We start from the raw sequence: 57671 nt of genomic DNA, 5'->3' as shown, positions 1-57671 counted from the left end.
CGGTGGCTGGTGCTGGCCGGCGCCTGCGTCGGCTTCGCCTTTCTGACCAAGACCCTGCAGGCGTTCCTGATCCTCCCGGCGCTCGGCAGCACCTACCTGGCGTTCGCGCCGACCGGGATGTGGCGCAGGATCAGGCAGGTGCTGCTCGCCCTGGTGGTGCTGGTGATCAGCGGCGGCTGGTGGGTGGCGATCGTCCAGCTGACCCCGGCCGCCTACCGGCCGTACATCGGCGGCAGCCAGCACAACAGCTTCCTCGAACTGACCTTCGGCTACAACGGGTTCGGCCGACTGGACGGCTCCGAGACCGGCAGCGTGGGCGGGGGCGGCGGTGGCGCCGGCGGTGCGACCGGGATGTGGGGCAGCACCGGGCTGACCCGGCTGTTCAGCGACGACATGGGCGGCCAGATCGCCTGGCTGCTCCCGGCGGCGCTGCTGCTGCTCGCCGCCGGACTGTGGCTGACCCGGCGGCTGCCCCGGGTGGACCCCCGTCGCGCGGCGTTCGTGCTGTGGGGACTCGCCCTGGTCACCACGTTCCTGACGTTCAGTCTGATGAAGGGCATCTTCCACCCCTACTACAACGTCGCCCTGGCCCCGTACATCGCGATCCTGGTCGGCATGGGCTCCGCGCTGCTCTGGGAGCAGCGGCGCACATGGTTCGCCTCGGTGGCGCTGGCGGTGGTGACCGGGGTGACGGCCGTGTGGTCGTACACCCTGCTGGAGCGCAGCTCGGACTGGTACCCGTGGCTGCGGTACGCGGTGCTGATCGGGGGGATGCTCGCCGCGCTGGGCCTGGTCGTCGCGGGCCGGCTGCCGAACGGCTTCGCCCGCCCGCTTGCGGCGCTGGGCCTGGCCGCGGCGCTGGCCGGACCGGGGGCGTACACCCTGCAGACGGTGGGCACCGCGCACACCGGCTCGCTGCCGAGCGCGGGGCCGACGGTGTCGGGCGGCGGGTTCGGCGGAGGCGGCGGTGGCGGGTTCGGCGGCGGTGGCGGAGGCGGCGTCGCGCTGGCGGCGGGTTCGGCGGCGGCGGGTTCGGCGGCGGGACCGGCGGCCAGGGCGCACCGCAGGCCGGTGGCGGCACGGGCGGCCCCGGCAACTTCCCCGGCCCCGGCAACTTCCCCGGCGGCGGCACCGCGCCCGGCGGGAGCACGACCGGCGGCGGAAACACCGGCGGCGGTGCGCGTGGCGGCTTCGGCGGCGGCGTGGGTGGCGGCGGTGTCGGCACGCTGCTCAACGGCTCCGACCCCGGCACGGCCATCACCGCACTGCTGAAGGCCGACTCCGGCAAGTACACCTGGGTCGCCGCAGCCATCGGCTCCCAGAACGCGGCCGGCTACCAGCTCGCCACGGGAGACCCGGTGATGGCCCTCGGCGGCTTCAACGGCACCGACGCCGCCCCGAGCCTCAGCCAGTTCGAGCAGTACGTCCGCTCCGGCCGGATCCACTACTTCATCGGCGGCGGCACCGGCGCGAACGGTGGCAGCAGCGGCAGCTCGGACTCCTCCCAGATCTCCACCTGGGTCGCCGCGCACTACTCGTCCACGACGGTGGACGGGGTGACGGTCTACGACCTGACCAAGGCGAAAGCCACGAGTACGAGCTGATGGCGCGGGCGCGGGGGGCTTGTCGCGCAGTTCCCCGCGCCCCTGTCTAGGTGCAACTGAACCACTGCGGGCAAGGTGCACCTGCGGTGGCAGCCCGGGCCCAGCGGGAGGCGGCCCCTCGGCCTGGCCGGAGTGCAGCGCCAGGTCGACGCCGATCTCCGCCGCTCCGGCCGCCGGGCACGGCCGTGAAGGTCCTCGGCACCGGTCGCCGGCCCGCGGGCACCCGCTGCCGGCCCCCGGTACCACGTTGACGAACCCCAGCAGGTCCGCGCCGCCGAAGGCGACCCGGATCATGCCGCCGTCAGGACTGCTCGGACCGGAGCAGCAGGCTCAGCCGGGGCTCCACCAGCGCCCGGAACACCCGCCGCACCGGCGTGGTGCAGAGCAGCAGTGCCAGCGCCACCGCACCCGCCGTCAGCAGCAGCCAGCCGGCCGGGTGGCGCAGCGACGACCAGTGGTACCAGCCCCCCAAAAGCAGGGCCCGCTGCACGAACGCATGCAGCAGGAACGCGTACATGGTCCCGGCGCCGAGGACCGTGAACCAGGTCCTGCGACGCGGCACCAGCGCCAGGAAGGCCGCGGTGAGCAGCAGCCCGAGCAGGAACAGCACCGAGGACTCGGTCAGCCAGCGGGCATAGGAGACGTGCAGTGAGCCGCTGGAGCCGCTGCGGTAGAGCCAGTTCACGTCGGTGCCCGGGGCCACCGCCCAGGCGAGGGCGGCCACGGCGGCGAAGGCGGCCAGCGCGTACAGCCGGACGTGCCGCACCGCGAGCATCCGGTCCAGGTGCTCACGGCGCAGGCACAGGCCGATCACGAAGTACGGCAGGAACTCCAGTGTCCTGGCCAGCGAAAGCAGCGGACCGAAGGTGAAGGCGCCGCTGAGCAGGAACACCGCGATCGCCGACGGCACCGGCCAGCGGACCAGCCGCCACAGCGGGGCAGTGATCCGCCACAGGAACAGCGACATCAGGAACCACAGCACCCAGGTGGGAGTGAGCGGCGCCAGCGCGAGGCGCGTTCCGCCGAGCCACTGCACCCACAGCGTCAGCAGCGTGTTCCACAGCAGGAACGGCGCGAGGACGCCGGTGAGCAGCCGCCGGAGCTGGCGCGGCTCACCCCGGAAGCTCTGCGAGAACCAGCCGGACACCAGCACGAACACCGGCATGTGGAACACATAGAGCAGCAGGTACGCCGCCCGCAGGGGCCGTTCCCCCGGAAGCCCGACCAGCGGCTCCCAGGAGTGCCCCAGCACGACCAGGACGATCACCAGCAGCTTGGCATTGTCGAAGAACGGGTCCCTCGCGGTACGCGGGGGCGATTCAACGGCGACGGCAGGACGGGTGAGCAGCACCCATGGATCGTAACTTGACTGCAGGATCTGCCTGGCTGGCCGGGGGCTGCAACTGAACCACCGTGGGAAGTTGCAGCACCCCAGGGGCGCGGGGAACTGCGCGACCAGCCGACTACGGTCCGCACTCGAACACAGACCGGACCCCTACCCCGCGATCCCCACCGCCGTCCCCGACACCCGCACCCTGCGGTCACCGTCCCTCAGCTCCACCCGGAGCACCCCAGGGCGCCCCAGATCCTCCCCCTGATGCAGCGTCAGCGTCCCGCCTCCCCCGCCCACCAACCCCAGCTCCCGCGCGTAGGCCCCGAACGCGGCGGCCGCCGCCCCCGTCGCCGGGTCCTCCACCACCCCGCCGACCGGGAACGGGTCACGCACATGGAACGTGGTCGCGTCCTCCCGCCACACCAACTGCAGCGTGGTCAGCTCGCGGGCCTCCATGTAGTGCGCCAGCCCCTCGAAGTCGTAGTCCAGCTCCGCCAGCCGCTCGCGGCTGCCGGCCGCCAGGACCAGGTGTCGGGCGCCCGCGTAGGCGATCCGGGGCGGCATGGCCGGGTCGAGCTCGTCCGCGCGCCAGCGGAGCAGCCGCAGCGCCTCGGCGACGTCCGCCTCCGGGACGGTGTCGACGCGGGGGTCGACGCTGGTCAGCGTCGCCCGCAGGACGCCGTCCGACTCGGTCTCGACGTCGACCGGGACCTCCCCGGCCCGGGTGCGGAACAGCAGCGGTCCGGGTCCGATCCGCTCGGCCAGGGCGACCGCGGTGGCGATGGTGGCATGCCCGCAGAACGGCACCTCCGCCTTGGGGCTGAAGTAGCGGACGTCGTAGTCGCGTTCCCCGCTCCCGGTCAGGAAGGCCGTCTCCGAGTACCCCAGCTCGGCCGCCACTGCGAGCATCCGCGCGTCGTCCAGCCCGGACGCGTCGAGGACGACGCCGGCCGGATTCCCGCCGCGGGGATCAGTGGTGAACGCCGCATAGCGAAGGATGTTGTCCCTGTTGTCCATGCCCGGTCGAACTCGCACCGCGGTCCGATGGTTCCGATGCCGGTCACCGCAAAGTCCACTCCAATTTTTCGCAAGGACAGGAAAGAACTTTCCTCCGAAGCCTTGACGCACCCCGCCCCCGCGAGCATGGTCATGACGACGACCCCGACCCCCACCCCACCGGAGTCACCATGCGCCCGCGCCCCCGCCTTCGCGCCATGCTCGCATCAGGAGCCCTGCTCACCGCGGGTATCGTCCCGCTCACCCTCGCCGCCACCGCCGGGACCGCGCACGCGGCCATGAACAGCGGCGACGTCATCGCCAACCTCTTCATGTGGAACTGGACCTCGGTCGCCGACGAGTGCACCACGGTGCTCGGCCCCGCCGGGTACGGCGGCGTCCAGGTCGCCCCGCCGGAGGACTCCACCACCGCCTCGGGGCACCCCTGGTGGGAGGTCTACCAGCCGGTGGACTACAACCTCACCAGCCGGATGGGCAACGAGGCGCAGTTCAAAGCCATGGTCTCCACCTGCCGCGCCGCCGGGGTGAAGGTCTATGTCGACGCCGTCATCAACCACATGACCGGCCAGGGCAGCTCCTCCTACGGAGGGGTCACCGGCTACACCAAGTACGACTACCCCGGGCTCTACTCCAGTGCCGACTTCCACAACTACCCGGCGGACTGCGCCGAGTCCGACGACCAGATCCACAACTGGGACGACTACAACGAGGTCACCCACTGCGAACTGTCGGACCTCTCCGACCTCAGGACGGAGTCGGACTACGTCCGCACCGAGATCGCCGGGTACCTCAACAAGCTGATCGGATACGGCGTCTCCGGCTTCCGGGTGGACGCGGCCAAGCACATCGGCGAGACCGACCTCGCCGCCATCGAGGGCAAGCTGGACACCACCGCCGACGGCACCGCCCCCTACGTCGCCCAGGAGGTCATCCCCGGCGGCACCGGCCAGCTCGCGCCGGCCTCCTTCGAGGTCACCGGCAGCCTGCTCGGCTTCGACTACGCCGACGACCTCACCCAGCAGTTCAACGGCAGCATCGCCAACCTGAAGACCTTCGGCTCCAGTTGGGGCCTGCTGCCGAGCAGCGACGAGCTGGTGTTCGTGGAGAACCACGACACCGAGCGCAACGGCTCCACCCTCAGCTACAAGTCCGGGGCGGTGAACAACCTCGCCACCGAGTTCGAACTCGCCTGGGGCTACGGCACCCCCGAGGTCTACGCAGGCTTCGACTTCACCAACTCCGACGACTCGCCCCCGGCCACCAGCAGCGGCATGGTCACCGACACCACCTGCGGCAGCGGCTGGGAGTGCACCGACCGGGTCACCGGGGTGAACCACATGGTGGCCTGGCACAACCACACCGCCGGGCAGTCGGTCGCGAACTGGTACGACGACGGCTCCGACCTGATCGCCTTCAGCCGCGGCAGCGCGGGCTGGATCGCGGTCAACAACGAGAGCTCCGCCCAGACCAGGACCTTCGCCACGGGAATGGCCGCGGGCATCTACTGCGACACCATCCACGGCGCGGTCAGCGGCGGCGCCTGCACCGGCACCACGGTCACCGTGGACGGCAGCGGCAACGCCAGTGTGACCGTCCCGGCCAAGGACTCGGTGGCCTTCGACAGCACCGACCGGGTGTCGGCCGCCACCACCGTCAGCGAGACCTTCAGCGAGAACGCCACCACCGTCTTCGGCCAGAACGTCTACGTGGTCGGCTCCATCCCGGTGCTCGGCGACTGGGACACCGGCAGCGCCGTACTGCTCTCGTCCGCGACCTACCCGGTCTGGACCGGAACGCTGAACCTCCCCGCCGGCACCGCCTTCCAGTACAAGTACATCAAGAAGGACGGCAGCGGGAACGTCACCTGGGAGAGCGGCGACAACCGCAGCACCACCACCCCCGCCTCGGGCAGCGCCACCCTGAACGACACTTGGAAGTAGGCCCCCGGACGGGGTGCGGTCCTGTCCGAACGGGGGGAGCGGAACGGGTGGCCGGGGAAGCGGCCGAGGCCTAATCCCTGCTTCCGCCGCCGAGCAGCAGCTTCCACGGGGCGAGCGCGGACTCGATCTGGACGCCCAGGCTCATCTTGGAGGCGCCCTTGACCCGCTCCTCGAACCTGATCGGGACCTCGCGGATCGTCAGGCCGCGCCTGACGGTGCGATAGTTCATCTCCACCTGGAACGAGTAGCCGTTGCTGTTGACGCTCGGCAGGTCGATGGCCCGGAGGGTCTCCGCCTTCCAGGCCTTGAACCCGGCGGTGGCGTCCTTGACATGCAGCCGCAGCAGGGTGTTGACGTAGAGGTTGGCCCAGGCGGAGAGGGCCTTGCGGTGCCAGGGCCACTCCGCCGCGGTCGAGCCGCCGGGGACATAGCGGGAGCCCAGCACCACGGCGGCGTCCGTGCCGGTGAGGGTCTCGATCATGACCGGCAGCACCGACGCGGGGTGGGACAGGTCGGCGTCCATCTGGACCACGATGTCCGCGCCCTCGTCCAGCGCCCGGGTCATCCCGGCGATGTAGGCGCGGCCGAGTCCGTCCTTCACGGTGCGGTGCAGCACGCCGATCCGGTCCGGGGCGTCGGCGGCGAGCTTGTCCGCCACCTCGCCGGTGCCGTCGGGCGAATTGTCGTCGACGACCAGGACGTGCAGGTTCGCCAACCCCAACTCATCGAGCAGTCCGACCAGGACGGGCAGGTTCTCTCGCTCGTTGTACGTGGGTACGACGACAACGGCCTTGGGAGAAGCCTCTACCATGTTCATTCCCCTGTAGGGTCCTCGGCTGCTGCACGAGGCCCACGATTGTGCGGTACTGGATAACTCTCAGTTCGGGCTCCGCGAGTGTAGCGGCGGCAGGTATGGACGCACTGTGACACTCCGGCGCTCCCCGTGACCGTCACAAAACAGTCCCCGGCAGTTCGTCGGCAACTCCTCGGAGGTTCGCCGGCGCGGCTGAACCGCCGAAGGCGTTGGCGCTGTCCCGGCGGTCGCGTCCCAGTAGCCGGGCCGCGGTGTAGACGAGCGCGGCGAAGGCGGCGTCGGAGAGCAGCATCAGGCCGATCGCATAGGAGCCGGTGCTGCCGTAGACCGAGCCCATGACCAGCGGCGGGAAGTACCCGCCGAGCCCGCCGGCCGCGCCGACCAGACCGGTCACGGTGCCGACCTTCTCCTTCGGGGTGACGATGGCGACCAGCGCGAACACCGCGCCGCAGGCCAGTCCGACGCTGGCGGCCATGATCAGGAAGGCGATGGTGGACCAGGGGTTCAGCCCGGGATGGAACGCCTGCCACACGGCCATCACCCCCAGCGTCGCGAACGAGGCCACCAGCACCTTGGCCGGGCCGATCCGGTCGGAGAGGGTGCCGCCCAGCGGCCGGAACAGCACGGCGACCAGGGTGAAGCCCGCCGCCCGGCTGGAGGCACCGTCCTGGGTGAGGTGGTAGGCCTCCTTCAGATAGGTGGGCAGGTAGACGCCCATGGCCACGAAGGCGCCGAAAGCGACCGCGTACAGCAGCGACATCGGCAGCGTCGCCGGGTGCCGGAACGCGTCGTGGAACCGCTTGCCGAAGAGGTGCTCGGGGATGGTCCGGCCCGGGGCGTCCCTGGCCACCAGCACCGCGACCAGCCCGTAGGCCGCCAATACCACAGCGACCAGGTAGAACATGGTGTTGCTGTTGTCGTACCAGCGCAGGAAGCGGGCGGTGAAGAAGGCGGCGATGGCGGTGCCGCCGGTGCCGATGCCGAAGACGCCGATCGCCATGCCCCGGCGCTCGGGCGGGAACCAGGCGTTGACATAGGGCACGCCCGCGGCGAAGAAGCTGCCGCCGATGCCGAGGAACAGGCCGACGACTACCAGCAGCCAGTAGCTGTGCACCACGCTCAGCGCCAGTACCGGCAGGATGGTGGCGAAGCTGAGCAGCGGGACCATCAGCCGCGCGCCGTACTTGTCGGTCAGCGCGCCGACCGGGATCCGGCCCAGCGAGCCCACCAGCACCGGGACGGCCACCAGGAAGGACTGCTGGAAGGAGCTGAGGCCGAGGTGCTGCTTGTAGGTGGGTCCCAGCGGGCTGATCAGGCCCCAGGCCCAGAAGTTGACGGCGATACCCACGGTGGCCAGGGCCAGGTTGGTCCAGGCGGCAGCGGGTACCGCGGGCTTGGTGTCCGTCATGGTTGCGTTCGTTCCATTCCTCGTCGTACGTGGACTGGCCTGGCCGTCCTCGGAAGGGCTGAGGTGTACCTGGAATGCCTGAGTCGTCCTCGGAATGGCCGAGGTGATGGAGTCAGCGGTCGCGCGGCCCCAGCCACCAGGCGCCGAGGGCGATCAGGAAGGACAGCCCCTCGAAGCCGGTGCACCACCAGGCCGTCCCGGTGCGCCCCTGCATCCAGGCGTCGACGCCGACGTTCAGCGCCCACAGCTGTCCGGCGACCACGCACAGCACGACCACCAGCCGGGCGCTGAGCACCGCCGAGCGCTCCGGCTCCTGCTCGGCGCCCGCGCCGGGGCCGGGGCCGCTGTGCACCACCCGCGGGTCGGCATAGCCGCTGGTGGAACGGATCTGCGGATAGCGCTCGGGCACCGGCCGGTTCAGCCGGGGCTCGTCGCTGCCGGGGCGGTAGTCCGGTGGATAGGTCATGGCCGGTCACTTCCCTCCGCTGTGCGGGCAGCTCGGCACGGTGGTACCGGGACGGATGGCGCCGAGCTGGCGGCAGGCCGCATGGCGCGCGGTCTCGTCCGAGTAGGCCGTGCCGACGGCCCAGACGCTGCCGTCGGCGCGTTCCGCCATCAGCACCTTGGGCAGTCCGCGCGGCGGCGGCCCGCCGGTCACCGCGCCGGTGCGGATGTCGAAGGAGCCCTCGTGGCAGGGGCAGTACAGCTCGCCCTCCTCGCCGCGGTGCTCCTTCCAGAGCACCCCGCAGGCGAGGTGGGTGCAGACGGTGGAGTAGCCGACCACGCTGTCGTCCGCGAGCTTCACCGCCATCGCCCGGTCGTGTTCACCGGGGTAGTTGAAGAGCACGGCCTCGCCCCGGGCCAGCCGGTCGGCGACCCTGAGCTCAGGCACCTCCGCCGCCTCGGCGTCGCCGTGCCGGTGCAGCACTCCGGCCGAGACCGCGATGCTGCCGACCAGCAGTCCGCCGGAGACGGTGGTCATCACCCGCAGGTAGTCGCGGCGCGAGGTGAGCGAGTCGGCGCTGAGCCGGTCCCGCAGCGCCGCGTCCCGCTCGGCGGCCCGGGCCGCGGCGGCCGGGTCGGTTCCGTCCGGGTCGGTCGTGTCGTTCGGTCCGGTCACAGCTGTCCTCCGGCGTCGCTGACGACCCGTCCGCCGGTGTCGCGTCCGTTGACCTGCACCAGCGGGAGCGTCGGCAGGCCGCCGGGCACCGGGTCCCTGGTCCGGTCCGCCGGGACGACCATGGCCACTCCGGTGGTGATCTGCACGTCCCCGAACTCGAACCAGTTGGAGACGTCCACGCCCGGCCGCTCGGCCTGCAGCTCCTCCAGGGTTCCGTAGAACAGGGCGCCGGTCGGGCAGACCGTCGCGCACATCGGGGCCAGTCCGAGCGAGGTCCGGTCGTAGCAGAGGTTGCACTTCAGCTGCAGCTTCGCCGCGAGGTCGATCTTGGGGACGCCGAACGGGCAGGCGTTGACGCAGTTGCTGCAGCCGATGCAGCGGGTCGGGTCGGCCTCGTGGACCACCCCGTCCGGGCTGATCAGGATCGCCTCGGCCGGGCAGACCTCGGCGCAGGGCGCGACCGGGTCCTCGCAGTGCATGCAGACCGTGGGGAGCGAGGCGACCGAGCTGCCCTCGTCCGGGTAGTCCAGGTGGATCATGGACTTGCCCCGGTGCGAGTCGCACTCGCGGCAGCCGGACACGCAGGCCTGGCAGCCGATGCAGCGTCCGGGGTCGATGAAGAGCGTGCGGCCCATCATGGTGTTGCGCTCACCTCACTTCGCCGGTGCCGCGCCCCTGCGGGGAGCTGGGCGGCAGCGGGTCGTCGCGCGAGGCCTGGGCCTCCGGATAGGCCGAACGGCCCGGCGGCATCGGCGGGGCCGGCACCGGGTCCACGGCGGGGGCCGAATCGATCCGGCAGGCGCAGACCTTGTACTCCGGGATCTTGGAGCGCGGGTCCAGCGCGTCGATGGTCAGCGCGTTGGCGGAGGTCGGGAACGGCCAGTGGTACGGGATGAAGACGTGGTCCGGCCGGATCGCCTCGGTGACCAGCGCGGGCAGCACCTCGCTGCCGCGCCGGGTGGTGACCCGGACCGGGTCGCCGTTGCGGTAGCCGTGACTGGGGTGCAGCTCCACCCAGGGGCGCGGGGTCTGCTCCACCAGGGCGCCCAGCCGCCGGGTCTGATTGCCCGACAGGAAGTGCGCCACGGTCCGTCCGGTGGTCAGCCGCATCGGGTACTGCTCGTCGAAGCGGTCGGCCGGCGGGTGCCACTCCACCGTCTGCAGATGGACCTTCTGGTCGGGGTGGTACGTCAGCCCGCCCTCGAACAGCCGGGGCGTGCCCGGGTGGTCCAGGTCGGGGCAGGGCCAGGCGATGCCGCCGGTCTGCTCCAGCCGCTCGTAGGTGATCCCGTAGTAGTCGTTGACCGACCCGGCCGAGGCGGCGCGCAGCTCGTCGAAGACCTCGCGGGAGCCGGCGAAGTCGAACTTGTCCGCCGCCCCGAGCCGCCGGGCCAGCTCGCACATCACCCAGGTGTCGGTGCGAACCCCGGGCGGCGGCTCCTGGGCCTTGTTGTGCTTGACCACCCTGGCCTCGGCGTTGGCCATCACCCCCTCGTCCTCGGCCCAGGTGGTGACCGGGAAGACCACATGGGCGTTGGCCGCGGTCTCGGAGAGGAAGAAGTCGAACTGGGCGTGGAAGTCCAGGGTGTCGTAGCCGTCCTTGACCACGGCGTAGTTGGGCAGCGAGACGAAGGGGTTGTTGCAGATCCCGATCAGGCCGCGGATCTCCTGCCGCTGCATCTGCCAGACCATCTCCATCATCGACGTCCCGGCCTGCGGCAGCTCGGCCTCGTCGATGCCCCAGAACTCGCTGATCCAGCGGCGGTGCTCGGGGTTGGCGATGGACCGTCCGCCCGGCAGCAGGTCGGACTTCTGGCCGTGCTCGCGGCCGCCCTGGCCGTTGCCCTGGCCGGTGATGGTGCCGTAGCCGGCCCCCGGCCTGCCGAGGTTGCCGGTGGCGGTGCAGAGGTTGATGACGGTCAGGCAGTTCTCCACGCCCTGGGTGTGGTGCTCGATGCCTCGGGCGTGCCAGGCCATGGCCTTCTTGGCGGTCCCGAACATCCGGGCGACCTGCTCGATCTGCACGTCGGGGATGCCGCAGATCTCCGCGGCGAGCTTCGGCGGGTACTCGGCGACGGTGGCCCTGAGCTCGTCCCAGCCGGTGGTGTGCTCGGCCAGGAAGGCGTCGTCGGTCAGTCCTTCACGGATGACCACGTGCAGCACCGAGTTGAAGAAGGCGGCGTCGGTGCCGGAGCGCAGCGCCACATGGATGTCGGCGGTGCGGGCCACGGCGGTCTCCCGGGGGTCCACCACGATGAGCTTGGCGCCCCGGTCCCTGGCTCCCCACAGGTACTGGGTCATCACCGGGAAGCACTCGCCGACGTTGGAGCCCGCGATCAGCAGGCAGTCGGTCTGCAGGATGTCGGCGAACGGATTGGCGGCCCGGTCGATGCCGAAGGCCAGCTTGTTCGCCCCGGCGGCGCTGACCATGCAGAGCCGTCCGTTGTAGTCCACATGACGGGTCTTCAGCGCGACCCGAGCGAACTTGCCGACCAGGTAGGTCTTCTCGGAGAACAGGCTGGCCCCGCCGAGCAGCCCGAAGGCGTCCCTGCCGTACGCGGTCTGGATCCGGCGGACCTCGGCGGCGGTGAAGTCCAGCGCCTCCTCCCAGGAGGCCTCCCGGAACGGCTCGTCCCGGCTGCGGCGCAGCAGCGGTGCGGTGAGCCGGTCGGGGTGGTTGACCTGCTGGTAGGCGTTGAGGCCCTTGGGGCAGAGCCGGCTGCGGTTGATGTCGTGGTTGCGCGGCTCGACGCCGAAGACCTTGCCGCGCTCGTCCACCCGCAGGTACATCCCGCACTGCACGCCGCAGAAGCAGCAGTGGGTGGGCACCAGGGTCTGCTTGACCTGGTTGGCGTGCCACTGGTCGGCCGGGATGCCGCCGGCGTCGCGGAAGTTGCGGGTGCCCGGCGGGGCGACCGAGGGGTCCAGGCTGACCGGGACCGGCCCGACGGCGCGGCTCATCGGAAGCATCCCGTCTGACACGCCATCCGACACACCATCTGACACCCCATCATCTGAATCCCCGCTTCACATGCTGCAGGTAGGCGCTGCCGCGCAGGACGCGCTTGCAGCGCGGGCAGTACTCGGCCCACTCGTCGAAGCCGAGGTCGAGATCGCGCATGGTGCCGCGCAGGTTCTCCAGGTACGGGACGGTGTCGATCGGGGTGCCGCAGCGGCGGCAGGCGAACAGCTCCTCGCCCCGGGAGCGGGACTGGAACTTGAACAGCGCCATCCCCACCGCGGCGGGCCGCTGGACGATGTGGAAGAACTTGCCGAAGGGCAGGTAGACCAGGGTGAACACGACCGAGACCATGTGGGTCACGGCCAGGAACTCATAGCCGCCGCCGTGCAGGCAGATCTCGGAGAAGGTGAGCAGCAGCCCGGTGACCGAGATGGTGAGCAGCGCCAGCAGCGGCAGGAAGTCGTAGCCGAAGCGCTGCCCGGTGGTCGCGGCCCGGTCCCTGGTGCGCCGCCACAGGAAGTAGCCGACACCGCCGATGACCAGCACCGCGGCCAGGTCGAGACCGTGGTACATGGCCCAGCCGAAGAAGCTGCTGGAGGAGAAGCCCAGCACCTTGAAGCCCCAGACCCGCATCTCGTAGCCGGGACCGTCCGCGCTGGACGCGGTGAAGGTGAACCAGCCCCAGGTGAGCGGGAAGGTGATGGCCACCGCCAGCAGGCAGCCCCAGAACATCGCCTGGTGGGCGATCCAACGGGCGTGCGAGCGGGCGCCCAGGAAGCGCTGGAAGCCGAGGTAGGTGGCGGCCATCCGGGGCAGCGAGGTGGGCGCGCGGCGGAAGTTCTCCCGGGAGAAGGCGGTCCGCAGCCCCTGCCGGAACAGCCGCCAGGCGGCCGGCGCCGAGATCCACATCAGGTAGCGGTAGGTCACGCCGAAGGCCAGGAAGATCGTGGCCACGGTGTAGGGGATCAGTGCCGAGTCGAAGTCCCGCAGCCCCCGGCTGCCCAGCACGATCGCCAGCACCAGCAGCAGCGACACGGCGGCGGCGACCAGCACGGCCCGCGAGCGCACCCGGCGCCCCACCGCGTCGGCGTCCGCGCCGGGCTGCCGGTGCGCGCCGGGGAGTTCCGTATCGACTTCAACTGTCACATATCGACACTAATCCCCTGTCAGGAACATATCCCTGCACGCCACTTCGCATTGCGCCGGATGGGCGCAGAGGCGCAGGGACACAGGGGCGCAGGGACACAGGGGCGCCCCGCGGCGTCAGAGCCGGACCGGGCCCGGCGTGCGGGACGTCCGGGTTGCCGCGGGCAGGGCGGCGGCCCGCGCGCCGAGGCCGATGGTGCGGGTCAGCAGCATGGCCACGGCCATGAAGATCAGTCCGTCGGTGATGGCCGCGGCGGTGACCTGGTGGGCGATGCACCAGCTGGTCAGCTGGGCGGAGAACCAGTGCGAGGACCCCCAGGAGAAGGCCGCGCGGGCGCCGATGACGACGATCCACAGCATCGCGTAGGGCGTCCCGGCCCGGCTGACCGGCCGGCCCGTCTCCGGGCTGCGGTGGACGCCCATCAGCGCGATGGCGGCCAGGCCGGCGAGCAGCCCCGCGGCGACCCCGGCCAGCTCCAGGGCCAGGCCGGTGCCCCGGGTCACCGGCCGGTCGATGAACAGCGGGATCACGGCGGCCGAGATGAGCAGCGGACGCAGGATCCGGAAGGTGCCGATCTTGCGCTCGGCGCCCAGATCGGAGTGGAGCACGGCCACCAGGACGGCGGCGTTGATGATCATCGCCTGGGTGAGTTCGGACATGACGACGGACTCCTCTGAGAGGTCTGCGGGAGGTCTGCGGGAGATCCGCAGGAGGCCTGCGGGGTGATGTGCCCACTCTCTTCGCCGGTGCCCCGCACCGGATCGGACCCCGGGTTGAGCCGCGGGACGAGCTTGCCGCCGCCCCGGTACCAACCCGCGGACGGGGATCTCCACCCGCCGATCAACCCCTGCGGTGACGCGGTGGTACCAGCGGGCCGCCTAGCCTCGGGGACGTCGACAGCCGCACGGACCCACCGCACGGACCCAGCAGCGGCACAGCCCCAGGAGTGACGACCGTGACTGCTTCGCCGAGGTTCCTGGCACGGCGCGGCGAGGCCGCGAGCGTGCTGCGGTGGGCCAGCAGCCTGATCCGGGTCGTCGGTCTGCTCCTGGTGGGCCTGCTGCTGCTCACCGGCCACCGGTCGGTCAGCCCGGGCACGTGGGTGGTGCAGCTCTCCGTCTACGCCCTGCTCTGCCTGGGGACCGCGGCCTGGTGCCTGCTCGACCTGCACCCGGCCCTGAGGCCCCGCCGTCCACGGCTGCACACGCCGGTGCTGGCCGTGGTCGTCGTCGCCGGAGGACTGGGCTGCGCGCTTCCCGACGGCGACAGCCTGCTGTCCTTCGCGATGATCGGAACGATGATCGCGGCGACCGAGGCCGCGCTGCTCCCCGCCTGCGCCGTGGCCGTCGGCGGGATCCTGGCCGCCTCGATCGGCGCGGTCGCCTACGGCGACAACCTGGGCACCCTGCTGGGCTACCCGCTGCTGGTGGTGGTCGGACTGCTGGTGGGGCGCAACCGGCGCGGCTACCAGGTCCAGGCCGAGCAGTCGGCCGCACTGCTGGCCCAGTTCGAACAGTTGCAGGAGCAGCAGCGGCGCACCGAGGTACTGGACGAACGGGCCCGGATCGCCCGCGAGATCCATGACGTCCTGGCCCACTCGCTGGGCGCGCTGGGCATCCAGATCCAGGTCGCCAGAGCCGTACTGACGGACAGTCGGGACGTCGACAAGGCCCTGGAGACGCTGGCCGCCGCACAGCGGATGGCCTCCGAGGGACTGGTCGAGACCCGTCGGGCGGTCCACGCCATGCGCACCGACCAGCTCCCGCTCGACCAGGAGATCACCCGCGCGGCCGACACCCACACCCGCCGGCACGGCGCCGCCGTCGCCGTCTCGCTCGACCTGGACGGACCGCTCCGGCCACTGCCGCCCGACGCCACCCTGGCGCTCCTGCGCATCGTGCAGGAAGCCCTGGTCAACGCCGCAAAGCACGCCCCCGGGGCGCCGGTCGAACTGCACCTGCGGAGCACCGGGGCCCTCACCGCGGTGACCGTCACCAACCCGATCACCGACCCGGCCGCACTCCCGGTCACCGGCCCGACCCGCACCCCCGCCGGTACCGCTGCCGACCATGGCACCACCGGCGTCGGCGGCAGCGTCGGCGGCGGCTACGGCCTGATCGGGATGCGGGAACGGCTGCGCCTGCTCAACGGCACGCTCACGGCGGGCCCGCAGGGCGACATCTGGACCGTCACCGCCCGACTCCCGCACCCGGCCGTCCCGCACCCGGCCGGTGCGCCGACGGCCGGACCGGGGAGACTGAACCCATGACCGGCGCCACCACCCCCCTCCGCGTGATCGTCGCCGACGATCAGGCCAGCGTCCGCGAGGGCCTGGTGCTGCTCCTCGGCGCCCTGCCCGACATCGACGTCGTCGGCGCCGCCGCCGACGGGGCCCAGGCCCTGGATCTGGTTGCCGAGCACCGGCCCGACGCCATCCTGCTGGACCTGCGGATGCCGGTCCTGGACGGCATCGGGGCCACCCGGCGGCTGACCGCCGAACACCCCTCCGTCGCCGTGGTCGTGCTCACCACCTACGCCGACGACAGCTCGGTCCTGGACGCTCTGCGGGCCGGTGCGCGCAGCTACCTCACCAAGGACGCGGACCGCACCGACATCGCCCGCGCCCTGCACGCCGCGGCCGGCGGCCTCGCGGTGCTGGACCCGCGGGTGCAGGCCACCCTGCTGGCCGCCGCCTCCGCTCCGGCCGCCCCCGGTCCGTCCGTCCCGCCCCCCGCGGCCGCGCGGCCGGGCGCCGTCCCGCTGCCGGACGGGCTGACCCAGCGCGAGGCGGAGATCCTGGCCCTGATCGCCAGGGGCCTGAACAACCCCGAGATCGCGGCCGCGCTCGTGCTCAGCGGACACACCGTCAAGACGCACATCAACCGGATCTTCGCCAAGACCGGCTCGCGCGACCGCACCGCCGCCGTCGCCTACGCCCAGCGCCACCACCTGGGCTGACGGCCCCTCGGCTCGACCGGTCGCTCCGCGCGGTCACTCCCCCGTGGTCCCGTCCACCGCCTCGCGCAGCAGGTCCGCATGGCCGTTGTGGCGCGCGTACTCCTCGACCATGTGCAGCAGGATCCAGCGCAGGCTCGGCGCCCGGCCGTCGGCCCAGACCCGCCGGGCCGGCTGGTCCAGGCCGCCCTGGGCCAGCGCCTGCGCGAGCAGGGAACGCGACCGCGCCACCTCGTCCTGCCAGAGCGCGAGCAACTGCTCCGGGGTGTCCTCGGCGGCCGAGTGCCAGTCCCAGTCCGGGTCGGCCTTCCAGTCCACCGCGTCCCACGGCGGGGTCTGCTCGGCGCCGTGCAGCTGCCGGGAGAACCAGTGGTTCTCGACCAGGGCGAGATGCTTGACCATTCCGCCCAGGGTCATCGTCGAGGCCGCGATCGAGGTGCCCAGCCCGGCCGAGTCCAGCCCGGCGAACTTCCAGGCGAAGGTGGCCCGCTGGTACTCCAGGAACCCCACCAGCGTCGCGCCCTCGTCGGCCGCCAACGGGGGCTCCGGCCGTCCCTGCTCGTCGATCAGCATGTCGGTCATGGGCGCCGACCCTACCGTCCGAGCGCTGTGTAGAGTCCCGAACATGAACGCACCCGTCATCCTCCGTGACCTCTTCCACGCCCTGCAGCAGGAACTGGGAGAGGAGGACAACGGCATCGCGTTCGACAACGGCCCCGGCCCGCTCGCCCGCATCGACATCCTGGTCCACCGCACCACCGACCCCTCGGCCGCCACCGTCTTCACCACGGTCGGCATGTCCGTCGAGCCGATGCCGTCGGCCGAGGGACGCGCCGTCGGCGACCGCGCGGAGCTCCGACTGCGGCGACGCGGCCCGGTCAGCGCCGAGGACGAAGGACGCATCGCGATCCACCTGGCGAACCTGGCCGCCCACCCCTGGACCTTCGGCCGCCCGCTCGGCTGGGGCGAGATCGTCACCTTCGGCTCCGACCTTCCCACCTTCCCGGCCCACCACCACGCCTTCCTGGCCGGCCCCTGGACCATGGACCAGCCGGGCTTCCTGGAGACCACCACCGCCGCGGTCCGCGTCATCAACGTCGTCCCGATCACCGAACCCGAACGCGCCCAGGCCCTCACCACCGCCCCGGAAGCCTTCGTCAGCGACCTCCTGGACGCCAGGGACGTCCTCGCCCCGGCGACCCCGGACGGCACCGCCGCACCGAAGTAGCCGCCCCACGCCCGCAACGGCAGCACCCCTGCCGCGACGCGCTCCACCGTCTCCCGGAGCGCTCTCCGGGACTCCTCAGGACTACTCCGCCTCGTCCCCGTCCGGCGGTACCGGAAGCCGGACCACGACCTTGCCGCCGTCCAGGTCTATCGGCCCTCGGTAGGGGTCGCCCTCCCCCTCGTCGTCGCGGGTCCACTCAAGCCGGTTCCGCTCTTCCTCGCGGTAGCGGCTGCTCGGCATGAACACTTCGCTGATGATCCCGAATCCGCCCACCCCGAAAGAACGCCCCGCCCCCGCACAGACGTTCCCCGGCAGGTCAGGCGTCGAGGTGGCGCAGAACTGCGAGTACGCGGCGGTTGTCGCCCTCCGAGGGCGGCAGGTCGAGCTTGGTGAAGATGCTGGCGATGTGCTTCTCGACCGTTCCGAGGGTGAGCACGAGGGCTGCGGCGATGCCGGTGTTGGAGCGGCCCTCGGCCATCAGGGCGAGCACCTCGCGTTCCCGAGGGGTCAGCGGGTCGAGCCCGCCGGTGCGGTGGCTGGCGGCGAGCAGTTGGCTGACGACCTCGCGGTCCAGCGCCGTCCCGCCGGCGGCCACGCGGGTGACGGCGTCGGTGAACTCCGCGACGTCGGCCACGCGCTCCTTGAGCAGGTAGCCCACGCCCGCGGGACTGCCGTGCAGCAGGCTGGCCGCGTACCGGGTCTCGATGTACTGGGACAGGACGAGGACGGATGTGTCCGGGTGGGTGCGTCGCAGTTCGAGGGCGGCGCGCAGGCCCTCGTCGGTGAAGGTGGGCGGCATCCGGATGTCCGCGATCACGACGTCGGGCCGGTGCTCGACCGCCGCGGAGAGCATCGCGCCGCCGTCGGCCACCGCGGCGCACACGGTATGGCCGTCGTCCTCCAGCAGCCGCACCAGCCCGGCCCGGAACAGGGCCGCGTCCTCGGCGATCACGATGCGCATCAGCGGACTCCTAGGCGCGAAGGGGGAGTACCACGGTGGCCCGGGTCGGACCGCCGGGCGGGCTGGTGATGTCCAGTCTGCCGTCCACCACCGCGACCCGGTCCTTCAGCCCGGACAGGCCGCTGCCGCGGGCCGGGTCCGCCCCGCCGCGCCCGTCGTCCGCGATCCGCAGCACCAGGACCTCCGCCCGTTGGGTCACCTCGATCGCGATCAGCCCGGCCCCACTGTGCTTGGTGGCGTTGGCCAGCAGTTCCGCGGTGCAGAAGTAGGCGATCGTCTCGATCGCCGGAGTCGGCCTGACCGTGATGTCCGCGGTCAACTCGGTGGGGACCGCGTTGCCCGCGACGAGTGTGGCGAGCGCGTCGGCGAGGCCGGTGTCGAGCACCGCCGGATGGATGCCGCGGGCCAGTTCCCGCAGCTCGCTCAGCGCGTCCTTGGCGCCCTGGAGTGCGGCGTCCACCAGCTCCCTGGCCTCGTCCGGGTGCGGGACCGCGCCGCTCTCGCCGAGCTTCCGCTTGGCCATGCCGAGGTTCAGCGCCAGGGTGGCCAGCCGGATCTGGGCGCCGTCGTGCAGGTCGCGCTCCAGGCGGCGGAGCCGTGCGGCGGCGTCGTCGACCGCCAGGGCGCGGGTGTGTTCGAGGTCGGTCAGCCGCTGGGCGAGCGGCCGCGGACCGAGCAGGTTGCGGATGAGCCACCGGTCGCCGGCCACCACGGCCCTGGTCACCCACGGGGCGGCGAGCAGCATGCCCACGCCCGCGCCGAGGGCGGCGAAGGTGCCGGGGAAGGTGGTGATCTGGAAGTGCCCGGCGCCGGACCAGTCGAACGGCGTCACCACGGGCACCGGGCTGAGCCGCGTGCCGTCGGGGTGGTTGCGGAAGGAGTTCCACCAGAACGGGTAGGTCAGGTTCACCAGTCCCGCGCCCCAGAACACCAGGGCGGCATAGGCCTCCAGCAGCGCGGTCGGCAGCTTGAGGAAGAGGTACGCCACCGCGCGCCACGACGGGCCGTCGCCCAGCGCGGCGCGCAGTCCGCCCCCGCCCCGGCGTCCCCGTCCTGACCGCCCCGGGGGCGGCGGCGGAGCCGCGACCTGCTCGCCGAGCAGGAAGCCGACCGCCCACCGGCAGCTCGCGCCGAGCCGCCGCGCGCCGCCCGACACCACCAGCAGCAAGGTCAGCAGCACCACGACGGACACCGCCACCAGCACGGTCCACGGACTCGGGTTGTCGTCGACGGTCCACGGCTGCCGACCCGTCAGCGTCAGCAGCAGGACCACGGCGAAGAAGACCGTGAACGCGTTGAGCACCACGAACGGAAGCCCGAGCAGGCAGAACGCCAGCTCCCGCCGGGCCCGCCGCCCGAACGGGGCCCGCGGGACGGCGTTGACCGGCCCGCTCCTGCTCCCCGGCCCCTTGCTGCCCATGCCGCTGATCCTATTTCCCCGCTCAGGCGTCGCGCCGGGCGAGCAGCCACCCGCCGATGACCAGGACCACCGCGGCGTACAGGCCGAGCATGCCGAGACCCGACCAGGCCGAGAGCATCTGCGGGCACGATCCGGAGCCCGCGCTGCAGGTCGGCGGCCTGGTGGTGCTGAGCGAGTTCGCGACGATCAGAATCGGCATGTACGGCGCCGCCGCGTGTGCGAGCGCGCCGACTACCTGCCCCAGCACGTACACACCCCCGACCACCATGGCGATCGCCGCCGCGGTGTGGCGCACGATGGCGCCCAGGCCGACGCCGATCAGACCGATCAGGGCGAAGCTCATCCCGGAGAACACCACGGCGCGCAGTACGCCCGGCCGGCCCAGCGTGGGCGCCGCGATGCCGTGCCCGAGGGCCGCCCCGCCGGCGAAGAAGGAGGCGAACGAGGCGAGCTCCCCGAAGGCCAGCGCCAGCGCGCCGAACACCGCGGCCTTGGCCGCCAGCGCCAGCGGTCGGCGCGGGATCGCGGCCAGCGTGGAGCGGATCATGCCGGAGCTGTACTCGGCCGTCGTCACCAGCACCCCGAGCACCCCGGTGAGCAGCAGCCCGGGGACCATCCCGACCAGCGCGTTGTTCGTCAGGTCGCCGGAGCCGTCACGGGTGCCGGCCCCGACGCCCACGCCGATGGCCACCGCGCCGACCGCGGTGATCCCCAGGGTCCACCAGGTCGAACGCAGGGTACGGAGTTTGACCCACTCCATCCGGGCGGCATGCCGGAACCGGTAGTGCCCGCCGCTGACGGCGCGGCTCCGGCCGCGTGTGCCGCTCGCGTTGTCCGTGCCGCTCACAGTGATCCCGGTCATGACGACCTCCTCGCCATCGGGTACTGGGAGTATCCGGAGTCTCCGCCCGCCCGGCCGCCGGGGCTGCGCTCTCCGCCGTCCGCGCGGAACTCGGCGCTGGCGGAGGTCAGTTGCAGGAACGCGTCCTCCAGCGACGCCGCCCCGGCGGACAACTCGTCCACCGTGGTGTCGGCGAGCAGCCGGCCCCCGCCGATCACGATCACCCGCGTCGCGGTCAGGGCCATCTCGCTGATCAGGTGGCTGGAGACGAACACCGTCCGGCCCTCCGCGGCCAGCGACTTCATCAGGTCCCTGATCCACCGGATGCCCTCGGGGTCGAGCCCGTTGATCGGCTCGTCGAGCAGCAGCACCCCCGGATCGCCCAGCAGCGCCGCCGCGATGCCCAGGCGCTGGGCCATGCCGAGGGAGAACTTCCCGGCCCGGCGCCCCGCCGCCCCCGCCAGGCCGGTGAGCTCCAGCACCTCGCCGACCCGGGACGCCGGGATGGCGTTGCCGGCCGCCAGGGCGCTCAGATGCGCCCGCGCGCTTCGGCCCGGATGGAACGAGCGCGCCTCCAGCAGCGAACCGACCTCGCGCAACGGCCAGGCCAGATCGCGGTAGCGCCGACCGCCGATCCTGACCGTGCCCCGGTCCGGCGCGTCGAGTCCCAGCGCCATCCGCATCGTCGTGGACTTCCCCGAGCCGTTCGGCCCGAGGAACCCGGTCACCACGCCGGGCCGGACCTCGAAGCTCAGATCGCTCACCGCCTGCACTCCGCCGTACTTCTTGCTCAGGCCACGGGCTTCGATCACCGTGGGACCTCCGATCGGACGGGGGAATCGCAACTCCCCGGGCCACGGGCACGCGGCTGCGTGCCTCCGAAGATCACACTAGGAATCCCGGACACCGTCCGTAATGCGGGAACCACCCAACTCCACCCCGCGGTTACCCCCGGGGTCCCGGGCCCCCGACCCTGGTCCCGGACGCGGCCTCACTTGCCGGGGAGGAAGGTCCCGAAGGTGTTCATCAGGCTCTTGCGGGGGGCGTCGTCAAGGACGCGGTCGTAGTAGTAGACCGCCGAGAGGGCGAGCAGGGTACTGACGCGGTCGTCGTGGAGGTGGAGCGAATAGCGGGGGTGCCCGGTACCGGTCAGCCGGGCGAACTCGAAGCCCTCGGACCCGGGGCCCTGGAACCGGACCCGGTAGCTGAAGAGCATGTCCATGGTTCGCTTCATCGGCACCAGGTTGAGCGGGCCGCTGTAGCGGGCCCGGGTAGCGCCGGTCGGACGGCCGACCAGGGTGGGCAGGCCGTGCTGCTCGAAGGTCCACTGCTCGCCGCCGACCACCCGGCTGTCGCTGTGGTCCACCGTGCCGATCCGGGTCCGCTGCTCATCCGCAGTCGCCGCCCAGCGCGGCGTCACCCACCCCTCCAGCACGTCCAGGCCAGGACCGGTGAGGACGGACAGCGCGTGCACGGAGGTGAAGACATGGTCCTTGTGCAGGCGCGCGACCGGCTTCGGCTGCCCTTCGACGTCGACGGACACCTCGAAGGTGGTGCTGTGCAGGGTGTGCCTGCTGGTGAGCGTGCACTCGCGCAGTTGCTCGATCATCGTCGCCCCCTCCCGACCGAGCGGGCCCGGCTCTTCACTGTCTGCTCCAGTTGGCCGATGAGGTGCCGGACCTGGTCGACGTCGGCACCGGCCTTGAGCTCGGCATAGATGCGCGCGGCGATGGCCCGCTGCTCCGGGCTCTCGGTGGCCGCCTGCCAGGAGTCCGCGACGGTGCCCTGCGGCGGCGCGTCTGCGGGAGGGGCCGCCGGCGGCGCGGACGGGCTGCGCTGCCCGCCCCGTTCACCGAGGGGCCGGCCGCCTAGGCCGCTGCCGTGGAAGGCTGATGACATGGGGCGGTTCTCCGATCGTGGGAAGCGGGGAGCGCGGGGAGCTCAGGCCGAGGGGAGCATCCCGACCCTGACCGCACCGAGGGTGGGATCCCAGGCGCCCTTCTCGAAGTCGAAGCCGCGGTTCTCGACGTCGTTGACCAGGCTGCCGATGGTCGGCATCGGCGAGTTGATCATCTTGGCGACGGCCTGCACACCGTTCTCGATGCCCTTGATCGCCTTCTGGATGGAGGTGAAGATGGTCTCGACAGCGTTGATGATCGTGATGGCCAGGGCTATGTCCTTGTATATCTTGTACATCTTGTAGGCCGTGAACACGCCGGCGACGACATCGGCGACCGGGTCCTCGGGACCGCCCCCGATTGCCTCGATCGCGGCATCGCCCTCCACCATCTCGCCGCCGTCCTCGGCCAGCTTGGGCAGTACGTTGTTCAGCAGCGAGTCCATCTCCCGCAGCGCGGCCTGGACCAGCAGTACGACCGCGTCGTACCCGTCCTTGTAGATCTTCGCCACGACCTTGGCCGCGTCGCCCAGCCCGCCGATCCCCATGCTCCAGCTGAACAGGTAGGAGTCGAAAGCTGTGGCCGCGGATCCGGTCCACTCCTGGGCGAGTCCCCAGGAGCCCTTCCTGATCGTTCCGGCGACCGTGTAGAGGCCGTCGCCGAGCTGGCCGTAGGCGTCGTGCAGATACAGCAACTGCCCGTACTTCCCGGCCAGCGGTTCGAGCAGCAGCCCGACCAGGCTCTGGCCGGTGAAGTACTTGAAGACCTTCTCCGCCGTCGCCAGCGGTCCCGCGCCGAAGCCCTGACGGATGATCATCAGCTGGTGCTCGATGTTCTTGGCCGTGTCCTCGGCACCGCTGGCGGGCTCGGTCAGGGTCACGTCCTGGTCGGTGAAGTTGCCGACGAGCGAGGTGCCGGGAATGGCGCCGACGTCGGGGAAGCCGGTGATCGGCGCCGGGTAGAGCTTGGCCAGCTGGGCGGCCACGTCCTGGTCCGTGCTGAAGTACTCGGCGCTGGTCTGGTTCACCTTGGAGGAGACCAGGGCCATCCCGCGCACGCACTGGCTGATCTTCTCGGAGAAGAAGCCGGAGAACTCCGGAACCACCGGCCGCAGCAGCATCAGCAGCCCGTCCAGTCCGGTGGTCTCCGAACACTGGTTGCCGCACCACTGGTTGAGCGTGGAGAGATGCCCGCCCTGAGTGGTCATCAGCCCCGAGTAGGTGTGGAAGTCGCTCTGCGGAGGTGTCTTGAACCCTGCCATGCCCATGCCCCCGAACTGTTGACCTGACCCGGACGACGGTAGCAAACCGCCGTCGGCCGGGGTCGATCAGATGGCGTCGGTTCGTACGGCGGTCGTGGCCAGGGTGGTGTACGTCATCGTGAAGGCTCCGCCCAGGGAGTCGATGGCGGCGCCGACCGCGTCCAGGACCTCGGTCACCTGCTCGGGGCGGAGCTGGGTGAGGCCGCCGGTGGTGGGGAGCAGCTCCAGCCACGCGTCGCGGGTGTAGGACTTCTCCCAGTCGAAGCGCCACTGCTCGGGTTCGTCGAAGCACCGGGTTCCAGCCCCAGCCCCAACCCCTGCCTCGATCCCGGCCTCGCGGATCCGGTCGGCGACATTCGCGTACATCGCCTGGTACAGGTCGAGCGGACTCCGGGTCTGCGGGCGGTTGAACGGAGAGTCGGGCACCACCCGGCGGTAGACGGCGGCGAAGGCTTCGGCCACCTCGGGCGCCGGCTCGTACACGTGCCCGAAGATCGCCAGCCGACCTCCCGGGCGCAACACCTCCGCCGCTTTCACGGCACCGGCGACCGGATCCACCCAGTGCCACGACTGGGCGGCGACGACCGCGTCGTACCTCCGGCCGCCCGACTCCCAGGCTTCGAAGGACGAGACCTCGACCTGCAGTCCCCGGGCCCGCGCGAACTCCGCCATCCGCACATCGGGCTCGACGCCCAGCACGGTGCAGCCGGCGGCCTGGAACTGACGGGCTGCGATACCGGTGCCGCAGCCGACGTCGAGCACGTCGGTCCCGGGGCTTCCGGCAACGATCCGCGCCACCAGTGCCTCGGGATAGCCCGGCCGGGACTGGTCGTAGCGTTGCGCGTCCACACCGAAGGACTCGGCCATCCGCCTGGCCCGGTGCGACTCCGTCGGGGGCGGGTCCGGTTGCTCTCGCGGTAGAGTGGGCATGCGCCCACCTTAGTGGGCGTTCGCCCACTGGGCAACGATTGCCGACAGGTTCACGTGAGCGAGAGGATCCGCGAGTGCCGACTGGGGTGCACCTCCGCGACGCGCGGCAGCAACTCTTCGACGCCGCCGAACGCGTACTGCTGCGGGACGGCCCGAACGGCCTGACCAGCCGGGCCGTCACCGACGAGGCGGGCTGCGCAAAAGGTGTCCTGCACCGGCACTTCGCCGACTTCGACGCCTTCCTCACCGACCTGGTGCTCGACCGGGCCGACCAACTCGAAACGCATGCGGCTGCGCTGCGCGAGTCCGCCGGCACCGGCACCGTGGCCGACAACCTCACCGCCGCGCTTACCGCGCTCTTCGGCCCGGTCCCGGTGGCGATCATCCCGCTCATCACCTTCCGCGACGAGCTCCGCGCACGCCTGCGGCAGGCCAGGCCCGGAGGCGGCATCGCGATCCTCACCCAGGCCACCGCCGCGGTCGCCGCCTACCTCACCGACGAGCGCGAACTGGGCCGCATCGCCGCCGACGCCGACATCGACTCCCTCACCCTCTCGCTGGTCGGCGGCGGCCACCTCCTCTTCGCCGACCGCGACTCCAGCCCCACCACAGCCGTCCACAACCTGGTAACAACAGTCACCGCCGACGTCGTCCAACGCCGCCCGACCCGGGCGACGTAGGAATCCAGGCGCATGCCCCGGCATTCAGTCAGCCGAGAAGCAATGCCGCGTCCCATTCCGTGCCCGGCGCATCCGGGTCCGTGTAGTGCGTCAGTGCGAGGGCGACTCCGACAGCACCTTGCAGCAGGCCCGGTTCGTCGGCCACGCTGCCATCCGGGCGCTGGAAGGGGAAGAGGAACGCCGACTCCAGGCGCGCACCCGCCAGCACACGCTCCGCGAGCAGGTCGGCGAGTCCGGCAGGTACCGTCCCGGGCACGTCGCGTTCGAAACGCGACAGCACCTGTAGGTGGCCCGCCCAGCCATGACACAGGCCGCAGTCGCCCTCCGTCAGCTCCTGGATACGCGCGGCTTCCGCAGTGATCGCCGCGCTTGCCGCGCCAACCCATTCCCGCTCGTTGAACGCCCGGCCGGCCAGCTGCACCGCGCGCGCGGTGCCGAGACTGCCGTAACACCATGCCGGCCCCCACCGTTTCGGCACACCACGCGGTCCACCGGTACTGGGCCCAGCGGGTGCTCCAGCGACGAAGGCCGGCCAGTAGGCTCCCGCTTCATCGAACCCGCGGTTGTCGAGCAACCAGTCGACGACGCGCTGCACTGCGCGGTCCTGCCCCGGTACTCGTATTCCTGCCTCCCAGGCCAGCGCGAGCAGTGCCAGGGGCCCGGCGATTCCGTGCGCCAGCCCGAGATTCGCATGCTCCCTCGGACCGCGCTCACCGAGGAACGGCGGGTGACCTGCCCACCAGCCCGGCCGTCGCGCTGACCGCCCGTCAACATGCGCTGTGGGCTCGGTCAGCGCCACCAGACAAGCCAGCACTTCCTTGAGCTCGCCCTGACCCGGCCCGCCTGCCAGCAACAGGTAGCGACCCAGGCCGGTGAGCCCGCTGACCGTGTCGTACGTGTGGAAGGCAACCGGCTCCCCGCGCGCCATCCGGTCGGTCTCCGAGGCCACCAGCCGCCTGCACTGCCTGTGGAGCGCGTCGTCCAGCTTCTTGAGGATCGTCGTGTAGGCACCGGCACGGTGCGCGGCCATCCGCAGTGCGAAAGCCAGCGCGCCGATCCCGCCGTGCAGCCCGCCGACCTCGACGCCGGCGCCGAGGCCGGCGACATGTTCGGCAGCTTTCGTGAGATGCCGGTGAGCAACTTCGCGGTACGACGGATCCCGTCGTCCCAGTTCGGCGAAGAGCAGCGCGGCCGCGGGATACCCGGACCCGAAGGACAGGGGGATGAACGCCGGAACGCGCACCCCCTGCGCGTGCTGTACCCACGCACCGCCCTGCAGTACGCCGTGACGCAGCGCCTCCGGGTCGGCCAGTCGGCGTGCGATCTCGTTCACGGCATCCACTGCCGCAGCGTGAGGAGTGGTCATCCGAGGGCACCGGCACCGGCACCGGCAGCGGCGGCGGCGGTGCGCCCGAGGAAGGCGCGCGCGGCTCCATGGAGCAGGGCGTACGAGCGTTCCTCCGCCTCCCGGTCCACGCCCAGCAGCCGGTTCGCATGCATGTGCAGCACGCTGCCCGCGCAATCCAGAACCAGCGCCTCTCCGCCTTGAGCGCGCAGCACCTCGCCATAGCGGATCGCGGCCTTCTGCCGCCGGAACCAGGTGTCCGCCACTCCTTGTGCGCCTGGCAGTGCCAGCAACGCCGCCCCGGGGTCCGCCGGATCCACCAGGCGCAGCGCGAGTCCCCGCTCCTGCCGGAATACGTCGTGATGCTTCATCGGATAGGCGTCGCGCACCCAGCGCGGCCAATCCGCCACACCCAGTCCGTCCAGCAGCGCGCTGTGGTTCGCGGCCGCCATCATGTGGGCGGGCACCGCCGCAGCGACCGGCTTGGGGAGCCGCAACTGCGCGAGTACCGCCTCACTATCGGCGTGGAAGAGCTCCTCCGCCGCGGTCAGCGCCTCCGCGCCGCCGTAGCGGTGTACTTCGGGCTCGTACGCCGCGAGGAGGAGCTCGCTGATCGACCCGGCGTCGATGCACGTCTGCGCCCACTGGTGCAGCAATGGCACCAGGCGCGTGGCCAACGCCTCCGGGTCGCCGTGAAACCGCAGCCGCAGGTGCGGTCGGGGATCGCGGTACCGGATGAAGAACCACCGGTCCACGTCCTCGGGCAGCGCTCGGACCAACTGCGCCACCTGCCGTGCCAGTAAGGCGTCCTGCAGCTCAGGGCTTGCATACGCCTTCGCGTACAGCCATTCACCGCCTACCTGATACCTCGGATGCACCATGCGTGCGCGTGCGGTCGATGCCGCCGACCGGACGGGTATCCGTGGACGCCGCGGCTGCTCGCGTGCCACCAGGGGCACGACGATCTCGTTGGCGTGCCCGGACAACCAGCCGGTGGGCGACAGTCGGCCGCCGGGCGACTCCAGCACGAGCATGTCCGGATGCCGGCGCAGTTCGTGACGGAGCAGCTGCTGGTGCAGCGGCACTCGCAGGTCGAGATCAACCCGATGGTCGCCCAGCATCACCTGGATCCGGTCCGGCACACGCCATCGCTCGCGCCATGCCACCAGGTCCCGTCCCCAGTCAGTGCCGGCGTCCGACGCAGCCGCAGCGATCACAGTGTCGGGCCGCCAGCGCGCGGGAGCGAGGATCGTGCGGCCGTAGCGCACCCGAGGGAGTCGCGGCAACACCTCCAAGGAACCCCACGACCACACGGCCCAATGCCGGAAGCCGCTGTTGGCCACCTCGCTCAGAAAGCGCGCCGCGTTCGGGGCCGCCCGGTCGACCGCGAGAACGTGTGGCATGAGCGGAACCACTTCGCGGCCGAGCTGCATGGACACAACAGAGAGTCGCTCGCGATCCGCCACCACCGCGAGGTCGGCGAGGTCGATGACGGTCGCTCCGGGCGGACCCGCGTACATCCCGACCGTGATCGCGTGCGGAAGCACGGCGGGCACTTGGGCCACGTTCGCCGCTCGGTCGAGCCGCGCCTGGAAGAACAGCTGAGCGAGGAGGGGGTCACGTGTGTCGTCGCCATCGGGCCGGTACGCCGCATCATTGACCGCACGCAAGGAGTCCTCGGCTCCGATCAGCCGCGCGAAGCGTCCGAGCATGGCACCGGGCCGGAACGAGCCGCCGCCTGGCGCAACGGCCAGTTGGAAGTCTCCCGCGTCCAGCGCCGCCGCACTCGGTGCGAACAGCTGCACACACAACTCGGACCCGGCCACGGGCGGCGCCTCGGCCGACTGCGCCAAGCGGTCGAGCAGCGCGTTGTCGAGCACCACTTCGGCATCGCCGGCATCGTGGCTCAGCGAGGCCAGCGCCAACTCGGCGAGCAAGCGTTCGCGTGCGCCTTCGCCGTCCTGCTTCTGGGTCGCGGTGTCGAGCCGACGCCCCCCGCTGGGAAGTTGGTATCCGGCCGGCGGCCCAAGACCGCGATGCTCGTCGAGGACGTCGACGAGGGGGACGTACCTCCCGATGCCGTACTTCTCGATAAAAGCGTCGAGATACTCGCGCAGGTGCGCCGGGCCGTTGCGCGGCGGGGCCATGCGCCACAGAGCCGTCGCGGCGCGTTCCACCTCTCCGGCGACCGCGGCGTTCAGCTGGATCTGCGCGTCAAGCGCGACATCGACCTGGATCGGCGGGCGCTCACTGGGCGCGAGGTCGCGCATCGTGCCGAGTGCCGACCGCCAGGCGCGGATACCCTCGCCCGGCAGCTGGGAAGCATAGTCCGCGAGTAACCGGGCGACCTCGTCGAGCCGACTGCGGCCGTCACCGGCCGGAAGCCTGTCGCGCACATGCTGCAGCGGGTCGTCGCTCCACTGGGCCGGACGCAGTTCGGTCAGCAAGATCTCCCGGCGGATCAAGTCGCGCAGCATGCCTGAGATCGCTGTGTCCGGCGCCTGGGGGAAATCGCTGCGCAGAGCCCGGAGGAGTGCGCCAAAGCCGATCGGCTCGGCGGTGCGTGCGAGCGCGGCGCAGACCAAGGGAGTTGCCCGGACATTGAGCTCACGCATCAGCGTCGCTGTGCCGGACGCCGGCGCAGTACGCTGCGCGGCCGCAGCAGTCGCGTCGCCGCGCACATACGGCAGCACGAGACGGTCGCCGCGCATGAAGCACAAATCATTGTGCACCACCTGCAGTTGTGGGAGCACGACGTCGTCCTGCTCCCACGTGCTGACCAGAGTCGCGATCCAATCGGTGTCGACCCTGACGGCCTTGCGATGGTCGCTGCCAAGACGTACCACGGTGCGATCGCCGAAGCCGGCTTGTGCCACCCCGGCGAACAGGCCGAACGGCGTCGGGCGACCGGACATGCGCAGCAGGTAGCGGGTCAGGGCGAACACCGCGCGTTCGAGCTTGGCCTCGGCGACTTCATCGCCGCGCTCGACTCGGTACACGGTGTTCATGAGTGAGGAACTTGAGACCTCCACTGCCTCGCGCAGCAGAGGATCGCGCGCCAGTCGGCACAGGTACTCCGCGAGCCGCTGCGGGTAGCCGCTCACTCCGGGTGAGAGGTCGACCCGGGTGGCCTGCGCAGCCGCGGAGGGCAGCAGCGGTGTGCGTACGAGCGCGACTTGTGCGGCCTGGAAGATAAGACCCACAGTCATGTCCTCTCTCCTCGTACCATGGGCGGTCCCGTGCGCCCTGGCCGCTGATTCAACAGCGCCCTGTGCGCTGTTGGCAATGCGCTGTGAAATTTTCACGCCAGGGGGCGGACTGCTGACGAACGGAATTGCGCTGGTCTTGGCCGCAAGGCGGTGGAAGTCGCCTGGTCGCGCGATAGCGGCGGAATAGGAGGCACCGCTTCATGAAATGACCGCAATTCAGGGCCGTGCTACAACAGGGCAGCGGCCGCACGGGGCGGTCCTACATGGAGGGGGTATGTCATGAACGCGGTCCTCGGAGAGCCGATGGCACTTGACGCAGCGGACCTGTTCGACCTGGATGTCGAGTTCGTCGCGATGTCCGGAGACACGGACTTGAGCGCGCTGAGCACGCCCACCAGCGACGGCAGCGCGTGCTACAACTCGATGTGCTGCAACTCGAACTGGGGCTGTTGACGGGTCCGAGCCAAGCGACCGTCGACGCCACGGCGGCTGCACTTCGTGTGCAGCCGCCGCTTTCCATCTGACGGTCGCAGTTCCGCATTCGGCCGGGAAAACCCTCCACGGGACACGACCCATGCAGTCCAGCGCTCTATCCGGTCAACTCAAGCCAAGTGGCGTTGACCTTGATACCAAGGGCCAGTCGTCGGCGAAGTCTCCATTGCGGAAATTCCGTCTGCGATTCGCCATCCGGTGCCCGCTTTCCGCCCATCGCTCGGGTCGGCGGCTGGGGCACCCTCCCCGAGCCGCTGCCACTGCAGCCGGCATCGTTCGAGCTGGTCGGCGGGGCCGTCCACAGGCAGGCGCAAGGTTCCTGACGCCCGCTCGCTCTCGCGCAGCGCCTGCGGCCCAGCGGCGACCATGACGATCACCGCGGCGGCCCCAGGATTCGAACCTGCGACGCCGGCTTCAGGAGCGCCTGGAAGTAATCAGGCCCCTGAGCCGGCGCGTGCCCAGGTGGGTGGCCCCGGTGGGTCGGGTGCCCGCCGGTGACCGTGGATGCCCGCTCGTCGCTCCCCCATCTGGCACGGATCTGGCACGGCGAGCGATTCAAACGGAGATCGAGCAGTCGCCTATCCGAGTCGCCTGAGTTCCTCTCGCCAGTCCGCGAACTGAGCTCTGATCGCGCACACCCGCTCGGCATCCACTCCATAGGCAGTGAACTGACGATCATTGAAGCGCCCCACACTGCCGAACATGTCGGCAAGTACGGCGAGGTCGAACCCCGCGTCCCGTTGGGCGGCGAGCTGGATCAGCTGCTGGCGGGTGTAGCCCACGCCCAGCAGGGCATCCACGTCGATGAAGTCACGAGCCTCTGCACGGGTGAACAAGGCTTCCATCTTCCCTGCAGCCACGTCGTCCCGATGCAGCACAGGACCCAACTCTGATGGAACAGGCTCGTACTCGAGGAACTCCGCGACAAGTTCGACCTTGGAGGTTGCACCCGTGCCGAGATCGGTGACCTGGAGGCGGACGTACGTATCCGAGCAGTGACCCCGCTCGACGCGAAAGCCCGCTTGCTCGTACGCCCCCACGATTTCGGTCCGTTGCCGCTGGCATCTCGCTGCGACGATCGATCGGAGTGAACAGGTCCACGTCGTCGCTGAGGCGTTGAACGACGTGATGGGCCTGGATGGCGTACCCACCGGCCAAGGCGTAGCCGAAGTCGTCCGCCAGCGCGTCCAGCCCGATCCTGATCAGGCGATGGTGCAGCTCTTCCACTACGCCGCAGCCGCTCGTCGGGCCAGTTCCGGAAAGCGACCCTCCCACAACACCCTCGCCGGCGCGGGGATGATCAGGCTCGCCCACAGACGTCGCAGCGTGGCTGCGTCCAGGAAGCCGGCCAGGTCTTCCACCGTCTGGGCTTCACGGATCACCCGCTCGTACATCACCGCGAGGTCGGCTTCGTCGGTCAGCTCGTAACCGTAGTCCGGCCCCCAGTCAATGTGCCGAGGCAGCCGGATGACCCCCTCCGTCGGCCCGCCCAGTTCATCGAGCGACAGGGGCACCGTGTACGGCTTCGCCGCTGCATACCTGCTCATGTTCCCAGGATGCCGCATCCACCGTCGGCCCGGCGGCATGGAAGCGGACGGCAAAATGCCCACCCGAGGCCCGGTCCCCAGTACACACCAGTTGACCTGGGCGCTTGTCGTGCATGCCGAAACTCGGCGCGGCGTACCCCAGGAAGGAATCCACCTGTATGGGGTCGGTCCTGCCACCCCGTCATCCAGCGGAGATCTGCGTTGGCAATCCGAACGTCGCGCCCTGCTGCGAACACCCGATCATCGGTTCGCGAGCCGCTGTCCGGCCTTGTTCGGCAGACCGCGGATCTCCCTGCAGTGCTCCTGTCGCGCGTCCTCGTCGATCTCGACCGCTACGGCTTCCCATGTACCTGAAGGTTGTTCCGTGGCACCGGATTTCGACGGCATGCCCGGCCCAACCGAATCGGTCGCGCTGGTGGCTACAGCGGTCGCCGAGCGCACCCTCGGCAGGGAGTGGGAAAGTCTCACTTATCCGAGGTGGGGGATGCGTCGAGAGACCGACCCGCGCGGAGCGACAACGGAACCCTGCGTTTGGATCTGCCCCCACATCTGGCACGGCGCGCCCGCCGCGCCAGATAACCCCGAGAACGGTCAAGGCCCAGGTTTCCGGCTTTGTTCCGGTTGACCTGGGCCTTTGTCGTGCGTGCCGATGTCTCGGCGGCGTGTGCCCTAGGCAGGATTCGAACCTGCGACACCGGCTTTAGGAGAGCCGTGCTCTATCCCCTGAGCTACTAAGGCGGGGATCTGTCGGAAAACCTGTCTGAAATTCCCTCGGAATTCTCCGAATAAATCTCTGTCCAGTTATGCCATCAGATCCAACACGGCAGCCCCCGAGGGAGCTGCACGTGCCACAGTGTAGCGCCTCTGGATGCGGTCGTGGGCAGCAGTAGCGGCCTGTGGTGATCTTGCGGGTGACAGGGGACGTCAGGCGGGTGTGTCGAGGCCAGGCCAGGGGCGGCGCAGGCCTGGCCTCGGGCGGGTGGGTGGCTACTTGCGGAGTCGATGGAGCGCGTGGGTCAGCGCGTTCTGCGCCCAGGCGAACCCGATCACGAGGAGCAGTCCGGCTTTGGAGCCGTACGCCGGCAGCCTCCCGTGGGGGAATGCCTGATCGAGGCGAGAATTTGTAGATTCACTGTCCTGACGGAATCCCAGAAGACGTCGGCCGGCCGGGGTCTCGGGCGGAACCTGGCGGAGGTGCTCGGTCCGGTTGAATTTCTTGGCCTGCCCGGATGCCTCGATTTCTCGATCCTCCTGCGTTTCGTCCACGCGGATCCTCGCGACGTGTCCTCCTCGGGGGCACGGGATCTCAACAAGGTGGTAGAAGCGGATCTTTTCCTTTCCGCGGACTTCGAGTTCGCGTACCGGGAGGGGCGCGTAGTGGGTATTTCCGTCCACGGTGATCCGACGTTCGCATACCCGGCCGGCTGCTGCGTACAGCGAGTGGGTGCATTTTCCTTCGCTGAATTCCACGATTTCGTGGGGCCTGATCCCGTCATGTTGGCGCGTGAAGACGACAACACCTTGGCGGATGAGTGGTGCTCGGTGGACGCCACGAAGTGCCGTGTCGTAGGTGACGGCTTTGACGCCGGGGGCGGCTGCGAGGACCTCGGTGGTCATCTTGACGGCAGCTGCGGCCTCGTCGAGTTTCTCGGGGTCGAGCTGCTTGGAGCGGTGCCGGACGGCGTCCAGATTGAGGATCATCCGGCTGTGCGGGGTACTGGCGAGGCGGGTGGCGATGGTGATGAATTTGTTTCCGTAGACCTGGCGGTCGCCGCCCTCGGTCTGGATGCTGGCGTCGGGGTCGATGTAGTGGTTGCGGATTTCGCCGGTTTCTTGATCCACGGTGACCGCCTCCGTCTGATCAGTGGGGGGTTTCATCACTGTTCCGTCTCCGTGGATTACCTGACTGCGGTGGGGACGGATCCAGGTCCCCCGGGGACCGTCAGCGCTGAGGAGGCCGACGTCGAAGGCTTGCGCGATCCAGGCATCGCGGCTGGCCTCGCGGAGTCCGGGCAAGGTGTCGAGCATTTTGTGGCGGTAGTAGTACCACTGGCTCGAGGTAGGGCCGACGTCCGCGAGGCGGCCGGCTTCCTCGGTGCCCAGGCACGCGGTCACCCCCTCTCTGACGATGTCCCAGTAGAGGGGTCGTTGCAGATGGGCCTGGGTGCTGCGGGCGGAGCCGAAGATGGAGATGCTCGCCGCGAAGAGGAGATAGACGTAGGGCGGGAAGCCAGGAGGTCGCCCACTGCTCCCGTCGGGCTTGTCCGGCAGCACGGTCGTGGCGACCTGGTAGAGCTGCTGATTGTGGGCAAGCGCAGCAAAGCGCCGGTCGGGGGTGATGTGCGGAGCCTGGGGTCCTCGCGGTTCGGGTTTGTCAGCGGCGGATCCGAAGACGTCGTCGGGGATGGGGCCGATCGTGTACGGCTTGGCCCTTTTGGGTTTGCTGCTCGGCGTTTTCGCTGGAGGCTTCGGCTCGGAGGTCATCGCTGCCCCCGGTTCTGGTCCCAACGCAGGCCTGCACGTCGGGCTGCCACGTCGAGCGACGCCACGCCCAGGCGCAGGGCGACTTGAGTGATGTGGCCGGTGTCGGCGAGTGTCTGTGCGGCGGTATATGCGGTGACGTCGCGGGGCTTGGCGCGTCGCCCGCTGGACAGCGCGCCGCTGCGGCGGGAGATGTCCCCGAATGCGGTGCAGATGCTGGCCTGGGTCGTGTAGTCGCTGGAGGCTGCCTGGATGGTGAGCGGAACGGGTTGCTGTGCGCCGGCACGGCGGCGTACGTGGGCTGCCCGCAGGTCCAGAACTGAGCAGGACCATTCGTCCAAGGCGCAGAAGCGGGCGGCGAGTTGCTGGGTTCCGCTCGCCCAGATGCGGCGGTGTTCGAGGTCGAGATCCGCTGTGCTGGCCAGGCCGATCTCTCCAGTGCCCAGTCCGGCGAGCAGGAGTGCCAGGATGCTGGCATGCCGGGTGTGGGGCATGCCGCGTTCGGCGTGGAAGCGCAGGGTGCGGATGTCGTCCGGGGTCAGGTCGCACTGGTTGGGCGAGGGCGTGTGCGCGATGGGCGACGTGTCCAGGATCGGGCACAGGGTGGTCAAGCCCAGGCGTCGGGCTTCGGCGCAGAACAGCGACAGCGTCCAGCGCCTGCTACGTCGGGTTGCCTCGGCGGGTCCTTCGGCATTGATTCGGCCGCGGCGGTCCCGCCCTGGTGCGTCGATGAACGCCTGGAGGAGACGCTCGTCGACGTCCTTCATCTCGAAGATGTCCAGGGCGTCGGCGAAACGGAGGAACCGCTCGCTGACGGTGATCAGCTTGTCCAGACTCTGGCGGCGCAGGAGACCCTGCGATGCCTTACGGTCCCAGGCCCTGGCCACGAGGCAGACCGCGGTCCGAATGCTGCTCGTGTCAGGCATCGGCAACCTCCGGCGCGTTGAGTGTCGTAAACGAGTGACCGTTCGTGATGTTGCGCGATTCCATTCGAAGGTGTGACGCGCCTGGGACGGGCTGGAAATTGCCGCTACCGTGGGGGTGAGCTCTCTTGAACGAGGGCATGCCGAAGCCCCCTTCTACCGCGCGGTGCGTGGTGGTGAGTGGTGGAGGAGGAGGGTCCGGTCGCGCCGAAAACTTGTCTAGGGTCGAGGCGCGCCGGGCCCGCAAAACTTCGCGAGGATCGTCGTAGGGGGCGGTCGGACGGGGCGGAGGTCGAAATGTCTACTCACAGGCGCAGGCTTTCTCCGTTCGGCGCGGCGAGGACAGTGGCGAAGCTGCGCAGGCTGCGGTGCAGTGCGAGCAGTTCGTCTTCGGTCAGACGAATCAGTTCAGGGAGCCGAATCGGCTTGGTTGCGAGTTCCGCGAGTTGCGCGAGTCCACTCAGCTGCGAGGTTGGCGCAGTCGCCTCGGGATGGGGCTCCCGCTGAGGCGGGATATACGCCTCAGCCTCTCCATCAGCCTTGGACTCCTCGTCCGCCTTCGGCTGCGAAGGCTCACTTTCTTTCACCCAGTCGTCTGCAGTCGGCTCGCCCGGCGGCGTGCGAACGGCTTCCGGACTAGCCTCGGTTTCACTCTCGACGTCCTCGAACAAGGGGGTCTCCTGCGGGGCCTGCTGGGCCTGCGGGGTGGGTGTGTGGTGGATCGGGTCGAGGGCCTGCTCGTTCCAGTGCACGTAGCCCTCCTCGGAGCTTGGGAGGAGGAGGCGTGCCTCCAGCAGCCACTCGATGAGCAAATCGACCTCGGCCCGGCGAACCTCAGGCGCCTTTGCGACGCCCATCAGCCGGTTCATGACCTTCGTCCGAGTCCCTGAATCGCCTTCGAGGGCCTTCAGAGTCGCCCTGGCGAACCAGGACTTGCCCAGGTTGCGGGCGAGTTCGACCCGCCCGAGCGACTCGTCCTGGGACCAAGCCGTTGCGACGCGCGCGCCACGCGGGTTCACCAGGTAGATGCCGTGGCCGCTCACCTTGGTGAGGAGCCCGCAGGAGACCAGGAAACCCATGACCAGGCCCGTCCGCTCGTGGGCGATTCCGACGGCGTCGGCGATCTGACGGCTGGTGAACGCAACCTTCTGTCCGCATGCGGCCCGCATGATCACGATCTGATCGGGCATCTTCACGCGAATCGTCGGCAGCGGGCGCGCCAACTGGTCGCGCCTGCCCTGCGCCGGACGAGCCATCACTACTCCTCGCCTACAGGTGGACTCTTTGTGTAACCGTCTGGATCCTAGATCGACAACATGCAGGGCATATCTGTGGGAACGGCAGCTGCACAGGCGCGGGCCCTTTGCCTGGCGGGCATGTCCGACGGAACCCGGTGCTGGCGCAGGCCGCGCCGGTGCCAGTCCCCGTACGGCCGCAACAGGACTCCTGTGCACCCGCGGTGCCACCTTCCGACACCGCGACCACGCACGTGAGTTGGCTGCAACCGCTCCGGACAATCACTCGCGAGCGTGACCCGGAGCAACAGGTCCCAAGTTGACGCCCGACGTCCGCGTTCACCGGTCAGCCCACCGGACCAGGCGGATTCCCCGGATATGCACGCCGGCCATGCTGAATCTCCCTGGGTTTCGCTCCTTTCTGCCCACAGCCTTGCTTCCTCTTGCTATACAAGTAGCATCCCCGGGTCGTGGGCGCACGCCGAGCGCACCTCGGCCACACTGGTAGGCGTGCCTGGAGGAATGAGACGTGGAATCCGACCGTGCGGCTACATCGCCGCCGGCGACTGGCCCTTTGCCCGGATGAAGGCACACCGGGGCGCCCAGGTCGCCCAGGCGGTCGCCCGCGCTCTCGCGGAGGCCATGGAGGCGCAAGGGCTGAGTGCCAACGCGGTAGCACAGCGCAGCGGGGTCAACCGCCAGGTCGTCACCAATGTCCTCAACGGCACCGTCTGGCCCGATCTCCTGACTGTGGTCGACCTGGAGGTCGCCCTGGGCGTGCCCTTGTGGCCGGATCATCTGCAGTGGAACGCCGAAGAACTTCCTGGGCCACGCTCCGACGAGCAGCGCTGACCGCAACACGCCCCCTGCAGCACAGGGCCGCCACCTGCGGAGTCGGCGCCGGGACCGCCTGGCCCCAAGGGCGCGGCTGGACTGGCGCGGCCTGCCGCCGGCCGCGGCAGCCGGGTCCCTCCGGATCTGCGCGCACGGCCCGCCGGGGCCATCCTGCGCGAACAAGCAGACGCTTCTGATTGCCGTTGGCCGCAGTGACCCGTACGTGCTCGGCGTGACCCACCGGCAGCGCCATCGGGGAAGGCGTCGCGGGGTTGGTCTGCGCCGCGGAGCTTGACTAGCGGGACACGATTCATGAATCATGAATCATGAATCGTGTCTTCGAACCATCCGCAGTGGACGAGAGACTTCTCGGCACTCCTGCTCGGCAACCGCTACCGCGCCGAGGTGCTGCTGGCGCTGGCCCGTGCACCGGAGTCCGGCGTCTGCCTGGGTGATCTCGCGCTTGAGCTGGGCGCTCCTGCGAGCGCCTATCAGGCCCCGATGCGGGCTCTGATCGCCGCGGGCCTGGCCGAGCGGCTGCCTCGACCCGCCGGGGAGAGGCGGCAGTGGTACCGGCGTGCCGGCGACGCGGAGCTGTGGCGGCTGTTCCGGGGCCTGTTGGAGCGTTTGCCGGATGCGGTTGCGGTGACAAGAGTTGGATAGTCGGCGAGGCCGCCCGAGGCGGCCGCGATCGGGTGAGGCAGGCAGGCGATGGTGACCTTGGCGAGCCCTGCGGTGGGCAGCTCGGTACGGCAGGCGTCCAGTTCGCTGCTACCCGCCGGCTGCCGGGCCCGCTGCGTCCAAGTCATGGGCCTGGACACCTTGTTGTTCTACCGGGTGGACGAACCCGAGCACGAGCGCCGTACGCGCTCGTCGGCTGCCTCGCTCGACGACCGGGACGCGCTGGACACGCTGTTGACCCTGCCGGTCGGCCTGCCGGTGCAGTTGGCCTCGTTGGACCGGTACGAGCGCGCTGCGGTGCGGGCGCTGCCCGCGGGGGCTGTCACGCTGGAGAGCCGCTCAGTGGTGCGGCAGGCCGTGCGTCCGTTGCGACTGGAGTTGGCGGTGGTCCGTGCGACGGGTTGGCGCAGCGGGCTGGATCTGGCCGGGCGGTTCGCGCCGTTCTGCGCGCGCGCGATGCTCCTGGACCGCAGGCCTGCGCGGCTGGACGAGGCGCTGACGGAGGCGTCCTTCTACGGCGTGGGTGTACTGGCGGGCACAGGCGAGCAGATGGACTTGCTGCTGGAGCCTCGTGTGTACCGGCCCGAGCGCCATACCTCGGCGGCATGGCGCTTCGTCGAAGAGCTGTACCCGCGCCTGACCTGACCCCAGGCAGCTGCGGCGGCCCCGACTGGCTACTGGGGGTCGGCAGCCCACCGCTTGAGCTGTGCGGGGACCTCGAAGCCCTTGCGCTGGTTGAGCGTGGCGTTGACGAGCGGGTACTGGGCGACGGCGGTCCGGCAGCGCTCGCGCCACCAGTCCTGCCGCTGTTTTCCAGGCTGGACCGCGGTCAGGGTACGCAGCCATTCCATCAGGATGGCGACGTTGTGGGCGGCGGCCCATCCGATCCGCGGGTTCTTGTTGGTCGCATACGCGTCCAACGGGCGCCCGTTGCAGGAATTGCACCCGCAGGCCGGGGCTCCGCCGGCCGCGTAGCGGTCGGCGAGGGTGGAGCCGAGAAAGAAGTCCATCAGCTGGGGGTGGAGTACATGCGGGGACTTGGCGAACCCCGGGCTGCTCTGCGCGATCTCGCCGGGCGGGACGAGGTGGCGCGCGGCACTGCTGTGGCCGAAGGCCGTGAAGGCCGCCCCGTGCGCCAGCGCGCCCAGCGCGGCCAGGTCGGTGCGCAGGAGAGCGGTCCCGGGGACCTCGGACAGCAGGCGGCACAGGTTGGCCACGGTGCCCCTGCCGCGGGCAAGCGGGTCCTTCTGGCCGCCGAGCATCACGGCCTTGGGCCCGGGGACCTTGCTCAACCAGGCGATCAGCTGGTCCAGGGACTCGTCGGCCAGCCACATCACGTCGATCGGGGCCGCGAAGACCAGGTTCGGGTCCTCCAGTGCGGCGACCCGCTTGACCGCGGCCTTCAGCGCTCCGGAGTCCTCGGCGCGGATGTAACCGGTGGGAGTGACAGCCGCGGTGGTCCCGGCCTCCAGCTGTTCGGAGACCGAGAGGGCAAGCGGGTCTCCCATCGGCAGCTTGCCGTCATCAAGCCGCGGGAAGGGGTCCTCCTCGGTGGCGACGAGGTTCTGGTAGACGGCGGGGTCCACCATCAGCACCCCGGTGAACGACCTGGCGCGGCGCAGGACTGCGGCCGTTTTGACGGCATCCTTGCCGCACAGCACCAGTCCGGAGCGGCCCTCGTCCAACTGCTCGCGCACCGCGCCCACCTTGCGGGGATTGACCTGGAGCAGCATGCGGCCGGCCAGGGGGGCTATGCGCGTGTCGGACCGGGGCTGCGGCAGGCCGACGGCGATGTCGGTGCCGGGCAGCGCGCCGGACGGGGGCAGGGCGTCGGTCATGGCCTCACCTTCGGGGCGGGTTCAGGGGACGGGGATAACGCGGCGGTGCCTGTGACGTACAGGCGCTCGAAGTCCTCGGGCAGCAGGTAGGCGCTGTCAGCGGCGTCCGGTAGCGGGACGCGGGCCTCGGACAGCAGGGCCCGCACCATGGCGGGCACGCGCGCGGGCCGTTCGCGCGGGGTCTGGACGGGTTCCGCGGTGCGGTAGCCGAGCGCGGACATCTCGATGGTCAGCGAGCGGTGCTGCCACTCGCTGACGGCGCCCAGTTGCTGGGCCCGGCGCAGGAGCGCGGCCATAGAGACCCGCCAGGTGCGCTTGAGCTGGGCCAGGCGGGCCAGGGTCAGGGGGGTGGCGAAGGAGTCGCGGATGTCGTTGGCCGGCATGAGGAACTCGGCCGCGAACGCGTCCGCCTGCTTCTCCTGCTCGCCGCTGGCGCCGGGCTCGTGGTGCAGGACCAGGTGGCCGAGCTCGTGGGCCAGGCTGAAACGGCACCGGTCCCCGGGCGCCCGGTCGTTGAGGAGGAACAGCGGACTGCGGCCCTCGGGCCACTGGCTGACCGCGTCCAGCAGGTCGGTGTCCAGGTCGGCCAGGACCACCAGGGCGCCCGCCTCCTCGACCGTGGCGACCATGTCGACCACCGGTCCCCTCGGCATCGACCAGGCGGCGCGGACATCGCGTGCGGTGTCCTTCGCGGTCGTCCACCGGTCCAGCACGATCCGGGGAACCTGGACGGGTCGGTCCACAATCCCGGCGGCCTCCTGCATACCCGCCAACTGCAGCCGGGTGAAGGCGAGTTGGGCGTGGATGCGCCGCAGCGCGCCAGCCGCCAGCGAGGCGCGCTTGCGGTGGTGGACCAGTCCTACACCGACTCCGTGCACCTGCGGATCCACACACAGGAGCCTGGCCGGGTACCCGAGCGCACGGGCATACAGCTCCAGACGCTGCCCGGTAACGCTCAACTGCCCCTTCTCGGCCTTGCTGACGTAGCCCTGGGACACCGGGGTCTCCCCGCCCGGCGACGCCTTGGTCATCGCCGCAGCGACCTCAGCCTGCGTCAGGGCACGGGAGTCCCGAGCCAACATCAACATCCCTGCATGAGCTTGCATGTCGTCCACGACGCGCCCTCCCCTCATCAGTCCTCAAAATGCTAGCACGGAATATTCCGCGCAATCGTCGACTGACGCCCCTCGCGAAGGCAGACGGTCAGTCAAGCTGGCAGTTCTGCAAGGGGATTGAGTACGTCGACTCCGCAGCACCGAGCTGATGACCCGTTGGATGCGTGCCCCCGGGGGCACCTCGCGGCGGCAGGTGCCGGCACCGTCGACCTCGTCCGACTCGAACCTGGGGACCTGTTGGGCCGCGACCCGCATCGCGGTCATCCGATCCCCTAGTCTGCCCAGATGGACCGTGATTGGATGCGCCAGCGCCTGACAGCCTACGAATCCCTGTGCACCGACTACGACAGGAGCGACCGGGCGAACCGCTACGAGGGAGGGGCCCCCGGGATCCTCCGCGAGCTGCGGCGACTGGAGCCGACGGTCAAGCAGATCCTCAAGGTGCTGGACCCCGAGCTCTCCGACTTCCACCTGGAGGGCATGGCGGGGACATCGGAGGCATCCGGGAAGGTGCAGCGGGGCCTGGGGATCCTCGACGATCAGGACGAGTGGAGTATCCGACTCGCGCCCGATGCCCCGCGCATGCCCGCGGACCGACTCCACCCGTGGATCTGGGAGGCGGCCCGCAGCCTGTGGGAGTCCAAGCACTACCGCGCGGCCGTCCACCGCGGGGCCAGCGCGATCAATGCCAACCTTCAGGACAAGCTGGGCCGCCTCGACGTTGCAGACGACAAACTCGTCCAGGAGACGTTCAGCGACCGGGCGCCCGAGCCCGGCAAGCCGCGACTGCGCGTCCCCGGAGATCCGGACAACCCCACCACCCAGAGCCGACAGCGCGGTGCCCTGCAGCTGGGCCTCGGAGTCTTCTTCGCCATCCGCAACCCCGCCGCACACGAAACCGGCGAATGGGACGAGCAGGAGGCACTGGAGCAGCTCGCCGCACTCAGCGTCCTCGCCCGCCTCATCGACACAAGCACCGTATCGAGGTAGCCGCCCCGCCCGCTCCCGCCGTCTGCGGGCGGGCGACCTCCCAAGCAGGCTGATTTCCTTGGGTGATCTTTCCCAGCTTCACCAAGATCACTTACCAGAGCCTGTCCGGGGCCGCGACCGTTGGCAACGGTTCGGTCGCATGGAACACAATCAGGGAACTGAAATGAGTGGTTCGGACGTAGCTTCCCGCTGCTGTCAGAGGTTGGTGAGAGACTCCCACCATGGCGCTTCGGTCACCCATCTACCTCGACACAGACACTCTGCTCGCACAGGCGGAGTACCACGACATCGACGACGTACCCCGCCAAGCGGACATCGTTGAGAAGACAGTGCGCAAGCGGTCTGGCGGCGGCAAACTGGGCACCTCCGGTATTGGGCTGGAAGGATCCCTTGGGACCGATGTCGAGTACCAGTCGACCTACGCCCTGAATCCGAAGGAGAAGGCCACAGCCAGCAAGGTGATCGACTCCTTGATCAGGACCGGAACAGTCAAGATCAACCCTGGCCCTGACACAGTCCTCAGCAAGGACGACCTGGTTGAGATCGAAGGGCACACACGAATCACCGCAGCCAGCCTGGCCGGCAAGATGTTCTTCATCTTCCGCCGACTGCTGGAGACAGCTGAGGGCGACCTGGAGAGCATTCTCGACTTCGACGTCCATGACTCGCGTGTCGTCGAGCAGCTGAAGCAGGTGTACCTACGCAACGAGCTCCTGCCCATCCCCGTCTTGCTGGAGCTGACAGGTTCACCCCTACCGCTGAAGGTCTACATCAACGTGAGACCGGACCACTTTATCGACGAAGCGTCAGGCAACAGAGTCGAGCGTGAACTGCGGGTCCTGGGGAGCGTCTCGCGGTTGATCCCCGAGAGCAGCGAAGGGTATCTCAGCACCGAAGAGTGGCTACTCCACGACTGGGAGTACATGATCCGGCGCAAGCTCATGCCTGAGGTGGATGGCCTAGTGAAAACACTGGTGGATCAGCTGGACCTCAACCTTCCGACCGAGGATGTGCACGCCTTCATTTCCGGTCCAGCCATTGTCGTCGATGCGATCGCACTCTACTGAGAAGGCGGCGGGCAAGTCGGGTCGGTGCACGTCAGCCGGACGCCGACATAGTCAGCGGACGGAAGCATGGGCGGCGACCGCTATCCCTGCGGCCAGGTTCGGGCGCATGAAGGTGGCAGTTCGGCTGGACAAAGAAGGCTCAGTCTCCCAACGGCATGACAGATCCAACGAGATCGCTGGAACCGCGAGGTACCGGAGATGCATGGTGAACAGGTGACAACTATTGCCGCCCCCGAATGGGCCGACCAACAGCTCGACAAGTTCATCTCCCTCACTGATCTCGTCACCTCCCCCGACAGGGGTGGGCGGCACCATCGGGGCAGCAGTGATGAGATCGTCGTCCAATTCGTCCTTGTGGAACCGATCTTCGACCGGCTCATCCCGGGCTGGCGGGACGCCCTCGAGATGACCATGAACCTAGCCAATCGCCAGTGGGTGAGCCACCGAACACAGGCACTTCGGGCCAAGGCGGTTCTGGCCTCCCAGGAGGAGATCCGCGAGAAGCTGGGTGACAGTGCCCCGCACATGACCGCAGCAGCCCTTCATCCTTGGGCATGGGAAGGAGCGCGTTCGCTCTGGCAGAGCGGCCACTTCCGCGAGGCCGTCACCGCAGCCGCAAGGAAGGTCAACGCTGAAACGCAGAACAAGCTGAACCGCCGTGACGCCTCAGAGACGAAGCTCTTCCAAGACGCGCTGAGTACCAATGCACCGCTGGTCGGCCATCCGCGGCTGCGGATCGTCGCTGACGACGGCAGCGACACGTACAAGGGCACGCAGCGCGGAGTCATGGCCTTCGCGGAGGGATGCTATGCCGCGATCCGCAATCCGAACAGCCACGAAGATGGTCTTCCGGAGCTCCCTGAGCACGAGGCACTCGAGCAGTTGTCCGCGTTCAGTGTTCTCGCCCGGTGGATTGACCGAGCTACGGTGGAGATCGCCGTGTAGCGAAGCTCATGGAGTCACGCTCTCGTAGCTTCACCCGGCCCCCAGCCGGCGGGCCCTGCTCAGGTGGCCTCCGTCATCGTCACCGCACGAACCCAGCGGGTGTAGTGAGCTTGCTCCGCTTTGACGGACACCGTGGTTGTGGTGGTCAGGCCGCCAGGGCGGTCTCGTACTCGGTGGGACTGCGGTATCCGAGGCTGCTGTGCAGCCTGCGTATGTTGTACCAGCCTTCGATCCACTCGAAGATCGCGGTGCGGGTGTTTGCCCGAGGCGACAAGGGCCTGCCCTCGAACAACTCCCGCTTCAACGTCGCGAAGAACGACTCGGCGAGCGCGTTGTCCAGCACTGGCCGGTCCGACCGACCGACAGCCGGACACCCAACTCGCCTGCAAGAAGAGCGAGTTCTCGGCTAGTGTACTGACAGCCGCGATCCGAGTGAAAGATCACCGGGCCGTCGGGCCGACGGTTGTGGCAGGCGACCCGCAGGGCATCGGCGACGAGTGTGGTCCGAAGGTGGTCGGCGGTTGCCCAGCCGACGACGCGCCGCGAGGCGATGTCGATGACGGTGGCCAGGTAGAGCCAGCCCTCCGCGGTCGGGATGTAGGTGATGTCACCGCACCAGCGCGTATCCACGGCCTGCGGATCGGGCTGGAAGTCCCGCAGGACCAGGTCCGGCCGCACGCCGGCGCGCGGATCCGCGACCGTGGTGCGCTGGCCCCGCCTGCGGTGCCGGCCCTGGAGGCCGGCCTGGCGCATGAGCCGTGCGACCCGGCGGCGTCCGCACTGCTCGCCGTCGCGCTGGAGCACGGCATGGATGCGCGGTGCCCCGTAGCTGCCCCGCGAGGTCCCGTGGACCTCGGCGATCTTCCCGGTCAGGTCAGCGTCGCGCACCGCACGGGGTCTGGGGGCGGCGGTGCGTCGGGCGTAGAAGGCGGCACGGGAGACCTTCAGCAGTTCACAAGCGCGCTTGACGTTGTGGCCGCTCTGCTTCTCCGTCTCGATGAACGGGTGCACCGTCACCGGGTCTCCTTCGCGAAGAAAGCCGTGGTGAACTCAACCGGTCAGCGCAACACCCGAGGTAGGAGAGGGTGTGGCGTATGGCAAGGATGGGTCGTCCGGGGATGTCGGACGCGCAGAGGCGTGAGTTGTGGGACCGCTGGAAGGCCGGCGAGTCGATCAGTGAGATCTCCCGGGCCCTGGGGTGGCCACCCGGCTCGGTCTTCACGATCCTCAAGTCGAACGGCGGCTACGTCCCGCCGGTCCGCACGCGTCGGCCCGGTTTCCTGACCGAGGGCGAACGCGAGCTGATCTCCCGGGGCCTGGCCCGCGGGGACTCGATGCGCGCGATCGCCCGGTCCCTGGGACGGGCCGCCTCCACCGTCAGCCGAGAAATCGGCTGCAACAAGGGCGCTGAGCACTACCGGGCCGTCGACGCGGAGGACCGGGCATGGCAACGCGCCCGGCGCCCCAAGCCCTGTCTGCTGGCCTTGAACGAGCCCCTGCGGGAGGTGGTCGCCGCTCGCCTGGCCGACGACTGGTCGCCTGAGCAGATAGCAGGCCATCTGACGAAGGCGCATCCCGATGCCCCTGGGATGCGGATCAGCCACGAGACCATCTACAAATCCCTGTTCGTGCAGGCGCGCGGAGTGCTGGCCAAGTCCTTGCAGCAGCACCTGCGTTCGGGACGTCCGACCCGCCGCAACATCCACAACACCGTCACCGGCCAGTGGCGCTCGCAGATCAAGGAAGCGACTCCCATCCACGAGCGGCCCGCCGAAGTGCGCGACCGCCTGGTCCCCGGGCACTGGGAAGGCGACCTGGTCATGGGCAGTGGCGTCACCCAGATCGCTACCCTCGTGGAACGCACCACCCGCTTCACCCTGCTGGTCCAGCTCGACGGCCGCGACACCGCCACCGTCACCGCACGGGTGTCCGCCACGATGCTGACTCTGCCCGCCCACCTGCGCAAGACCCTGACCTGGGACCGCGGCATGGAGCTGGCCGCGCACAAGGACGTCACCGCGGCCACCGGCCTGGCCGTCTACTTCGCCGACCCCCAGAGCCCCTGGCAGCGAGGCACCAATGAGAACACCAACCGCCTCCTGCGCCAGTACTTCCCCAAGCGCACCACTATGGCCGGACACACCCAACAGGACCTCGACCGCATCGCCGAACGCCTCAACACCCGGCCCAGGAAGACCCTCGACTACGACACACCAACCGATAGGCTCACAGCCCTGTTGCGCTGACCGGTTGAGTTCACCGTGGCACGCCGGAGGATGTCCACGTCCTCCCGAAGGCGCCGGTTCTCCTGCCGCAGCCGGGCCAGCTCCTCGCGTTCGCCGCTGGTCAGGCCCTCCCGCTCGCCGGCGTCGACCTCGGCCAGCCTGACCCAGTCACGCACGGCGGTCTCGGTCAGCTCGAAGTCCTTGGCCACCTGGCCGACCGAGCGATCCCCGCGCCGACACAGCTCGACGATCTCGGCCTTGAACTCCGGCGTGAACGAGCGGCGAGGACGCGGCTTCTTCTTCCCCATGCTCTCCATGATGGACATCATCCTTCTGGGCCCGAAGCCCCGGATCTCAGGTGTCCGTCAAAGTGAGGCAAGCCCATAGTGCCTCTGCCGCACCAGGGAGTCCGACCACGCCACCTGGACAGACGCTTCACGCGACAGAGCGGAGCCGAAACCGGCATCACACCCAGCACGCATGCGCCGCGATCTCCCCGCACTACCCGCGGTCCGGGGCCGGGGCGGTGTTTGGCAGGGTGCTCTGGGATCAGTGCGAGGGCCGAGGGGACATCGACATCGGACGTCAGCGCGGGAATGTGATGTCTACGGAAGGAGGCGCCGGACTGATGCATGATCGGCAAAATCCGCGACGTACACGGTGCCAATGTCGTCGATGCAGACCGCATCCGGATTCTTCAGGCCTGAGGCCACCGTGGTGAGAACGCCCGAGTCGAGTCTCAGGAGCCGTCCCCCGTAGAAGTCCGTCACGTAGACCTCCCCGTCGGGTGTAGCCGCGAGGCTCCCGAGTGTGTTGCTCCTCTGCGGCTCGGTGAGCAGATCCTCGGGCGTGTCCGTGGAGCGCGGATCCAGGCGACAGATCTGCTGCTCCTGCCCGTGACCAGTGAGGGCGAGCAGCTTGCCGGTGTTTGGCTCTGGCGTCAGCCGCTTGATCGGGTTGGGGCTCTGGCCGAGCAGGGTGTGCTGGCCATCGGGGGTGTAACGCCACAGGGTCCGGCTGTGCATGGCGATGATCAGGTCAGTTCCGAGCCAGGCGAACGCGGTGATGGTGTTCTCGGGTTCGGGCTTGGTGACGGTGTAGCTGCAGCTCAGATCCGAGTTGCCTGTGAGGACGAGCAGGTCTGGTTCACCGTAGAGCTGGAGGGCCACGTCCCCGTTCGGGGCCGGTGCCAGCCGGTCTACTCCGCCATACATGGGTGGCTGGAGTTGGGCGCCTGCCGCCGGCCCCAGTTTTCCGGTCTTGGCATCAATGTGCCAGACGGTGGCTTCCCTGGTCGCAAGGAGCACACCCTTGTTCTTGGTAAACACGAGATCGCTGACCGGAGGAAGGGCAGTGACCCAGTCCGTGACCGTTCCTCGCGGATGCGCGACAGCTTCCACGACGGCTTCGGCGTACTGCGAGTCGTGCTCCAGACGCAACGTACATCGGCCCGGTGCCAGGACCCGCGGGCCCTGCCTTTCGTAGGAGACGGTCTTCGCATCGTCCGTTCGAATCGTCGGATTGTCGATCGCCTCCGTCCAGGTTGCTGTTCCGTCCGTCTTCCACACCAGTGCGCGAATCGGCGGTGCCTCACCAACTCGGGCTTTGATGAGGGGCGGCTCCAGGGACACCTTCATCGTGCGGGCCGGGTGGGCCGCAGCCTTCGGATCGCCATTAAAGAGTGTCGAGCTGTTGAAGGCGACGAACGGCGGTTCGTTGCTACGCCCGCGGGCCCAGGCTTTAGGCAGGTGGATGCTGGTATCCCAACGCCAGGTGACGTAGTCTCCGGGCGTGTAGCTGTTCCTGGTTGCCACCAGGCGTTGGCCACGAACCCCGGATTCCCTGGTCGCAAGCCGGATCCCCGTGGCATCCAGAGGAAGACTGCACTCCGGGTCCGAGAAGAGCGGAATGTCGACCTCTTCCACTCGGTACCAATTTTCCTTACCCGCGCCGCGCACCAGCCAGATCGGCTTACTCGGGCTCTGAAGCGAACCGTCGATCAGCACAACATCGTGTTCGTCTGTTGGAATGCCGGCCGTCGACACGGTGATCGTCTCAGCGGTGCGCCGCAGCACGCGACAAGGCTGTTCGTCGATGAGGACCCGGGTCGTGGGGGTGGCACGCACCACCCGCAGAGTCAGGGTGTCATCGTCATGCTGGGCATAGCCGCGGATGGCGGGAGTGACAGCCATGTCTCGGTCGAGGAGGTCAAGCAGGACACAGGCGTGGGCGAGGATCCGAACGCATTCTGGCAGGGTGCGGCACACAAGATTGGGCTTGTTCTTGTGGGCACGGTCCCCGCGATGCAGGCCGATGGCGGCACTGAACATGTCGTGAAGCCGCTGTTGGTCCATCTTCCGCTCCGAGACCCGAATCCTGTAGGGCTCATCCCGGAAGGCCTGCTGGAGGAGTAGTCCGCCGATCGTGTCGTTGAGGCCGGTGCGACGCTGGACCGTGGTCTCAACGTGCCGGAACGCTTCGAAGATCGCATCGTCGTAGCGATTCTGACTGACCGCCACGGTACACAGCTCGATGATGTCGTCCCTCAGCACGGCCATCATCGCCTCGTGAGGACGACGATGGAGCACCACTACCGCGTCCTCACTGCCCATCGTGTCCGTCACTGCAGTGGAGACGTCTACAAGGCTCTCGGCTTCCACCGTGGGCGGCTGAATGGGCGAGGGCGTCGCGTCGCCCTGGAACTGATCCTCGAGCTCGAGGAGATCGGCGCCGGTTCGCGCTCCGCGATAGCGCCGCAGTCGACGCCGGTCGATGAAGAACGTCCAGTCCCAAGGGCCGGCGGGGGAATATCCCGCCGACTGCCAGAAACTGTGCATGAGCATTCCCAGGACGCGGATGCGTGTCATCAGCTCCCGCGCCGACTTCGCATCCGCAGACACCGGCCCGGGTGCTGGGGCCAGCGGGTCCTGCGGATCGGGCAAAGGGCCCAGGTCCAGGCCAAGAGCTTCGGCGTACTCACGACCCGTCACCGCGAAGTCCGCTGCATCGACGGATGCCACCTGTTCACGCTCGCAGGTCCAGGCCAGGAAGGCCGCGAGAGCGTCCAGGTCCTGCCGGCCCCCTTCGGCGGCGTCGACCCCGCGCAGGGTCAAACGCAACTCGTCGCTGTCATTGAACCCAGCCCGCTGCCACGGCTGCAGCAACAGCTGCGCCGGAATGGACAGTAGGGCCGCCTGCGTGTCACTGATGCCCAGGGACTTGTCCATGTGCAGGTCCACCGTGCGATAGGTCGGCCATGCCCCTTCCGGGTAGACCAGACCGTAGATCAAGTCCAGAATCGCCTGATTCTGCATCTCCAGCATCATCCACCCATTCTGGATGTACCGACTCACACCGGCACCCTCTTTTGGAAGGGCCAGTTCTGATCAGCCGTCGGAGTGGAGTTGCCCTCGCTGCGCCTGATCCACGCGCCAACCGTTGCCTGGGTCAGCCGCTCTTCTTCCAAGGTGTGCGGCCGCTTCGCTGCAGTCCCGGCAAGGCAACCAGGGCAGCGACACGGCGGGGCGAGGGCTACAGCCAGCATCTCCTGGTCGCCGGCCGCAGTACCAGGGCGCTGCGCTGGCCGTACCCGCAGATGTGCCTGGGCAGCCCTGAGACCGCTTCGGAATCTCCCGAGGACGGTCGACCTCCCGTGCAAGCGGCAATACCCCGCCCCGGCAGGAGCCCGGGACCTCTCCTGGACCCTGCAAGGGCCAAAACCAACGGGATCCCGCCGATCAGTAGTGATCGGCGGGATCCCGTGAACCGCTCTTGAGCTAGTACAGGCAGTCGGTGGGATCTCACTCGGGTGCGGTGCCGTCATCCGGATCCGGCTCCAGGTCCTGGGGGGTGGCGTGCTGGCGGCTGAGTGCCTCGCCCTCGATGTCGAGGTGGGGCAGGATGCGGTCCAGCCAGCCCGGCAGCCAGGAGACCTTGTCGCCGAACAGGGCCAGGACGGCGGGGACGAACGCCAGGCGCACGACGAAGGCGTCGAACAGGACGGCCACGGCCAGGCCGAACCCGATCATCTTGATCATGGAGTCCTCGGCGGTGATGAACCCGGCGAACACCGAGATCATGATCAGGACGGCGGCGACCACGACGCGGGCGCTGTAGCGGAATCCGGTGGTGATCGCGGGGCCGGACCCGCCGCCGTGGACGTAGGCCTCGCGGATGCGGGAGACCAGGAAGACCTCGTAGTCCATGGCCAGGCCGAAGACGATGCCCACCAGGAAGATCGACATCAGGCTCATGATCGGTCCGGTGGTCGTCACTCCCAGCAGGCTGGCACCCCAGCCCTTCTGGAGGACCGCGACCACACAGCCCAGTGCCGCGAGCACCGACAGCAGGAATCGACGGCGGCCTTGATCGGGATGACGATGGACCGGAAGACCACCAGCAGCAGCACGATCGCCAGGCCGACGACGACGATGAGGTAGGGCACCAGGGCGCCCTGCACCCTCTGCGCGACGTCGATGTTCAGTGCGGTGCTTCCGCTGACCTCGAACACCGCGCCGCCTGCGGCGGCCTGGATCGCGGGACGCTCGCCTCGGATGGTGTGGACCAGGTTCTTGGTCTGCTCACTGGTCGGCGCCTGGGCCGGGACGGCGGAGAAGACCGCGGTGTCGCCAGCGGTGTTGAAGCGGGGTGCGGAGACCGAGACGACCCCTGGGGTGGCGGCGATCTGCTTCTCGATGGTCGCCACCGCGGCCTTGGGGTGCGCGGCGTCCTTGCGTCCACCACGATGGTCAGCGGCCCGTTGAAGCCCGGGCCGAAGCCCCTGGCCAGGTCGTCGTAGGCGCGGCGCTCGGTGGTGGAGGTGGACTTAGCCTCGTCCCCGGTCTGGCCCAGTTACAGACTCAGTACCGGCAGCGCCAGCACCACCAGCCCGGCGACCGTGACGATCAGCACCGGGACGGGGTGGCGTCGCCCGAAGCCAGCCCAGCGGCTGCCCCGGTTGCCCTCCACACCCTGGACGCGGCGCCCGATCTTCTTGAAGCGGCGTGAGAGGACCGCCTTGGGCCATAACCCGACCAGCGCCGGGACCAGCGTCAGCGCGATCAGGACGGCGATGACCACAGCCCCGGCGGTGGACAGCCCCATCTTAGTCAGCAGCGGAATGCCGACCGCCGACAGCCCGGCCAGCGCGATGATGACGGTGAGGCCAGCGAAGACGACCGCCGAACCGGCGGTGCCCACCGCCAGGCCGGCCGCCTCCTGGCTGGTGTGTCCGTTGGCCCGCTCCTCGCGGTAGCACGAGACCACGAACAGGGCGTAGTCGATGCCGCAGGCCAGTCCGAGCATGGTGGCCAGCGTGCCCGTCGACGAGGACAGTCCCAGCGTGCTGCCCAGCGCCAGGATCGCAGCCGTGCTGATGCACACGCCGATGATCGCGGTCAGCAGCGGCAGCCCGGCCGCGGCCATCGACCCGAAGGGCACCAGCAGGACCACCGCGGCGATCAGAACACCGAGTGCCTCCCCAGTTCCACCCGCCGCGGGCTGCTTGGCCGGCGATGCTCAGCTGCTGCCGCCCAGTGGCGGGCTGTTAGCGGTCGAGATCGCCGAGCCGGTCCTCAAGGCCGTAGCTTCGGGCCAGGACCATGGTGTCGATCAGGTTCAGTGCCTGGCGTCCGGTCGCAGTCTGAGGGTCCTTGGCGTAGATGTTGGTGACGATCTCCCCAAGGGTCCACGCCTGAGCGGCACTGGCGGAAGAGAGGTCACCGGCTCTCTGCCCGTGCAGCACGAAGAAGCGTTCAGCCATGTCCAGAACGAGGCCCGGGTGAGTTTGCTGGCAGATTTTCGCCAGGTTGACCAAGGGCTGGGGATTGAGCTCGAAGGCTCGAGTCCCGGGGATGCGCGACAGCAGCGTCTGGACGTTCGGGTGATCTGCGGCGGTGACGTCACGCACGGCCATGCCGGCGCTTTTGGCGACGTCGTCATTGTCGTCGTCGCACAGTTTCAGCAGCACCTCCATCAGCGCCTGGGAGTACAACGTGACGGGTAGCAGATCTGACAGAGCATCGGCCACTCCCAGGCGCTCGGGTGCTGTTCCCGCAGCGAGCCGTTCCACGGCGGCGTTCGCCTTGGGATCAGTGCCAGTGGCGGCGGCATAGGTGGTCACTGCGGCTGCGTTGTGGGCGGCCCACGGTCCGACAGCGGTGAGCACCCGGTGGGGTGCCTTCCCGAGAGAGCGGCCAAGGTCCAGCATGCGGTTGACGAGCGGATCGACGGCGTCGTAATTGCCACGCCCCAGGGCTAGGAGGAGAACGAAGAGGGGCTGACACGCAAGCAGGATCCTGGCGTCGGCAGGGAGCTTAGAGCCGGGCAGGGTCGTGAGCCCGGGAGCATCCAGTGCATCTGTTACGACCTTCATGTGCAGGTCACGGTTAACGACCCCGGCCATGCTCGCGGTCTGCAGAGCCGTCATGCGAAGCAGGAGGTCGGGACCGGCTGCGAGGCGCACGAGTTCGTCCTTGAGCGCCGCCACTGCTTCCGCCCGGCGATCGGCAAGGCTCCGCAGAGCGTCCAGCGCAGCCCACTCACGCAGTTGCCAGACGCAATTGAGCAGCTCAGTGACCATGTCACGGCCTTGTTCCATCAGCGTGAGCACTGCTTGTTCACCAGCGCCTGGCTCAGGGGGCAGTTCCTTAAGGAGCACGGGCGCATCCGGTCCGGGTGGCTTGAGGAGCGATCGCAGGATGGTCACGAGATCGTCGACGGTGCAAGCGGCCTGGGCCAGATCCGCGTCAGTCAGATGCGGTGCCGTTCGCGCGATCAGCTGGGCCAGCGCGTTACTGTGCGCGTCGGCGTGCAGGGCCGCAGCTTTCACGGTGCGCAGCATCTGGGACACGGTGGCATCCGCCGCTGTCGGGGAGTTCGCGCCCATGCCTTGGACTACTGCGGTGACGTGGATGGCCGGCAGGGCGGATTCTCGCTCAAGCAGCGCGGTGAAGCGCCCCGGGTCCTCCCGGGCCGCCGTGGTGATCACCTCCGCGAAGCTGGAGGCTCCGCCGATCAATGTGCCCGTGGGCAGCCAGGTGGGCTGGTCGGACGCATACTGTCCCATCTCCTGGACGAGTTGGTCGTCCGTCATCGCCTGGACGGCATTCAGGCTGACCGGCGACTGAAGTCTTGATGCGATGGCCTGCGGCGGGGCAGCCGCCGTGCCGCTGCTAGTGCCGAGAGCGCGGTCCAGGTCGGACCGCACGCTGAGGACGGCCGGGTCAAGGCGCTCCGCAGGAATGGCGCGCAGCAGGCGTTGGGCGCCGGCTCCCCGCGGGATCATCCCCTGGCTCTCCACCGGGCTCGTCGCGGAGGATGCACGTTGCTGGGCTTTTCTGGTCGCCGAGGGGGGTAGCTTTTCGCTCACTTGGGCGAGGACGTCGGCTGACAGCCCGCGCGGGTCCAGTGACCAGCCCTGGGCGAGAGCGAACTGACCCTGCTCCAGCCAGGTCAGTGCCTCGTCCAGGAGCCCGGGATGCCCTGAGGAGAATCCGGCAGCTGCGAGTACCTGCTCGACGGCCAGGCGGGAGGCGGCCATGTCGCGGACCGCGGCGAGCGTGGCCGTGTCGCCGGCAACCGCCGCCGTGCGTACCGCGCGGACCAGGTTGCTGAGGACGGCATGATTGCCGTGGGCGTAGTGCTGCTGGGCGCGAGCGCCGAACGCGGTGTCCTGTTCTCCGTCATCGGCGATCTCCCCGGTGCGGGTGGCTGTGCCAGCAGCCCGCACGACGGGAAGGACCTGGTGGACGAAGTCGGTTGGGGCATCGTTGGCCAAGGTGGCCAGAATGTCCGGGGCCGACTGACTAGCTCCGAGCAGATCCAGGGGCTCCGCGCCCGACAGTTCCAGCCGGCGCTGCATATAGGCACGGGCGATCCTGGTTCCCACCGGGGCCGATGTGCCGGTGGTGCCGTACAGAAGGTTGAACACGTCGTGGCGGGCCGCGTCGACGCCCCCGGCCTTGATGAGGCTCTCGAACAGTGCGACGGTGCCCTCACTCTTCGACAGCGGCGCCACGTTGATCACCCTTATGATCCGGTCTGCCCAGGCCGGATCGGTCGCATGCGGCTGCAATAGCGGGGCGACCAGATCGGGGTGATTGCGCACCAACATCCCGCACAGCCAGGCACCGAGATCAGCGGTATCCGAGTCGGCGAGGTAGCGCTCGACGACACCGCTGGTGAGGAGGAGTCCACCGAAGGCTGGTGAGCTGGCGATTAGGGCGTGGGCGCGCTCGGCCAGGGAATCCGATCGGGCGTCGCCCAGGCCCATCAGTGCCTGCAACTCCTCCACCGTGGGATCGGGCACACTGGCAACGACCGCGGTCACCAGTTCCTTGATGTGCGGGCGGACGTCGTCGGCCGTGAGCACGTCACGGACGTCACGCAGGTACTGGGGCCGGTCCTCCTCGCGTTCCAGGGCCAAGATCTGACGTACCTGGGAGCGGCGGAACAGGTACTGCTCATCGCTGCGCAGAAGGTCGAGCAGGGACAGGCCAGCACGCATGTGGTGGTAGGCATAGGCGTAGTCGAAGAACGCCTCGTGGGCGAAGCCGATACGGCCAGCCTGGCTGCGCAGCCAGCCGGCACTGATGAGGTGCCTCACGGTGAGCCGGTCGTTGCTCAGGAGCGCTGCGGGGACGTTCAGCTCTTGGCGCCTGCTCAGTTGCTCTGCGAGACGCCCGGTCACGTCCTCGACGGGGGCGTTCGGGCGGAAGCGGTCGACTTCCTCGATGACGCTGTCGAAGAACTTGTTGAACAGTTGCAGTCGGGTGGTGATCCCGGCCAGGTCCAGGACGTTGCGCTGTCGCAGTGTCACGAGCATGCGCAGGTGCAGCGGCGTGCGCAGCAGTTCCCGTAGCGTTTTCGTGAGTGAGCTGGGCGGCACGCCTGCACCATCCAGCACGTTGTCAACTTCCGGCACCGGCAGGGGGCCCAGCTCGAAGGGCAGCCCTGCATCGGCGGGTGCGGAGAGAGCGAGCAGCCGGTCGTCTTCGTTGAAGTCGAAGGTCCGGCATGCCAGCAGGACCCGCACCCCGGCGGCCTGGGCCTGTCCGACGGCCTCGGTGACCGCCGCGGAGCGCTCCGGATGGCGTCCGGATGCGCTACTGAAGGCGTCCACCTGGTCCAGGACCAGCAGCGCTGGTCCCCCGTCCGCCAGCCGTGAGAGCACCACGGCTGGTGACTCCGGCAGTCCCAGCTGGCCCCCGAGAGCTGCGGCGTCCTGGAATGGGCCCACGCGGTCCAGGCGCGCGGCAAGGACCAGGAGTGGCGGGGCGTCAGGGACAGTTGACTGCGCGATGAGCTGTTCGACGACCTGGCCCAGCACATCCGACTTTCCGGTACCCGCAGCGCCCGTGACCGTGACGATGCGTGGTCCCTCGGAGGAGGTGAGCAGCCTCGCGATCCTCGTCGCCTCCGCCCGCGGGATCTCGGCCAGGGGCCCCCGGTCCGCGCGTACGCCATCTGTGTAGCGCTGGTTGGCCGTGTTGACCTTGGCGCGGGTGCTCGGATCGCGCCGCCAATCGCTGGGGACCATCTGCTGGGTAGCCAGGTACTGCCACACCTGCTCGGCCGTCAGCTCCTGGGACAGGTGATCTTGCAGATAGCTGCCGAGCAGACTCACGACTGTCCTGGGGACCCCACTCACCAACACTCGGGCTCGGACATCCAGATAGGACCCCAGGTCACGCTCGCTGATCACACCGGCCTTGATGCGCTTGAGGGCCTGCCACGACTCCTCCGGGTCCCACCAGGTCCACACGCCGCAGGTCTTGTCCCAGGAGGCCTTCTTGTCCTCCGCCTTGGCGAAGACGCTCTCGAATTCCTGGAGGTCTTTGGCCAAGACTGCGCTCTCGGTCAGCTCCTGCAGGTGCGAGGCGGACAGAGTTGAGTAGAACTCGCACTCTGCCGCGGGGTCGTCTCGGAGCTGCTCACCGAACGCCTTAAGCACGCCGTTGGCGACCAGCTTCGACACACTCCAGTGGTCGTCAGTGGACAGTTGGCGTTTGACCTGCGTGTACACCCGGGCGCCGTTGTCGCGCTCGACCCACCACTCGAAGGCGTCCTTGCCGGGGTGCTCGAAGCGCATCCGAACCGAGTCGTGTTCCTCGTCCAAGAGCTCCAGCAGCCGCAACACCGCGAGTCGGCCCTCGTAGCGGTTGCCGATCTTGTCAGGAAGCCCTCCCTTGGGTGGCATCGGCGCCGCGCTCCCTCCGGTGTAGCTGCTGTAGCGACCAAGTATGGCCGCGTGGCTGCCAGCGCACACTCGTGTGCCAGGAGTGTCATCGAAACGGTCATTGCGGAGTAGCCCGAACGAGACTGCACTGGTAGGTGAGGTGGACCGCTAGGCGTGGCTAACGGGCCTCTTGGTAGGAGTGCGGTTGTCGAGACCAACCCTCCCGTCCAGGAGGCCCGTTGCCGTTCATCTACGCCCACCGAGCGGCCAGCACGAACGTTCGAGATTTCCTCAGAGAAATGATGTTTCAGAGCAGTCTGTCGCAGTGGACACCATCACACCCTTGGCGGGATAGCGAACGGGTCGTACTCCTCGGGCATGGAGCAGCCATAGTCCTGGAGTGGCTGCGGATCGTTCAGCACGATCTGCTTGCGCTCGCCCGCAGGTGAGAGCCCGTCTGGGCGGTCCAGAATCCGTTGACCGGGGAGTCCGGTGGACGCCGGTGTGTCGGCTGTGAGTCGGCCGAAGCGGTCCAGCAGAGCCAACACAGCGTCGTAGACATCGCGGATGTCCTCGGTTGCCCTCTCCTCGGTGATTTCAGGGGAGGCTTCGCGGTAGGCCCTGCGGGCCGAAGCGACAAAGCGCTCCGGATCGACGATCACTACATCCTGGCGCATCCGAACGCTGATCGTCATACCCGCAGTCGGGACTGGCATCTCATCCACCGGCCCACGGTACTGCGTCGGAAGCGCGACCGACCGAGGCATCCACAACCCGCCCCCACCGAACACCACCCGGTTCACCACCACGCTCTTAACGGTGACAGCAGGCGGATGGCAAGGTCTCGGGGACGTGATCCTCACCCGCCGCACAGGAGCCGTCACAGACCGACCGCAATCCGACCCTGGTACACCCGCCGAACCTCGCCAGACTCCACGCCTCAGGCGATCCTGCCTCCAGGCCGTCCAGGCCAAGTCACAGATATGCCTGCGGGCTCGACGCGGCACCCACGGCAGCCATCGCCCGCAGGATCTCCTCGGGCGTACAG

48 protein-coding genes, 1 tRNA gene and 2 pseudogenes (1 of these 51 running past the window's edge) are annotated in these 57671 nt (G+C 69.3%); 14 read left to right on the top strand and 37 right to left on the bottom strand.

What is annotated here, in order from left to right:
* A pseudogene (locus tag TR46_RS17150) lies at positions 1-1604 on the top strand (ArnT family glycosyltransferase) (it extends 534 nt beyond the left edge of the window).
* A 301-nt stretch (positions 1605-1905) separates the two neighbouring features.
* On the opposite strand, the gene TR46_RS17145 reads toward TR46_RS17150, so the two are convergent.
* The gene (locus TR46_RS17145) at positions 1906-2955 is read right to left on the bottom strand and encodes an acyltransferase family protein (protein WP_042401450.1); all 1050 of its coding nucleotides are present in this window, start codon (positions 2953-2955) and stop codon (positions 1906-1908) included.
* Positions 2956-3099: 144 nt separating this feature from the next.
* Positions 3100-3954 carry a PhzF family phenazine biosynthesis protein gene (locus tag TR46_RS17140; protein ID WP_042401448.1) on the bottom strand — a complete coding sequence of 285 codons (855 nt, stop codon included), beginning with the start codon at positions 3952-3954 and terminating at the stop codon, positions 3100-3102.
* A 197-nt stretch (positions 3955-4151) separates the two neighbouring features.
* Here TR46_RS17140 and TR46_RS17135 point away from each other — a divergent pair, with 197 nt between their 5' ends.
* Complete coding sequence (locus tag TR46_RS17135) at positions 4152-5894, top strand: carbohydrate-binding module family 20 domain-containing protein (protein ID WP_236655362.1); 1743 nt, start codon at positions 4152-4154, stop codon at positions 5892-5894.
* 70 nt (positions 5895-5964) lie between these two features.
* On the opposite strand, the gene TR46_RS17130 is transcribed toward TR46_RS17135, so the two are convergent.
* From TR46_RS17130 to TR46_RS17095, 8 genes are all read right to left on the bottom strand, one after another.
* Positions 5965-6711: a polyprenol monophosphomannose synthase gene (locus TR46_RS17130; RefSeq protein WP_236655361.1), complete on the bottom strand. Its 747-nt coding sequence runs from the start codon at positions 6709-6711 to the stop codon at positions 5965-5967.
* Positions 6712-6844: 133 nt separating this feature from the next.
* On the bottom strand, positions 6845-8116 hold the full coding sequence (locus TR46_RS17125; RefSeq protein ID WP_042401442.1) for an MFS transporter: 1272 nt from the start codon (positions 8114-8116) through the stop codon (positions 6845-6847).
* A gap of 112 nt (positions 8117-8228) precedes the next feature.
* Positions 8229-8582, bottom strand: coding sequence for a hypothetical protein (locus TR46_RS17120; protein WP_042401440.1), 354 nt, complete (start codon positions 8580-8582; stop codon positions 8229-8231).
* A gap of 6 nt (positions 8583-8588) precedes the next feature.
* Entirely contained in the window at positions 8589-9236 is a 648-nt protein-coding gene (locus TR46_RS17115) for a QcrA and Rieske domain-containing protein (protein ID WP_042401437.1), read from the bottom strand.
* The gene (locus TR46_RS17110; protein WP_042401434.1) at positions 9233-9874 is read right to left on the bottom strand and encodes a 4Fe-4S dicluster domain-containing protein; all 642 of its coding nucleotides are present in this window, start codon (positions 9872-9874) and stop codon (positions 9233-9235) included. The genes TR46_RS17115 and TR46_RS17110 overlap by 4 nt, the downstream gene beginning before the upstream one ends.
* A gap of 10 nt (positions 9875-9884) precedes the next feature.
* Positions 9885-12197 carry a molybdopterin oxidoreductase family protein gene (locus TR46_RS17105; protein ID WP_236655360.1) on the bottom strand — a complete coding sequence of 771 codons (2313 nt, stop codon included), beginning with the start codon at positions 12195-12197 and terminating at the stop codon, positions 9885-9887.
* A gap of 49 nt (positions 12198-12246) precedes the next feature.
* Positions 12247-13278 (bottom strand): hypothetical protein, encoded by a 1032-nt coding sequence (locus TR46_RS17100; RefSeq protein ID WP_042401427.1) that lies wholly within the window; start codon positions 13276-13278, stop codon positions 12247-12249.
* 183 nt (positions 13279-13461) lie between these two features.
* Entirely contained in the window at positions 13462-14004 is a 543-nt protein-coding gene (locus TR46_RS17095) for a hypothetical protein (protein ID WP_042401424.1), read from the bottom strand.
* Positions 14005-14300: 296 nt separating this feature from the next.
* On the opposite strand from TR46_RS17095, the gene TR46_RS17090 reads away from it, so the two are divergent.
* A complete protein-coding gene (locus tag TR46_RS17090) occupies positions 14301-15614 on the top strand; it encodes a sensor histidine kinase (RefSeq protein ID WP_052432877.1) in 1314 nt (437 codons plus the stop codon).
* Positions 15611-16303, top strand: coding sequence for a response regulator transcription factor (locus TR46_RS17085; protein WP_042401421.1), 693 nt, complete (start codon positions 15611-15613; stop codon positions 16301-16303). The genes TR46_RS17090 and TR46_RS17085 overlap by 4 nt, the downstream gene beginning before the upstream one ends.
* A gap of 33 nt (positions 16304-16336) precedes the next feature.
* Here the strand turns inward: TR46_RS17085 and TR46_RS17080 are convergent, their stop codons facing one another.
* Positions 16337-16882 carry a DinB family protein gene (locus tag TR46_RS17080; RefSeq protein ID WP_042401419.1) on the bottom strand — a complete coding sequence of 182 codons (546 nt, stop codon included), beginning with the start codon at positions 16880-16882 and terminating at the stop codon, positions 16337-16339.
* Positions 16883-16925: 43 nt separating this feature from the next.
* Here TR46_RS17080 and TR46_RS17075 point away from each other — a divergent pair, with 43 nt between their 5' ends.
* Entirely contained in the window at positions 16926-17528 is a 603-nt protein-coding gene (locus TR46_RS17075; protein WP_042401416.1) for a suppressor of fused domain protein, read from the top strand.
* 81 nt (positions 17529-17609) lie between these two features.
* Here TR46_RS17075 and TR46_RS43120 read toward each other — a convergent pair whose 3' ends face one another.
* The 9 genes from TR46_RS43120 to TR46_RS17030 form a co-directional block, all read right to left on the bottom strand.
* Positions 17610-17768: a DUF6191 domain-containing protein gene (locus TR46_RS43120; RefSeq protein ID WP_236655367.1), complete on the bottom strand. Its 159-nt coding sequence runs from the start codon at positions 17766-17768 to the stop codon at positions 17610-17612.
* A gap of 76 nt (positions 17769-17844) precedes the next feature.
* Complete coding sequence (locus tag TR46_RS17065) at positions 17845-18489, bottom strand: response regulator (RefSeq protein WP_042401409.1); 645 nt, start codon at positions 18487-18489, stop codon at positions 17845-17847.
* Positions 18490-18499: 10 nt separating this feature from the next.
* Positions 18500-19909 (bottom strand): sensor histidine kinase, encoded by a 1410-nt coding sequence (locus tag TR46_RS17060; protein ID WP_042401405.1) that lies wholly within the window; start codon positions 19907-19909, stop codon positions 18500-18502.
* A 22-nt stretch (positions 19910-19931) separates the two neighbouring features.
* Entirely contained in the window at positions 19932-20771 is an 840-nt protein-coding gene (locus tag TR46_RS17055; protein ID WP_201776410.1) for an ABC transporter permease, read from the bottom strand.
* Positions 20768-21562: an ABC transporter ATP-binding protein gene (locus tag TR46_RS17050; protein ID WP_084718612.1), complete on the bottom strand. Its 795-nt coding sequence runs from the start codon at positions 21560-21562 to the stop codon at positions 20768-20770. Before TR46_RS17050 ends, TR46_RS17055 begins: the two co-directional genes overlap by 4 nt.
* 179 nt (positions 21563-21741) lie before the next feature.
* The gene (locus tag TR46_RS17045; protein ID WP_042401401.1) at positions 21742-22359 is read right to left on the bottom strand and encodes a hypothetical protein; all 618 of its coding nucleotides are present in this window, start codon (positions 22357-22359) and stop codon (positions 21742-21744) included.
* Positions 22356-22649 (bottom strand): hypothetical protein, encoded by a 294-nt coding sequence (locus TR46_RS17040; RefSeq protein WP_042401398.1) that lies wholly within the window; start codon positions 22647-22649, stop codon positions 22356-22358. The genes TR46_RS17045 and TR46_RS17040 overlap by 4 nt, the downstream gene beginning before the upstream one ends.
* A gap of 42 nt (positions 22650-22691) precedes the next feature.
* Entirely contained in the window at positions 22692-23909 is a 1218-nt protein-coding gene (locus TR46_RS41155) for a hypothetical protein (protein WP_152626535.1), read from the bottom strand.
* A gap of 66 nt (positions 23910-23975) precedes the next feature.
* The gene (locus tag TR46_RS17030) at positions 23976-24839 is read right to left on the bottom strand and encodes a class I SAM-dependent methyltransferase (protein WP_042401391.1); all 864 of its coding nucleotides are present in this window, start codon (positions 24837-24839) and stop codon (positions 23976-23978) included.
* A gap of 74 nt (positions 24840-24913) precedes the next feature.
* On the opposite strand from TR46_RS17030, the gene TR46_RS17025 reads away from it, so the two are divergent.
* Positions 24914-25519, top strand: a complete 606-nt coding sequence (locus tag TR46_RS17025; RefSeq protein WP_042401388.1) for a TetR/AcrR family transcriptional regulator — start codon at positions 24914-24916, stop codon at positions 25517-25519.
* A 28-nt stretch (positions 25520-25547) separates the two neighbouring features.
* Here TR46_RS17025 and TR46_RS17020 read toward each other — a convergent pair whose 3' ends face one another.
* Together TR46_RS17020 and TR46_RS17015 are read right to left on the bottom strand one after the other, a co-directional pair.
* Positions 25548-26861, bottom strand: coding sequence for a lanthionine synthetase C family protein (locus tag TR46_RS17020; RefSeq protein ID WP_052432876.1), 1314 nt, complete (start codon positions 26859-26861; stop codon positions 25548-25550).
* Positions 26862-26881: 20 nt separating this feature from the next.
* Entirely contained in the window at positions 26882-30073 is a 3192-nt protein-coding gene (locus TR46_RS17015; protein WP_052432875.1) for a lantibiotic dehydratase, read from the bottom strand.
* 303 nt (positions 30074-30376) lie between these two features.
* Here TR46_RS17015 and TR46_RS42370 point away from each other — a divergent pair, with 303 nt between their 5' ends.
* Positions 30377-30526, top strand: coding sequence for a hypothetical protein (locus tag TR46_RS42370; RefSeq protein WP_161790148.1), 150 nt, complete (start codon positions 30377-30379; stop codon positions 30524-30526).
* 617 nt (positions 30527-31143) lie between these two features.
* Here the strand turns inward: TR46_RS42370 and TR46_RS17010 are convergent.
* From TR46_RS17010 to TR46_RS16985, 6 genes are all read right to left on the bottom strand, one after another.
* Positions 31144-31605, bottom strand: coding sequence for a nucleotidyl transferase AbiEii/AbiGii toxin family protein (locus tag TR46_RS17010; RefSeq protein ID WP_236655359.1), 462 nt, complete (start codon positions 31603-31605; stop codon positions 31144-31146).
* Between the two features lie 186 nt (positions 31606-31791).
* The gene (locus tag TR46_RS17005; RefSeq protein WP_042401385.1) at positions 31792-32112 is read right to left on the bottom strand and encodes a hypothetical protein; all 321 of its coding nucleotides are present in this window, start codon (positions 32110-32112) and stop codon (positions 31792-31794) included.
* 665 nt (positions 32113-32777) lie between these two features.
* Positions 32778-32850, bottom strand: a tRNA-Arg gene (locus tag TR46_RS17000).
* A gap of 249 nt (positions 32851-33099) precedes the next feature.
* Complete coding sequence (locus TR46_RS16995; protein ID WP_236655358.1) at positions 33100-34596, bottom strand: hypothetical protein; 1497 nt, start codon at positions 34594-34596, stop codon at positions 33100-33102.
* Positions 34593-35519: a site-specific integrase gene (locus tag TR46_RS16990; RefSeq protein WP_042401383.1), complete on the bottom strand. Its 927-nt coding sequence runs from the start codon at positions 35517-35519 to the stop codon at positions 34593-34595. Before TR46_RS16990 ends, TR46_RS16995 begins: the two co-directional genes overlap by 4 nt.
* 302 nt (positions 35520-35821) lie before the next feature.
* Positions 35822-36772, bottom strand: a complete 951-nt coding sequence (locus TR46_RS16985) for a hypothetical protein (RefSeq protein WP_042401380.1) — start codon at positions 36770-36772, stop codon at positions 35822-35824.
* Between the two features lie 501 nt (positions 36773-37273).
* Here TR46_RS16985 and TR46_RS16980 point away from each other — a divergent pair.
* From TR46_RS16980 to TR46_RS16970, 3 genes are all read left to right on the top strand, one after another.
* On the top strand, positions 37274-37603 hold the full coding sequence (locus TR46_RS16980) for a helix-turn-helix domain-containing protein (protein WP_042401377.1): 330 nt from the start codon (positions 37274-37276) through the stop codon (positions 37601-37603).
* Positions 37604-37918: 315 nt separating this feature from the next.
* Positions 37919-38248, top strand: a complete 330-nt coding sequence (locus tag TR46_RS16975; protein WP_052432874.1) for a helix-turn-helix domain-containing protein — start codon at positions 37919-37921, stop codon at positions 38246-38248.
* A 144-nt stretch (positions 38249-38392) separates the two neighbouring features.
* A complete protein-coding gene (locus TR46_RS16970) occupies positions 38393-38911 on the top strand; it encodes a hypothetical protein (RefSeq protein ID WP_042401601.1) in 519 nt (172 codons plus the stop codon).
* Between the two features lie 29 nt (positions 38912-38940).
* On the opposite strand, the gene TR46_RS16965 is transcribed toward TR46_RS16970, so the two are convergent.
* Both TR46_RS16965 and TR46_RS16960 read right to left on the bottom strand, forming a co-directional pair.
* The gene (locus TR46_RS16965) at positions 38941-40104 is read right to left on the bottom strand and encodes a hypothetical protein (RefSeq protein WP_052432872.1); all 1164 of its coding nucleotides are present in this window, start codon (positions 40102-40104) and stop codon (positions 38941-38943) included.
* On the bottom strand, positions 40101-41186 hold the full coding sequence (locus tag TR46_RS16960; protein WP_369405996.1) for an ImmA/IrrE family metallo-endopeptidase: 1086 nt from the start codon (positions 41184-41186) through the stop codon (positions 40101-40103). The genes TR46_RS16965 and TR46_RS16960 overlap by 4 nt, the downstream gene beginning before the upstream one ends.
* Before the next feature lie 318 nt (positions 41187-41504).
* Here TR46_RS16960 and TR46_RS16955 point away from each other — a divergent pair, with 318 nt between their 5' ends.
* The 3 genes from TR46_RS16955 (at position 41505) to TR46_RS16945 (ending at position 44221) form a co-directional block, all read left to right on the top strand.
* Positions 41505-42209: a TIGR02391 family protein gene (locus tag TR46_RS16955; RefSeq protein WP_084718608.1), complete on the top strand. Its 705-nt coding sequence runs from the start codon at positions 41505-41507 to the stop codon at positions 42207-42209.
* A gap of 221 nt (positions 42210-42430) precedes the next feature.
* Complete coding sequence (locus TR46_RS16950) at positions 42431-43276, top strand: DUF6414 family protein (RefSeq protein ID WP_042401369.1); 846 nt, start codon at positions 42431-42433, stop codon at positions 43274-43276.
* Positions 43277-43474: 198 nt separating this feature from the next.
* Complete coding sequence (locus TR46_RS16945) at positions 43475-44221, top strand: TIGR02391 family protein (RefSeq protein ID WP_042401366.1); 747 nt, start codon at positions 43475-43477, stop codon at positions 44219-44221.
* A 145-nt stretch (positions 44222-44366) separates the two neighbouring features.
* Here the strand turns inward: TR46_RS16945 and TR46_RS39495 are convergent, their stop codons facing one another.
* Complete coding sequence (locus TR46_RS39495) at positions 44367-44564, bottom strand: integrase core domain-containing protein (RefSeq protein ID WP_084718606.1); 198 nt, start codon at positions 44562-44564, stop codon at positions 44367-44369.
* Positions 44522-45238 carry an IS3 family transposase gene (locus TR46_RS16940; protein ID WP_084718604.1) on the bottom strand — a complete coding sequence of 239 codons (717 nt, stop codon included), beginning with the start codon at positions 45236-45238 and terminating at the stop codon, positions 44522-44524. The genes TR46_RS39495 and TR46_RS16940 overlap by 43 nt, the downstream gene beginning before the upstream one ends.
* Before the next feature lie 77 nt (positions 45239-45315).
* Here TR46_RS16940 and TR46_RS16935 point away from each other — a divergent pair, with 77 nt between their 5' ends.
* Entirely contained in the window at positions 45316-46467 is a 1152-nt protein-coding gene (locus TR46_RS16935; RefSeq protein WP_042401363.1) for an IS30 family transposase, read from the top strand.
* Here TR46_RS16935 and TR46_RS16930 read toward each other — a convergent pair.
* The 5 genes and pseudogenes from TR46_RS16930 to TR46_RS16910 all read right to left on the bottom strand — a co-directional run bounded on the left by TR46_RS16930 (position 46425) and on the right by TR46_RS16910 (position 57318).
* A complete protein-coding gene (locus TR46_RS16930; protein ID WP_161790147.1) occupies positions 46425-46754 on the bottom strand; it encodes a transposase in 330 nt (109 codons plus the stop codon). The genes TR46_RS16935 and TR46_RS16930 overlap by 43 nt on opposite strands.
* Positions 46755-47051: 297 nt before the next feature.
* On the bottom strand, positions 47052-49772 hold the full coding sequence (locus tag TR46_RS16925; protein ID WP_152626534.1) for a TIGR02391 family protein: 2721 nt from the start codon (positions 49770-49772) through the stop codon (positions 47052-47054).
* A 474-nt stretch (positions 49773-50246) separates the two neighbouring features.
* Positions 50247-51954 (bottom strand): annotated as a pseudogene (locus TR46_RS16920) (MMPL family transporter); the annotation flags it as partial.
* Positions 51955-51991: 37 nt separating this feature from the next.
* Positions 51992-56644 carry an NACHT domain-containing protein gene (locus tag TR46_RS16915; protein ID WP_042401356.1) on the bottom strand — a complete coding sequence of 1551 codons (4653 nt, stop codon included), beginning with the start codon at positions 56642-56644 and terminating at the stop codon, positions 51992-51994.
* 314 nt (positions 56645-56958) lie between these two features.
* On the bottom strand, positions 56959-57318 hold the full coding sequence (locus TR46_RS16910; RefSeq protein ID WP_042401353.1) for a hypothetical protein: 360 nt from the start codon (positions 57316-57318) through the stop codon (positions 56959-56961).
* Positions 57319-57671: the final 353 nt, after the last annotated feature.

It is taken from the genome of Streptacidiphilus carbonis (assembly GCF_000787775.1).
Lineage (GTDB): Bacteria > Actinomycetota > Actinomycetes > Streptomycetales > Streptomycetaceae > Streptacidiphilus > Streptacidiphilus carbonis.
This window is presented reverse-complemented; position numbering and strand designations above follow the sequence as displayed.

Coding starts and splice junctions, on each gene's coding strand:
- TR46_RS17140 (WP_042401448.1), bottom strand. CDS start 3,954: ATGGACAACAGGGACAACATCCTTCGCTATGCGGCGTTCACCACTGAT.
- TR46_RS17135 (WP_236655362.1), top strand. CDS start 4,152: ATGCTCGCATCAGGAGCCCTGCTCACCGCGGGTATCGTCCCGCTCACC.
- TR46_RS17130 (WP_236655361.1), bottom strand. CDS start 6,711: ATGAACATGGTAGAGGCTTCTCCCAAGGCCGTTGTCGTCGTACCCACG.
- TR46_RS17125 (WP_042401442.1), bottom strand. CDS start 8,116: ATGACGGACACCAAGCCCGCGGTACCCGCTGCCGCCTGGACCAACCTG.
- TR46_RS17120 (WP_042401440.1), bottom strand. CDS start 8,582: ATGACCTATCCACCGGACTACCGCCCCGGCAGCGACGAGCCCCGGCTG.
- TR46_RS17110 (WP_042401434.1), bottom strand. CDS start 9,874: ATGATGGGCCGCACGCTCTTCATCGACCCCGGACGCTGCATCGGCTGC.
- TR46_RS17105 (WP_236655360.1), bottom strand. CDS start 12,197: ATGAGCCGCGCCGTCGGGCCGGTCCCGGTCAGCCTGGACCCCTCGGTC.
- TR46_RS17095 (WP_042401424.1), bottom strand. CDS start 14,004: ATGTCCGAACTCACCCAGGCGATGATCATCAACGCCGCCGTCCTGGTG.
- TR46_RS17085 (WP_042401421.1), top strand. CDS start 15,611: ATGACCGGCGCCACCACCCCCCTCCGCGTGATCGTCGCCGACGATCAG.
- TR46_RS17080 (WP_042401419.1), bottom strand. CDS start 16,882: ATGACCGACATGCTGATCGACGAGCAGGGACGGCCGGAGCCCCCGTTG.
- TR46_RS17075 (WP_042401416.1), top strand. CDS start 16,926: ATGAACGCACCCGTCATCCTCCGTGACCTCTTCCACGCCCTGCAGCAG.
- TR46_RS43120 (WP_236655367.1), bottom strand. CDS start 17,768: ATGCCGAGCAGCCGCTACCGCGAGGAAGAGCGGAACCGGCTTGAGTGG.
- TR46_RS17065 (WP_042401409.1), bottom strand. CDS start 18,489: ATGCGCATCGTGATCGCCGAGGACGCGGCCCTGTTCCGGGCCGGGCTG.
- TR46_RS17060 (WP_042401405.1), bottom strand. CDS start 19,909: ATGGGCAGCAAGGGGCCGGGGAGCAGGAGCGGGCCGGTCAACGCCGTC.
- TR46_RS17055 (WP_201776410.1), bottom strand. CDS start 20,771: ATGACCGGGATCACTGTGAGCGGCACGGACAACGCGAGCGGCACACGC.
- TR46_RS17045 (WP_042401401.1), bottom strand. CDS start 22,359: ATGATCGAGCAACTGCGCGAGTGCACGCTCACCAGCAGGCACACCCTG.
- TR46_RS17040 (WP_042401398.1), bottom strand. CDS start 22,649: ATGTCATCAGCCTTCCACGGCAGCGGCCTAGGCGGCCGGCCCCTCGGT.
- TR46_RS41155 (WP_152626535.1), bottom strand. CDS start 23,909: ATGGCAGGGTTCAAGACACCTCCGCAGAGCGACTTCCACACCTACTCG.
- TR46_RS17030 (WP_042401391.1), bottom strand. CDS start 24,839: ATGCCCACTCTACCGCGAGAGCAACCGGACCCGCCCCCGACGGAGTCG.
- TR46_RS17015 (WP_052432875.1), bottom strand. CDS start 30,073: ATGACTGTGGGTCTTATCTTCCAGGCCGCACAAGTCGCGCTCGTACGC.
- TR46_RS42370 (WP_161790148.1), top strand. CDS start 30,377: ATGGCACTTGACGCAGCGGACCTGTTCGACCTGGATGTCGAGTTCGTC.
- TR46_RS17005 (WP_042401385.1), bottom strand. CDS start 32,112: ATGAGCAGGTATGCAGCGGCGAAGCCGTACACGGTGCCCCTGTCGCTC.
- TR46_RS16995 (WP_236655358.1), bottom strand. CDS start 34,596: ATGACCTCCGAGCCGAAGCCTCCAGCGAAAACGCCGAGCAGCAAACCC.
- TR46_RS16990 (WP_042401383.1), bottom strand. CDS start 35,519: ATGCCTGACACGAGCAGCATTCGGACCGCGGTCTGCCTCGTGGCCAGG.
- TR46_RS16985 (WP_042401380.1), bottom strand. CDS start 36,772: ATGGCTCGTCCGGCGCAGGGCAGGCGCGACCAGTTGGCGCGCCCGCTG.
- TR46_RS16980 (WP_042401377.1), top strand. CDS start 37,274: ATGAGACGTGGAATCCGACCGTGCGGCTACATCGCCGCCGGCGACTGG.
- TR46_RS16970 (WP_042401601.1), top strand. CDS start 38,393: ATGGGCCTGGACACCTTGTTGTTCTACCGGGTGGACGAACCCGAGCAC.
- TR46_RS16965 (WP_052432872.1), bottom strand. CDS start 40,104: ATGACCGACGCCCTGCCCCCGTCCGGCGCGCTGCCCGGCACCGACATC.
- TR46_RS16960 (WP_369405996.1), bottom strand. CDS start 41,186: ATGTTGGCTCGGGACTCCCGTGCCCTGACGCAGGCTGAGGTCGCTGCG.
- TR46_RS16955 (WP_084718608.1), top strand. CDS start 41,505: ATGGACCGTGATTGGATGCGCCAGCGCCTGACAGCCTACGAATCCCTG.
- TR46_RS16950 (WP_042401369.1), top strand. CDS start 42,431: ATGGCGCTTCGGTCACCCATCTACCTCGACACAGACACTCTGCTCGCA.
- TR46_RS16945 (WP_042401366.1), top strand. CDS start 43,475: ATGCATGGTGAACAGGTGACAACTATTGCCGCCCCCGAATGGGCCGAC.
- TR46_RS16935 (WP_042401363.1), top strand. CDS start 45,316: ATGGCAAGGATGGGTCGTCCGGGGATGTCGGACGCGCAGAGGCGTGAG.
- TR46_RS16930 (WP_161790147.1), bottom strand. CDS start 46,754: ATGGGGAAGAAGAAGCCGCGTCCTCGCCGCTCGTTCACGCCGGAGTTC.
- TR46_RS16925 (WP_152626534.1), bottom strand. CDS start 49,772: ATGATGCTGGAGATGCAGAATCAGGCGATTCTGGACTTGATCTACGGT.
- TR46_RS16915 (WP_042401356.1), bottom strand. CDS start 56,644: ATGCCACCCAAGGGAGGGCTTCCTGACAAGATCGGCAACCGCTACGAG.
- TR46_RS16910 (WP_042401353.1), bottom strand. CDS start 57,318: ATGACGATCAGCGTTCGGATGCGCCAGGATGTAGTGATCGTCGATCCG.